General features: G+C 53.3%; 37 protein-coding genes, 2 tRNA genes and 2 pseudogenes (1 of these 41 only partly in view). 28 read left to right on the top strand and 13 right to left on the bottom strand.

Annotated features, from left to right (window positions below):
* Positions 1-225: 225 nt before the first annotated feature.
* Positions 226-660: pseudogene (locus tag H8527_RS01085) on the bottom strand (IS1380 family transposase); the annotation flags it as partial.
* 663 nt (positions 661-1,323) lie between these two features.
* Here H8527_RS01085 and H8527_RS01090 point away from each other — a divergent pair.
* From H8527_RS01090 to efp, 7 genes are all read left to right on the top strand, one after another.
* Positions 1,324-1,396 (top strand) — tRNA-Lys (locus H8527_RS01090).
* Positions 1,397-1,423: 27 nt separating this feature from the next.
* A tRNA-Lys gene (locus tag H8527_RS01095) sits at positions 1,424-1,496 on the top strand.
* A gap of 195 nt (positions 1,497-1,691) precedes the next feature.
* Complete coding sequence (locus tag H8527_RS01100) at positions 1,692-3,821, top strand: Tex family protein (RefSeq protein ID WP_187544901.1); 2,130 nt, start codon at positions 1,692-1,694, stop codon at positions 3,819-3,821.
* Positions 3,822-3,892: 71 nt separating this feature from the next.
* Positions 3,893-4,324: a nucleoside deaminase gene (locus tag H8527_RS01105; protein WP_187544903.1), complete on the top strand. Its 432-nt coding sequence runs from the start codon at positions 3,893-3,895 to the stop codon at positions 4,322-4,324.
* A gap of 13 nt (positions 4,325-4,337) precedes the next feature.
* Positions 4,338-4,745, top strand: a complete 408-nt coding sequence (locus H8527_RS01110; protein ID WP_187544905.1) for a YraN family protein — start codon at positions 4,338-4,340, stop codon at positions 4,743-4,745.
* Positions 4,720-5,487, top strand: coding sequence for a biotin--[acetyl-CoA-carboxylase] ligase (locus tag H8527_RS01115; RefSeq protein WP_187544907.1), 768 nt, complete (start codon positions 4,720-4,722; stop codon positions 5,485-5,487). The genes H8527_RS01110 and H8527_RS01115 overlap by 26 nt, the downstream gene beginning before the upstream one ends.
* Positions 5,488-5,598: 111 nt before the next feature.
* Positions 5,599-6,165, top strand: coding sequence for an elongation factor P (gene efp / locus H8527_RS01120; protein WP_187544909.1), 567 nt, complete (start codon positions 5,599-5,601; stop codon positions 6,163-6,165).
* A 188-nt stretch (positions 6,166-6,353) separates the two neighbouring features.
* On the opposite strand, the gene H8527_RS01125 is transcribed toward efp, so the two are convergent.
* Positions 6,354-8,858, bottom strand: a complete 2,505-nt coding sequence (locus tag H8527_RS01125; protein ID WP_222935072.1) for a TonB-dependent siderophore receptor — start codon at positions 8,856-8,858, stop codon at positions 6,354-6,356.
* 564 nt (positions 8,859-9,422) lie between these two features.
* Between H8527_RS01125 and H8527_RS01130 the strand changes: the two genes are divergently transcribed.
* The 5 genes from H8527_RS01130 (at position 9,423) to H8527_RS01150 (ending at position 12,572) form a co-directional block, all read left to right on the top strand.
* The gene (locus tag H8527_RS01130; RefSeq protein ID WP_187544911.1) at positions 9,423-10,001 is read left to right on the top strand and encodes an N-acetyltransferase; all 579 of its coding nucleotides are present in this window, start codon (positions 9,423-9,425) and stop codon (positions 9,999-10,001) included.
* 123 nt (positions 10,002-10,124) lie between these two features.
* The gene (locus H8527_RS01135) at positions 10,125-10,697 is read left to right on the top strand and encodes an RNA polymerase sigma factor (RefSeq protein ID WP_187544913.1); all 573 of its coding nucleotides are present in this window, start codon (positions 10,125-10,127) and stop codon (positions 10,695-10,697) included.
* Positions 10,694-11,212: a hypothetical protein gene (locus H8527_RS01140; RefSeq protein ID WP_187544915.1), complete on the top strand. Its 519-nt coding sequence runs from the start codon at positions 10,694-10,696 to the stop codon at positions 11,210-11,212. Before H8527_RS01135 ends, H8527_RS01140 begins: the two co-directional genes overlap by 4 nt.
* A gap of 7 nt (positions 11,213-11,219) precedes the next feature.
* Entirely contained in the window at positions 11,220-11,666 is a 447-nt protein-coding gene (locus H8527_RS01145; protein WP_187544917.1) for a DUF6108 family protein, read from the top strand.
* 27 nt (positions 11,667-11,693) lie between these two features.
* Positions 11,694-12,572, top strand: a complete 879-nt coding sequence (locus H8527_RS01150; RefSeq protein WP_187544919.1) for a hypothetical protein — start codon at positions 11,694-11,696, stop codon at positions 12,570-12,572.
* A 529-nt stretch (positions 12,573-13,101) separates the two neighbouring features.
* Here H8527_RS01150 and H8527_RS01155 read toward each other — a convergent pair.
* The 3 genes from H8527_RS01155 to pulA all read right to left on the bottom strand — a co-directional run bounded on the left by H8527_RS01155 (position 13,102) and on the right by pulA (position 17,612).
* Positions 13,102-13,806, bottom strand: a complete 705-nt coding sequence (locus H8527_RS01155; protein WP_187544921.1) for a response regulator transcription factor — start codon at positions 13,804-13,806, stop codon at positions 13,102-13,104.
* A gap of 47 nt (positions 13,807-13,853) precedes the next feature.
* On the bottom strand, positions 13,854-15,344 hold the full coding sequence (locus H8527_RS01160) for a sensor histidine kinase KdpD (RefSeq protein ID WP_187544923.1): 1,491 nt from the start codon (positions 15,342-15,344) through the stop codon (positions 13,854-13,856).
* Between the two features lie 255 nt (positions 15,345-15,599).
* Positions 15,600-17,612, bottom strand: coding sequence for a type I pullulanase (gene pulA, locus H8527_RS01165; RefSeq protein ID WP_187544924.1), 2,013 nt, complete (start codon positions 17,610-17,612; stop codon positions 15,600-15,602).
* 214 nt (positions 17,613-17,826) lie between these two features.
* Here pulA and H8527_RS01170 point away from each other — a divergent pair, with 214 nt between their 5' ends.
* The gene (locus H8527_RS01170; protein WP_222935073.1) at positions 17,827-18,687 is read left to right on the top strand and encodes an OmpA family protein; all 861 of its coding nucleotides are present in this window, start codon (positions 17,827-17,829) and stop codon (positions 18,685-18,687) included.
* Between the two features lie 686 nt (positions 18,688-19,373).
* On the opposite strand, the gene sprA is transcribed toward H8527_RS01170, so the two are convergent.
* Together sprA and ruvA are read right to left on the bottom strand one after the other, a co-directional pair.
* Complete coding sequence (sprA, locus tag H8527_RS01175) at positions 19,374-26,810, bottom strand: cell surface protein SprA (RefSeq protein WP_187544926.1); 7,437 nt, start codon at positions 26,808-26,810, stop codon at positions 19,374-19,376.
* Between the two features lie 7 nt (positions 26,811-26,817).
* Positions 26,818-27,429 (bottom strand): Holliday junction branch migration protein RuvA, encoded by a 612-nt coding sequence (ruvA, locus tag H8527_RS01180; protein WP_187544928.1) that lies wholly within the window; start codon positions 27,427-27,429, stop codon positions 26,818-26,820.
* 604 nt (positions 27,430-28,033) lie between these two features.
* On the opposite strand from ruvA, the gene H8527_RS01185 reads away from it, so the two are divergent.
* The 15 genes and pseudogenes from H8527_RS01185 (at position 28,034) to H8527_RS01260 (ending at position 44,810) form a co-directional block, all read left to right on the top strand.
* Positions 28,034-28,525: a TlpA disulfide reductase family protein gene (locus tag H8527_RS01185; protein ID WP_187544930.1), complete on the top strand. Its 492-nt coding sequence runs from the start codon at positions 28,034-28,036 to the stop codon at positions 28,523-28,525.
* A gap of 3 nt (positions 28,526-28,528) precedes the next feature.
* Positions 28,529-30,160 (top strand): DUF6029 family protein, encoded by a 1,632-nt coding sequence (locus tag H8527_RS01190; RefSeq protein ID WP_187544932.1) that lies wholly within the window; start codon positions 28,529-28,531, stop codon positions 30,158-30,160.
* A 5-nt stretch (positions 30,161-30,165) separates the two neighbouring features.
* Positions 30,166-30,954: an Omp28 family outer membrane lipoprotein gene (locus H8527_RS01195; RefSeq protein ID WP_187544934.1), complete on the top strand. Its 789-nt coding sequence runs from the start codon at positions 30,166-30,168 to the stop codon at positions 30,952-30,954.
* Between the two features lie 67 nt (positions 30,955-31,021).
* Positions 31,022-31,669 carry a T9SS type A sorting domain-containing protein gene (locus H8527_RS01200; RefSeq protein WP_255498481.1) on the top strand — a complete coding sequence of 216 codons (648 nt, stop codon included), beginning with the start codon at positions 31,022-31,024 and terminating at the stop codon, positions 31,667-31,669.
* A gap of 33 nt (positions 31,670-31,702) precedes the next feature.
* A complete protein-coding gene (locus tag H8527_RS01205; RefSeq protein ID WP_187544937.1) occupies positions 31,703-33,016 on the top strand; it encodes a thioredoxin family protein in 1,314 nt (437 codons plus the stop codon).
* A gap of 149 nt (positions 33,017-33,165) precedes the next feature.
* Complete coding sequence (hpt, locus tag H8527_RS01210; protein ID WP_187544939.1) at positions 33,166-33,702, top strand: hypoxanthine phosphoribosyltransferase; 537 nt, start codon at positions 33,166-33,168, stop codon at positions 33,700-33,702.
* Between the two features lie 73 nt (positions 33,703-33,775).
* On the top strand, positions 33,776-34,345 hold the full coding sequence (locus tag H8527_RS01215) for an adenylate kinase (protein ID WP_187544940.1): 570 nt from the start codon (positions 33,776-33,778) through the stop codon (positions 34,343-34,345).
* A gap of 90 nt (positions 34,346-34,435) precedes the next feature.
* The gene (gene obgE / locus H8527_RS01220; RefSeq protein WP_187544941.1) at positions 34,436-35,593 is read left to right on the top strand and encodes a GTPase ObgE; all 1,158 of its coding nucleotides are present in this window, start codon (positions 34,436-34,438) and stop codon (positions 35,591-35,593) included.
* A gap of 163 nt (positions 35,594-35,756) precedes the next feature.
* Complete coding sequence (locus H8527_RS01225) at positions 35,757-36,965, top strand: lipopolysaccharide biosynthesis protein (RefSeq protein ID WP_187544942.1); 1,209 nt, start codon at positions 35,757-35,759, stop codon at positions 36,963-36,965.
* A 17-nt stretch (positions 36,966-36,982) separates the two neighbouring features.
* A complete protein-coding gene (locus H8527_RS01230) occupies positions 36,983-38,215 on the top strand; it encodes an NAD(P)/FAD-dependent oxidoreductase (RefSeq protein ID WP_187544943.1) in 1,233 nt (410 codons plus the stop codon).
* Complete coding sequence (locus H8527_RS01235; protein WP_187544944.1) at positions 38,212-39,378, top strand: glycosyltransferase family 4 protein; 1,167 nt, start codon at positions 38,212-38,214, stop codon at positions 39,376-39,378. The genes H8527_RS01230 and H8527_RS01235 overlap by 4 nt, the downstream gene beginning before the upstream one ends.
* The gene (gene pgeF / locus H8527_RS01240) at positions 39,354-40,124 is read left to right on the top strand and encodes a peptidoglycan editing factor PgeF (protein WP_187544945.1); all 771 of its coding nucleotides are present in this window, start codon (positions 39,354-39,356) and stop codon (positions 40,122-40,124) included. Before H8527_RS01235 ends, pgeF begins: the two co-directional genes overlap by 25 nt.
* 28 nt (positions 40,125-40,152) lie before the next feature.
* The gene (locus H8527_RS01245; protein ID WP_187544946.1) at positions 40,153-40,893 is read left to right on the top strand and encodes a 16S rRNA (uracil(1498)-N(3))-methyltransferase; all 741 of its coding nucleotides are present in this window, start codon (positions 40,153-40,155) and stop codon (positions 40,891-40,893) included.
* A gap of 1 nt (position 40,894) precedes the next feature.
* Positions 40,895-42,381: pseudogene (locus H8527_RS01250) on the top strand (RNase adapter RapZ).
* A 29-nt stretch (positions 42,382-42,410) separates the two neighbouring features.
* Positions 42,411-44,810, top strand: a complete 2,400-nt coding sequence (locus tag H8527_RS01260; protein ID WP_187544949.1) for a carboxypeptidase regulatory-like domain-containing protein — start codon at positions 42,411-42,413, stop codon at positions 44,808-44,810.
* A gap of 699 nt (positions 44,811-45,509) precedes the next feature.
* Here the strand turns inward: H8527_RS01260 and H8527_RS01265 are convergent.
* From H8527_RS01265 to H8527_RS01290, 6 genes are all read right to left on the bottom strand, one after another.
* Positions 45,510-47,723, bottom strand: a complete 2,214-nt coding sequence (locus H8527_RS01265; protein WP_187544950.1) for a RagB/SusD family nutrient uptake outer membrane protein — start codon at positions 47,721-47,723, stop codon at positions 45,510-45,512.
* Positions 47,724-47,854: 131 nt separating this feature from the next.
* Positions 47,855-51,259 carry a SusC/RagA family TonB-linked outer membrane protein gene (locus H8527_RS01270; RefSeq protein ID WP_187544951.1) on the bottom strand — a complete coding sequence of 1,135 codons (3,405 nt, stop codon included), beginning with the start codon at positions 51,257-51,259 and terminating at the stop codon, positions 47,855-47,857.
* 27 nt (positions 51,260-51,286) lie between these two features.
* On the bottom strand, positions 51,287-53,227 hold the full coding sequence (locus H8527_RS01275) for a hypothetical protein (protein ID WP_187544952.1): 1,941 nt from the start codon (positions 53,225-53,227) through the stop codon (positions 51,287-51,289).
* Positions 53,228-53,309: 82 nt separating this feature from the next.
* Positions 53,310-55,460 carry a fasciclin domain-containing protein gene (locus tag H8527_RS01280; protein WP_187544953.1) on the bottom strand — a complete coding sequence of 717 codons (2,151 nt, stop codon included), beginning with the start codon at positions 55,458-55,460 and terminating at the stop codon, positions 53,310-53,312.
* An 11-nt stretch (positions 55,461-55,471) separates the two neighbouring features.
* Positions 55,472-57,382 (bottom strand): RagB/SusD family nutrient uptake outer membrane protein, encoded by a 1,911-nt coding sequence (locus H8527_RS01285; protein ID WP_187544954.1) that lies wholly within the window; start codon positions 57,380-57,382, stop codon positions 55,472-55,474.
* Positions 57,383-57,428: 46 nt separating this feature from the next.
* Positions 57,429-57,671 carry the 3' portion of a SusC/RagA family TonB-linked outer membrane protein gene (locus H8527_RS01290; protein ID WP_187544956.1) on the bottom strand. The gene runs 3,174 nt beyond the window's last position, so the window shows 243 of its 3,417 coding nt (coding positions 3,175-3,417); the start codon falls outside the window, past its right edge; its stop codon occupies positions 57,429-57,431.

Here is a 57,671-nt window from a genome sequence, read left to right on the forward strand (position 1 = left end):
ATTACTTACTTTTGCAATACATATCAATTAATTCAATAAAAATTTTATTATTACCTCAATTCCGCAGCATTATTCCTTGTGAGGTACTTTTATATATTGAAGTGACATTTTTGGGATTTATCCATTGATATGGGGATTTTCTGGGGTTCTTGGTTCTTGCATAGTCATAAAATCCCCCCCACCCAAACCAATGGGGAAGTATGAAAAGCCACAAAGAAATGCTGCTTATTCAATGAAGACTTCAGCGTAGTAGGTTTTATTTGTATATAGGTTCAGAACGTTCTGCCTTCCCGTTCTTACCCATTTTGCTGGTACGCTGACAAAATGCAGGATAAAGGCTTTCAGCCTGCTTGTCTTTTTCAATGGCTTGACCTTATCGCTGATATGACGGACGAGATAGAGATAGAAGTTCTTCAGCATGGCGGTAACCATCATGAAAACCATGTTCTCAGCCATAAAGGAAAAGGGCAGATGCGACCATCCGAAGTCATTGTTCTGTATGTCGAAGTTCTTTTCGCTTGCTCCACGCTCATTATAAAATGTAATGATGTCTTTCTCGGTAGATGTCCGGTTATTGGTAAGGATACAGCGGTATGTGTATATCACTCCGAACATATCCGTCTGTTGCTTGCCATCCTTGTCTTTCAAAGCCCAATTTTGAGAAAACGTCCATGATGTGATAAATTCCTCCGAAGGAAGTGATATTCTCGTTTTTAATTGCTACCTTTGTCATGTCAGATTTTTGCTTACTTGTTATGTTTGCAGCACCAAGATAGGTGAAATTTCTGACATATCCAAGTGTTTTGAGAACTTTGTTTCTCAGACACTTGGAGTTCTCACAAGAATTTATGCTGCGGAATTAAGGTATAGAGTGTATGCCAACAAGGAATTCTTTTATAAAGACATATTCTACACCCCAAGAGTTAGTACGGCTACTCAAAACAAGAGGTCTGGAGATAACTGATGATGCAAAGGTGCAACATTACCTTTCTCACATCGGATAGATAAAGTTGCTCTTGGTTTCCCTGTCGGTTGGGAAAATGAGCCACTATGGCAATGAAGTTTGTCAATGGGCTGATTTCATCGGTGTGTATAACCTTGTAGAGACTTGCTGAAACGCGCTGATGCACCTTTTCTTCAACATTCCCAATATTTGACCTGGAGACCTTTGCTCAGAACAAGATAAGTAGTTGCACCTACACACCACCTTGCTTGTAAATGATTCACACACTTTTTTCAAAGAAATTTAAGCAAATGCTTGGTGGTTTCAGAAAAAGGCGGTAATTTTGCACTCGCAAACAAGGCAAAAGCCGTTGGGCATCTGCACTCTTAGCTCAGTTGGTAGAGCAACTGACTCTTAATCAGTGGGTCCAGGGTTCGAACCCCTGAGAGTGTACTCATCTTTCTTTTCTTGTTTGCATCTGCACTCTTAGCTCAGTTGGTAGAGCAACTGACTCTTAATCAGTGGGTCCAGGGTTCGAACCCCTGAGAGTGTACACCAGCCTCGTTCTTCTCGGAACGAGGCTTTTTGGGCAATCTTCGCCCCCCCTTTCCTATTTTATTCCAAATATGTAATTTTTACAGCCGTTTTTATACATTTCCTCGGGCAGAAATGGGCTTTTCAAAAAGAAATACCTATATTTGCAGGGCATTTGTGGGTAGCCCACGATTGCTGATTTCAACGTCTGTCTATGTCACTCCATTTGCTCATAGCCCAACGCCTCAACCTGCGCGAGAAACAGGTGGAGCAAACCGTACGTTTGCTCGAAGAAGGCGCAACCATTCCCTTCATTGCCCGCTATCGTAAAGAAGCCACAGGAGCACTCGATGAGGTGCAGGTGGCGGCCATTGCCGACGAAAACACGCGTCTGCAAGAGTTGCAACATCGTAAATCTTACATCCTCGAAACCATTGAGGCTCAGGAGAAGCTCACCCCCGAACTGCGGGCGCGCATCGAAGCCTCGTGGGACGCAACGGAGATAGAAGACATCTACCTCCCATTCAAGCCCAAGCGCCGCACGCGTGCTCAGATGGCCCGCGAAAAAGGACTCGAACCGCTCGCCCAGTCGCTCCTGCTCAATCCCACGAGCGATCCTCTGCGCACGGCTCAAAAATATCTCGGCGAAGAAGTACCCACCGTGGAGGAGGCTCTACAAGGGGCGCGCGACATCATCGCCGAACAAATCAGCGAGGACGAACGCACGCGCAACACGATGCGTAACATCTTCTCGCGCGAAGCCGTCATTACCTCTCGGTTGGTGAAAGGCAAGGAAGAGGAGGCGGCAAAATATCGCGACTATTTCGACTGGAGCGAACCATTGAAGCGCTGCACTTCCCACCGCCTTTTGGCCATGCGCCGCGGTGAAGCGGAAGGGTTGCTGCGCGTTGCCATTGCTCCGGCCGACGACGACACCGCCTGTGAGCGGGTGGCGCGCCCTTATGTGCGGCGTGGCAGTGCTGCCGCCGAGCAGGTGGAAACTGCAGCGGTGGATGCCTACAAGCGCCTCCTCAAGCCCAGCATCGAAACGGAATTTGCTGCGATGAGCAAGACCCAGGCCGATGAAGAGGCCATCCGCGTGTTTGCCACCAACCTCAAGCAACTCTTGCTCGCTGCTCCGCTCGGACAGAAGCGCATCATGGGCATCGACCCAGGCTTTCGCACCGGCTGCAAAGTGGTGTGTCTGGATGCCCAGGGGATGTTGCTCCACAACGAAACCATCTACCCCCATCCGCCTAAGAACGAAAGCGCACGGGCTTCTGCAGCACTGCGTGCCTTGGTGGAACAATATCAGGTGGAGGCCGTAGCCATCGGCAATGGCACAGCCGGACGCGAGACAGAAGAGTTGGTGCGCGGTCTGGGACTGGATGGCGTAGAGATTTTCTTGGTGAGCGAAGACGGGGCGTCGGTCTATTCGGCCTCCAAATTGGCGCGCGATGAATTTCCTGACTATGACGTGACGGTGCGCGGTGCGGTGAGCATCGGGCGGCGACTGGCCGACCCTCTGGCCGAACTCGTCAAGATTGACCCAAAAGCCATCGGTGTGGGACAATACCAGCACGATGTGGACCAATCGGCCCTCAAGCACAGCCTCGACCAGACGGTGGAAAGTTGTGTCAACTCTGTGGGGGTGAACCTCAACACGGCCTCGCAACACCTGCTCACCTACGTGAGCGGACTCGGCCCGGCATTGGCCAAAAACATCGTGGACTACCGCACAGAAAACGGACCTTTCCGTTCCCGCAAAGCGTTGCTCAAAGTGCCTCGTCTCGGTGCGAAAGCCTACGAGCAATGTGCGGGTTTCCTACGCATCAGTGACGGAGAAAACCCACTCGACAACACCGCCGTACACCCCGAGCGCTATGCCCTCGTGCAGCAGATGGCCAAAGATGCAGGGCTGGACATCCCACAACTCATTGCCAACGGCGAAGCGCGCCGCAAAATTTCGCTGCAACGTTACTGTACGGACGAGGTCGGACTGCCCACACTCAACGACATCATGGCCGAACTCGACAAACCGGGGCGTGACCCGCGTGGACGTGCCGAAGTATTTGCCTTTGATGAGCACATCCACAGCATCGACGACCTCGAAATCGGAATGATTCTCCCCGGTGTGGTGACCAACATCACCAATTTTGGTGCGTTTGTCGATTTGGGCATCAAGACCAAAGGATTGGTGCACGTGTCGCAGTTGGCCGACCGTTTTGTCAAAGACCCGGCGGCCGTGGTGAGCATCCAGCAGCACGTGATGGTGCGCGTGCTGGAGATTGACGAACGCCGTGGACGCGTGGCGCTCTCTATGAAAGGCGTGAAGCAACCGTAAGTGCAGGTGCGTTCCACTCCTGTTCATGGCTTCTTCACAAAGTCCTGCCCTATTCTACGAAACTCTCGCATATGACGGACGAATACTACATGCAACGTGCCCTTGAACAAGCGCAAGACGCCGCCGGCCGCGATGAAATTCCGGTGGGAGCGGTGGTGGTGTGTCGAGATCGGATCATCGCACGTGGGCACAACCTGACCGAACTTCTGAACGACGTGACGGCACATGCCGAAATGCAAGCCATCACCGCTGCTGCCAATCATTTGGGTGGGAAGTACTTGAACGAATGCACTCTCTACGTGACCCTCGAACCTTGCGTGATGTGCGCAGGTGCCATCGGTTGGGCGCAGTTGGGGCGCCTCGTCTATGGTGCGTCCGATCCGAAGCGCGGTTACAGCCGCTATGCCCCACAAGCGCTGCATCCCAAAACCCAGGTGACAAGCGGAGTGCTGGCCGAATCCTGCGGAGCATTGGTGCGCGACTTTTTCAGACACAAACGCTAAACTATTTTCTGCCATGGCGGCACACAACGAACTGGGGCAGGCCGGTGAAACCGCCGCCACCCAATACTTACTGGAACGCGACTACCACATCCTCGAACGCAACTGGCGCGCTCACCCTCATGAGGTCGACATCATTGCCGACGACTTCGGCGAAATCGTTTTCGTAGAGGTCAAAACGCGGCGCACCGACCGATGGGAAAGCCCGGAGGCCGCTGTCGACCGCTACAAGAGAGACTACCTCTCCCAAGCCGCCCTCACTTATCTACGGCAAAAGCGAATGGGGAACGTGCCTTTCCGGTTTGACATCATCACCCTTGTCGGAGAAGCGCCTCCCTTCGAAATCCAGCACTTCAAAAACGCTTTTTCGCTCATACATCCGAATTCACATTTACATCATGATCAACAACATCGTTTCCTCTAAGCTTCCCGCCAATTGGCACCACGAGCACTTCGAAACGCTCGACACCACGATGGAAGCGCTCTCCGGCGACCCTTTGCCCGAGGGAGAATTTCGACTTGTCACCACCGACTGCCAAACCGCAGGCCGCGGCCAGCGGGGCACTTCTTGGGAGAGCGAACCGGGCGAGAATCTCTTGTTCTCCTTTGAGTTCTTCCCCAAAGACATCAAGGCTTCCGAGCAATTCCTGCTCTCGGAAGTAACCGCTCTGGCCGTGGCGCAAACTCTCGAATACCACACGAGCGGCATCACCGTGAAGTGGCCCAACGACATCTACTGTTTCGACTGGAAAATCGGTGGGATGCTCCTCGAACACCGCCTCCGCGGTGAGATGATTGAGCACACCCTCGTGGGCATCGGCATCAATCTCAACCAATTGGACTTCCACAGCGATGCCCCCAACCCCGTTTCGCTCCGCCGTATCCTCAACCGCGAAGTCAACCACATGGGCATCCTCACTGCCTTTGTCCGCCACTTCGAGTTTCTGCTCAACATGCTCTACAATGGCAAAGTGGCTGCTGTGGAACATCAGTACTTCCAGACTCTCTACCGCCGCACCGGTTTCTATCCCTATCGCGACCTGCGCACGGGCGAAGAGTTTACAGCCCACATCCTCACCATCTCGCCCCTCGGCCGCATCACCCTGCGCATGCCCGATGGCAGCGAGCGGGAATACGCTTTCAAGGAGTTGCAATTCGTCCTCTAAAACCCTCCGCCGGGTGGAGAAAATGAGAGCGTGCCTCTGCTTATCTCAAAATAAATGCGTACTTTTGCACCCGAAACGAAATAACTTCATCAATCATCTGCAACATATCCCATGATTAAATCTCAGGACATCAAGAAAGGCGTTTGCATCCGCATGGACGGCAAACTCTATTTCTGCATCGACTTCCTCCACGTGAAGCCCGGTAAGGGCAACACCATCATGCGCACCACTCTGAAGGACGTGGTGAGCGGCCGTGTGCTCGAAAAGCGCTTCAACATCGGCGAATCCCTCGAAGACGTTCGTGTGGAACGCCGCCCCTACCAGTACCTCTATCAGGAGGGCGAAGACTACCTCTTCATGAACCAGGAGACGTTCGACCAAGTGCCCATCGCCCGCGACCTCATCACCGGTGTTGAGTACATGAAAGAGGGCGACGTGGTAACTGTGGTGAGCGATGCTTCCACCGAGACCATTCTCTATGCCGAAATGCCCATCAAGGTGGTGCTTCGCATCGAATACACTGAACCCGGTCTGCGCGGCGACACCGCCACCAACACCCTCAAAGACGCTACCCTCGAAACGGGTGCCAAGGTGCGCGTGCCTCTCTTCATCGAAACCGGCGAGCTCATCGAAGTCGATACTCGCGATGGCTCTTACCAAAACCGCGTGAAGGGATAAGCCCCACTTCTCCCCCCCCCAAAAAAACTGCATCGACACGTGTGTCGATGCAGTTTTTTTGTTTCCTTCGAAAAAGGGGTATATCCAACAAGAGCGAAGGAGCGAGGGAGTGAAGAAAAAGACGCTCCCTCGGACGAAGACGGAGAGGTGTCTTTGTCCGAGGGAGAGAAGGAAGAGAGAGTCGGAAATTAGAAGTGGAATGTGGCCGAAAGGTTCACGTTGCGCGGTGCTCCCGGGAAGGAACGCAGGCGGTCATACCCTCCCACCCAATACGTCTTGTTGAAGACGTTGTTGAAATTGAGTTGCAGCTGGATTTCGTTGACCTTGTAATAGAGGGCGGCGTTGAAAAGCGCATAGCCCGGATAGACCACCGTGTTGGCGCGCTTGGCCACTTGCCCTTCGCGTTCGGTCACAAAATTCATGCCCAATCCGAAACCTAAGTTGCGGAACTCACCACGAGGGATGATGAACTTCGTCCACATGTTGCCCGAATGCTTGGGTGTGTTGGGGCGCTGGAGATTGAGGTCCTTCGTGCCGGCAGGGGCTTGGGTAATCTTGGCCGCGTTGTAAGTGTAGTTGGCCACGATGCTCCAATAAGGCAGGATGCGACCAGCCACGTCCAGTTCAAATCCTCGCGAACGTTCCTCACCAATTTGCAGTTTCAAGTCAGGACGCGCTACATCGCCGGCATCGTAGAGCGAGTTGCGTTGCTTGATTTGGAAGAGAGCGAGCGTAACACTCAGGCGCTTGTTGAGCAATTCGGCCTTTGCGCCGGCCTCCCACAGTTCACTATACACCGGGTCGAAAGGTGCGCCGGTGGCGGGATCGCTCTGGATGGCCGCACTCTGCGGTTCGAAGCCTTTGATCCAAGTGCCGTAGAGGTTCACCATGGGCGTCAGTTCATAGACCAGTCCGATGCGCGGAGTGAAGGCGTGTTGCGTGGTCTTCTTCTCCTTCGTTGTGCCCATATTGAGCACATCGGTGAAGTATTCCATACGACCGCTCAACAGCAACTTCAAGCGCCACCAACTCAACTGTTCCTGCACGTAGATGCCGTGCGTGTACTGCCAGTAGGGGTTGTTGCTTTTCGAGGCAAAGACATATTTAGAGATGTCCTGATAGTTGTTGCCGCTGTTGGTGCGAAGGTCAAAGTAGGGAACGTTTGTCTTCGGGTTGCCGTCGGCATCGAGCTGATAGTTGCCGATTTTGGTTTTATCAAATTTGTTGGTAGACTTTCCGTTCTTCAACAGATAGCCCGCGGCTTCGATGTAGGAAGAGCCGGGCATCAGTTCGGTCTGGAAGTAGTCATATCCCAGCATGACTTGATGCGAGAATTCGCCCGTCTTTGCCGTATACACGAAGTAGTTGTTGAAACTGTTGTTGCGGAAGTGGCGTTGGCGTTGTGTGGCACGCATCAGCACCCGATTGGGATCTTCGGTGCCATCGGCATTCATGGCGTAGGCATTGGCCTGAGTGTGCTCCATCAAGTCTTCGTTGTAGGAAGAGAAGAGGTAAGTGCTGTTGAACGAAAGATGTTCGTTGAAGCGATGGCTCAACGCCACGGTGAGGTTGAAGGTGTTCTCCTTCAAGTAGTCGTTGGCGGCCGAAAGACTGCTTGAGATGGGACGCGAAGTCAGCGCAGCATCTCCGAAGATGGTCTGTCCGCGGTCCACTTTTCCGTTGTTGGCATTGTAGACCAAGTCCACGTTGAAGCTCGTGCGGTCGTCGGGCAAATAGGTGAACGAAGGCGCGATGACGAAAGTCTCCAACCCCTGCAAGTCACGATAGCTGTCAGTGTCCTCGTAGCCCAAGTTGAGCCGATAGAGGAGGTTGTGCTTCCCGTTGAGCGGTCCGGTAAAGTCAGCATAAGCCTTCTGGGTGTTGAAACTTCCGATGGTGGCCGACACCGAACGGCGCTCCGTGTCGAGCGGTTTTTTGGTCACGCGGTTGATGATGCCGCCCGGTGCTGCATTGCCGAAGAGGGCAGAAGCAGGACCTTTGATGACTTCCACGCGCTCGATGTTGGCCAACGAAGATTGTCGCCAAAGGCTCGTCTGCGTACGCATGCCGTTGACCAAGTTGCCCGAGTTGCGATTGCCCGTGGCACGAAAACCACGGATACTGAAGTCGTTATAGAAGGTGTATTGGTTCACGCCGCTGATGTTCTTCACCACGTCGTTCACCGTGAACGCCCCTTGGTCGATCATCAATTCTTTCGTCACGTAGCCCACCGACTGGGGCACGTCTTTGAGGGCAGTGGCCGTCTTGGTGCCGATGAAAGAGACGGTGTTCTTGTACGACCGCTCGCGACGGCCCAACACGTCCACCTGCGGCAAGTTGCGGTGGTGTTCCGTCAAGAAAAAGAACAGACCGCTTTGTTGCTCTTCCCCGGAGCCGAGCGTCACTTCGCGCTCTTCGGTGTCGTAGCCCAAAGCCTGCACCACGAGAGTGAGGCGGTCGCCGGGCTTTCCGGGAAGGCGAAACATTCCGTTCTTACCGGTTTTGATGGGGCGCGGCGTTCCTTTCACCAACACCACCGCATCGGCAATGGCATCGCCGTTGGTGTCGCACACACGCCCCATAACCATGGGTTTCTCCGCGCGTTGATGAGTGAGAGCTTCTCCTTGTGGAATTTGTGCAAGAGTAGGGAGGCCCAGCGTCAGTGCTGTGGCCAAAAGAGAGAATTTCAGCATAAAAAGATAGATGAAGAAAAAAGTCAGAAATTTGCGGTGTTGTCCCATCGGACCAACATTTTTACGGGTGCAAAAGTACAATTTTCTCCCTCTCTCGGCTAAAACTTGGTTATCTTTCCTTTCTTATTCACCCCGAAATACCCACTTATAGTGATGCTGTCGCGCCGTTTCTTCATCTCAGTGTGTCAATCTCTCATCTACTTTCCTCCCCAACGCGGGCAGATGTCGGAGGACACCGACCGCGCTGTGGAGACCATCGGCGGCAGAGAGGGAAGGCACGCACAAGCGAATTGTATGCCCTTTCAGTGGTCGGACGCAAGGAAATGCGTAACTTTGCCTTATTGCAGAACTCTCTTAAGTAGGTGTTCAGAATTAATTGATACTATATTTGTTTCAATTTTTCGTCAGTTTGTCTTTGGGAAGAAGGAATGTAGCGGGCTACACAACTGATGAACAAAGGCAAGATGGCGAAAAAAAGGAACAAAGAGAGTATCAAAGTAGAGAACATCCTACGACTAAGATAGCTACGATTAATTTCGAAGACCTACTTATTCCTTATAAATTATGTCTACCCCTATCTCCACCCTCACCTTTCGTCCCGCCACGGCAGACGATGCCGCCTTCATTGCCCGTCATGTGCTCGAAGCCCTACACTGGGAAATGTATCAAGAACCACTCAGCGTTGCCCAACAAAAGGCGTGGCGCGAACTCACCGCTGTGGCCCAACGGCCGGGGGTGCTCTACAGCTACGAGCACGCCACGATAGGCCTGATCGACGGCGAACCGGCAGGACTGCTGGTAGCCTATCCCGGCGAGGGCTATCACCGGATGCGACGCGACACCTTTGCCCTCATCTCGGCCTTCTCGGGAACGGAGGTTGAAGCAATAGAAGACGAAACACAGAGCGGTGAATACTACATCGACTCTCTGGCCGTGGTGCCCCGCTTCCGCAGTCGCGGTGTGGGCCGTGGGCTGTTGTTGCAGGCCGTAGAACAAGCTCGACGCCTGGCCCTCCGCCCCACCCTGCTGGTCGACCCCGACAACCCTCGGGCGCAAAAGCTCTACACCTCCGTGGGCTTCCACCGTGAGGGAGAAATCTTTGCTTTCGGTCAGACCTATTGGCGGATGATAAGTAGGCCGTAAGGTCGGCAGTCGTTTTTTTTCGAGAAAAAGTGTACGAACGTTGTTACAAAACCGCCCGCACTGCGTATTGTCCATAGAAGGGTACGAACGCCCCGCCTTCTTCCTCTCCATTTCGCCTCGCCCATGAGCCACTCCCAGCCTCCCTCCTCTGTCTCGCCGCCTGCCGAAGGCGGACTCACGGCCACCTTTCTGCGCATCGGTGGACGACTGCGGCACATCGCCACCCAGCTGCTGGGGAGCGAAGCCGAGGCCGAAGATGCCCTCTACGAAGCCTTTGCCCGACTGTGGCAGCGTGGTGGCAATGGCGAGGGCGAAAGCACGGCACGGCAGGAGGCGCTGCTCACCACGACGGTGCGCCACCTGAGCATCGATGCCCTTCGTCGCCGCGCGGCCCATCCCTGCCGATCGCTCGATGCAACGGAAACAGATGTCGCCGAAACCGCTCTCGCCCTGCGCACCGATCCCGAGGGAGAATACGAGGAGGACGAACATTTCGCCGCTGTGAGCCGCCTCATCGACCACCACCTCACCCCTTTGCAACGCCACCTCCTCTACCGCCGCGATGTGGACGGCATCGACTATGCCACCCTCGCCCAAGAAGAAGGCATGACGGAAACCGCCTTACGGATGCAAATCTCACGCGCACGGCGCACCGTCCGCCACCTTTATCAACAGCAAAACTCCACCCACGTATGAACACTTCTTCCGACCTCACACATTGGCAACGCCTCATCGAGCGCTACTTCGACGCCCAAACCACCGAAGGCGAGGAGGCGCAACTGCGGGCTTTCGTCACGTCGGCCCGAGCAGACGCCGAGGAGTTTGCCTCCCTCCGGGCCGAACTGGATGAGGTGCGCGCCGTGATGGGATTTGCCGCGAGGGCGAAGCGGGCACAGCGAGCCGCCCTCTCCTCCTCCAAGCACAAGGCCGAAAAGCCTGCTCGCTCTCACCGAAGCCGACTTTGGCCGACTGCCGCCGCTGTGCTGCTCGTCGGGGCGCTGGTGGGCGGCGGGGCGCTGGTCTACGACTATCGGCATCCCGACTGCGTGGCCTACGTGGAGGGCGTACGCATCACCGACCCCATCCGTGTGCAGCAGGAGATGGAGCGCACCCTGCAAGGAGCACTGGCGCCCACCACCGATGCGCCCACGATGGAAAGCCAACTCCACGACATGGTTTCGACCCTCGAAGAAAATCAGAACATCCATTGAACGGCCTATGAAACGCTTACTCTTCCTCACTCTCCTTTTGGCCATAGCCTCCTCCCGGCTGTCGGCACAGACGGGGCTCAACGTAGCACCCCTCTTCACAAAGTTTTCCGGAAAAGGGACGCCCGACGTCACCTCGGTCACCCTCCGCGGCAGCAAGGTGGAGCCTTACCAACTCTCCCTCTTCCGCAGCATCACCTTCCACACCACCGGCCACACGGCCGAAGTGGAGCGCCTCGTGCAGGCCGATGCCCGCACCGCCTCCTACCACGAGTCGGGCACGAAAAGCGGACACCTCTACTACGGCATCTATCAATACCCCATCCGTGACGGACGCAACCGCTACCTCTTCTACCGCAACAACACCCTCAGCAAAAAGGCCGAACCTACCCTCACGCTCATCTACATGGAAGGCACGGCCACGCTCGAAACCCTCAAACGCACGTTCAGTAAGTAAATAACAACTTCTTCATCACCTTGCTTTATGAAAACCTCTCTTCTTCTCCTCCTCTCTGCCTGTCTCCCCTTTGCCGGCCAGGCCCAAACTCCGGCCGACACGCTCGCCGATGTCCGCCGCCCCGAGCACGTGCTTGTCGTGCGCAACGACAGTGTCCTCAACATCCGTGTGAAAGGTTCGGAAAGCGACCACAACTACGTCTTCAACTACTCCCTTCCCTACCAGGGCAACACCTCTTTCGTCGAAGAGGCCGGCACACGCTGGGACTTCACGCTGCCACGCATTTTCAATAACAAGCGCACCATCCGCAAGCGCACCAAGCGCCAAGTGGAATGGACGATGGCGCTCCGCTTCGGTGCGCTTCGCACGCTCAACGCCGATGGAGGGCTTCGCACGCAGTTCGGCAGCAGTTTCGAAATCGAAGGCAACTTTCTGAGTTTCGCCTACACCGTCGGACGGCACAGTCTCATCACGGGCTGGGGCTACGCTTGGGCACGCTATCGGCTCGACGGCGCCCAGTGCTTCAACTTCGACGGCGAGCGTGTCGCTGTGGGCGACTATCCCACGGGGAGCAAGGTGGGGCGCTCCGTCTTCCGCCTCAACCGTCACGTTGTGCCGGCCCTCTATCGCTACCGCTTCGGCAAAAAATGGAACGTCACCGCCGGCGCCTTACTGCAATTCAACGTCCGGCCGCGCATCTACAACACCTACTACGTGGGCAACAAAGAGGTGGTGGACACCTACAAGAAGAACATCCCCATCCGCCCCGTCACTGCCGCCCTGTATGGTTCTCTGGTCTATGACGACCTCGGGCTCTACGTGCGCTATCAGCCCACGTCCGTGTTCACCAAGGACTTCGGACCGCAATTCAACTCCTTGAGCATGGGCTTGACCTTAGGCTTCTAAGGGAGGGAACGCGAAAAAACGACTCCCAAGAGAAGTCCACTCAGTTTTCATCCTTGTTTTTCCACCAACGGCAACCGCCATCTTAGAGTTTGGCTCTTTGATGGCGGTTGTATTTTGCCGGGACGCGTCATTGTTGCGGAGGGCGTGTACGGGCACATCCCCATCGAAGCGCACCAAGTAGAATTTGCGTCCTGCCGATGAAATCTTATTTTTCTACCGTTGAAACTTCCGCAGATAGGACAAATTCTATAAACCAAGGTTTGGTTTATATAAACCAAAGTTTGAATTACATAAACCAAGGTTTGAATTATATAAACCAAACCTTGGTTTATAGATTATCTTTGAGGAAATCTACTTTTTGCGGTGCAGAATTATCTTTGCAAGGCAGATGCGCCTTTTCCCCAACACCACAATCCTGATCAAGCCTTCCGCAGCGGACGAGTGCCCTTCTGCAAAAACTCGAGGCCGTGCCAAGATTTATATTTTGGCACGGCCTCGAGGTCGCTGTTAGGAGAAAAGGAGAAGGGGATTAGGCTTCGTCCTCTTCGGGGCAGATGAGTTTGTAGCCCTTACCGTGGATGTTGATGATTTCCACTTCGGGGTCGTCCTTCAAGTGCTTGCGGAGCTTCGTGATGTAGACGTCCATGGAGCGCGCATTGAAGTAGTTGTCGTCAATCCAAATCTTCTTGAGCGCAAAGTCACGCTGAAGGATTTCGTTGGTGTGGGCGCAGAGGAGGCCGAGCAGTTCGCTTTCCTTGGTGGTGAGCTTCTTGCTCTCGCCGTTGCGGCTGAGCACCTGCTTCTTCGTGTCGAAGGTGTAGGACGCGAGCTGGTAGATGGTGCGTTCGCGGTTCTTCTTGCCGCGCACTCGGCGCAGGATGGCTTCGATGCGGAAGGTGAGTTCTTCCATCGAGAAGGGCTTGGTCAGATAGTCGTCGCCGCCAATTTTGAAGCCTTCGAAGATGTCTTCTTTGAGGGTTTTGGCCGTGAGGAAGATGATGGGCACTTCGGTGTTGGTGAGGCGGATTTCCTTGGCCAGGGTGAAGCCGTCCTTCTTGGGCATCATCACGTCGAAGACGCAAAGGTTGTATTTGTTGTGGAGAAACTCGCGGTAGCCTTCTTCTCCATCGCTGCACAAAACAGTTTCATAGCCCTTGGCTTGGAGGTATTCGCGAAGCAGCATGCCGAGGTTTTCGTCGTCTTCGCAAAGGAGGATTCTCATTTTTTCGTCCATAGTGGTAGGTATTTGAAGTGATTATTTTTGTTGTCGTTGAGGTGTGCTTACTCTTCAAGCAGAGGGATACTGATGATGAAGCGGGTGCCTTGTCCGAAGTCGCTCTCCGCGTGGATGGTGCCCTTGTGGGCTTTGACCACGCTGGCCACGTAGGCCAGTCCGATGCCCACGCCCTTCACGTCGTGGCGGTTACCGGTGGAGACGCGGAAGAAGCGCTCGAAGATGCGTTTGAGATCTTCGCGACGGATGCCGATGCCATTGTCGGCGACGGTGATGAGGAGTTGGTTTCCCTTGTTTTCAGTGCTCACCACGAGCCGAACGGGAGTGTCGGGACGGCGGTATTTGAGTCCGTTGTCGAGGAGGTTGTAGATAAGGTTGGTGAAGTGCATCGGGTCGCCCCAGATGATGGAATCCTCGGCTTCGAGTTGCACCGCAATATGGCCGTCCATGCTGCCGGCTTTGAGTTGGAAGGTGGCAACGACTTCTTCGATGATGCTGTGGGCTTCAATCTCTTGAAACTTGAAGGTGGAGATGTCGTCGCGGTCGAACATGGCCATCTGCAACACCTTTTCGACCTGCATGCGCAAGCGCTTTGTTTCGTCGACAATGATGCCCGAGAGGTGGTCGAAGCGCTCTTCCGTGCGTGGGAGGTTCTTGTCGGCCAACATCTGCGCCGCCAGAGAAATGGAGGAAATGGGCGTCTTGAACTCGTGGGTCATGTTGTTGATGAAGTCGTTCTTGATTTCCGACAAGCGCTTCTGGCGGAAGATGGTGTAGATGGTGTAGATAAACACCGCGAGCAAGACGAAGGTGAAGATGAGCGAGGGGAACACGAACTTGACGGAGTCGTAGATGTAGCTCCCGACGTGGGAGAAGCGCACCACGATGAAGCCGGTTTGCGAGGGAAGGTCGTTTGGGAAAATCTCCTGCCGATAGACGGCGTCATTGCTGTTTTTGATATAATCCTGGCATTGCAGCACCTCGCGCCCATCGATGGTCAGCACCTGAAAGTGGTACTCCATCTTTTTCAGATCGATGCCGTTGTGTTGCAGTTCCGTCTTGAGGGCATAGTCCAGCTCGTTGCGGTTGATGCGGGCGGCGAGGGGCTTATCGAGGGGCTTGTAGAGGGTGGAATAGATGACCTCGTTGAGCAACCCTTTCTGCCGGAGGAAGCGCTCGCGCACCTTTTCGCCGATGCTATAAGCCTCGCCTCCCAGTCGGGTGTTGAGGTTGGGGGAAGAGGCTACCGTGTCCATGGTGAGCAAGGTGTCTTGCGCCATGGTTGGATGGTGGATTTCGGTGCGGAGTTGCTCCTTGTTTTCGCTCTCGTTAGCAGCAATTTCGGCCTCGATGGTGCTTTGCGTCTCTTTGAGTTCAAGGGTGTGCGCCACTTGGTAGAGGGCACGCTTCACGTTTTCGTCAAATTGCTTTTGGCGCATCTCAACGATTTGCGTAAAATAGTGCACTTGCAAATAAATCAACACGGCGAACGAAGCGCCCATGATGCCTGCAATGGTCCAAATGGTTCTTTTCTTCATGTCGCAAAAATAAAACTTTATAAAATGTGTGGCAACCTGCCGGAGTTATTTTTGAAAGAAGGTAGGCTTTATTATTATATATTGTATTTTTGCTTGCTTTTCTGACAAGTTCTCTCTTTGATATTTGGCTTTTTCTGATAAGTTAGGTGTATCGAACATTGATTTCAAAAAAAATCCCTCACCGGCTGTAAAGAGCAACCGATGAGGGATTTTTTCAGAGGAGGGAGGGGCGGAGCGAGGCTCGGCCGAAGGGGATTAGAAGTCGTTGTAGAGAATCACGGCGCTGCGGGCAGGCACCAGGAGACCACCACCCACGCCCACGTTGCCGTCGCGCATTTCGGGCGAAAGACCGATGCCGCAACCGCCCCACACACGGTAGCTCATGCCTTGGGGCAGGGGGATGAACTGCGGGACGCGGTCGCCGTTGACGGCCACGATGATGTCCTTCCACTTGTCGCCGCCGGCATTGTCCTTGAGGCGATAGGCCACCATCGTTTCGGGAGTGTCGATAAATTCGAGGTGCTTGCGCACAAGGTCGGCATCGCCCAAGCGGAACGCCGGGTGCTCACGACGCAGTTCGATGAGGCGGCGATAGTAGTTGTTGGAGAGGCCCTCCATTCCCGAGGGACCGGACCAGTCGATGGCGTTGATGGAGTCGGGGGCATTGTAGGAGTTGTGCACCATCTTCTTCGTGCGCAGCACTTCTTCACCGGCTTGGATGAAGGGGATACCCTGCGAGGTGAACACCACCGTTTGCGCCATCAGGTCGAGTTCGAGAAGGGAGCGCTGAGAGGTGCGCACGGTGTCGATGGAGGCACGGAGACGGTCGGTGAGGCACATGTCGTCGTGGCAGGACACGTAGGAGATGAGCTGGTGGGGCTGTGCTGCCCAAGGTGCTTTGGAGTAGTTGACAGCGGCATAGTTGACCTGCGGGTGGTCGATACCACCGACAATGCCAAACTTGATGCTTTCCTTGAAACCGGGGCGTCCGTCGAGGAAGGCCGACTGGCGGTCGTTGCTGAAGGGCCCGCGCAGGGCATCACGGAGTTCGTCGCTGAAGGCCGCAATGCCGGGCATGTACTGCATGGATTGCTTCATGGCCGCCTGCCCCTTGGGAAGTTGAGGTGCTTCGGCTGCCCAACCCTCGCCGTAGATGAGCACATCGGGGTTGATGCGTTCGGCAGCGGTGCGGATGGCGCGCATGGTTTCGATGTCGTGGATGCCCATGAGGTCGAAGCGGAAGCCATCGATGTGGTATTCCTTCATCCAGTACTCCACACTCTCCACCATGAAGCGGCGCATCATGGCACGTTCCGAAGCCGTCTCGTTGCCACAGCCCGAAGCATTGGCAGGCTTGCCTTCGGCGTTGGTGCGGTAGAAGTAGCCGGGCACGGTGCGCTCAAAGTTGGAGCCGGCCAGGTCGTACGTGTGGTTGTAGACCACATCGAGCACCACTTTCAGGCCGTTGTCGTGGAGCGATTTGACCATCTGCTTAAACTCAAAGATGCGTGTCTTCGGGTCGGCAGGGTTGGTGGAGTAAGACCCTTCGGGCACGTTGTAGTTGAGCGGGTCGTAGCCCCAGTTGTATTGCGGATTGTCGAGCTTGCTCTCATCAATCGAAGCAAAGTCAAACGAAGGGAGAAGATGCACGTGCGTCACGCCCAACTCCTTCAAGTGGTCGATGCCGGTGGGCTTCCCTTCGGGCGATTTCGTGCCTCTCTCCGTGAGGGCAAGAAATTTTCCTTTGTTCTGAATGCCCGATGTCGGGGAAATACTGAAATCGCGGTGGTGCATTTCGTAGATGACGATGTCCTGCTGCTGCGGGGCTTTGTCGCTTTCCCAGCCATCGGGGTCGGTGGTGCGCAGGTCGATGATGGCGCCGCGCTTGCCATTGAGGCCGACCGCCTTGGCGTTGATGCCCGGGGTTTCACCAAGCCACTTGTTGTCTTTCTGCACATTGAAGGTGTAGAACTTCCCGTTTTGGTCGCCCGCCAGCGACACGTGCCACGTGCCGTCGGAAGTGCGCTTCATGTCGAGCGTCTTGATGGCCTTTCCACCGCTTCCGGCAGCGTAGAGGTTGAGCACCACCTTGCTTGCCGTGGGCGCCCAGAGTTGGAACTGCGTGCCGGTGCGGGTGTAGGTCATTTCGGTCAAGTCACCCTTCGGCATCGGATACTGATCGTAGGGGAGCGTTTTCACCTTTTGTCCAGAGGCCAAAAGGGAGGAGCAGGCTAAGCAGCCTATCATAAGCAATTGTTTCAACATCATAGTAAATGGATGATAATTTGAGAAGCAAAGATAATAAAAATGCTTGAAACCGACCGTCAAGCCCCTAAAAAAACAACATAGTTTTGGTTAATTCGCAAGCAAAGTCTAACTTTGCCACAGTTCAAAGCGCTGAAAGTGCCCCTTTGCCACCAAGGCAGGAGCGCGGCGCACGAACTGCTGTTTCACAGAGTTGATAACTTCTTAAAGACCTTCGATGATGAAAAAGTCTCTCCTCTTCACCCTCCTCATGGGTGTGCTGTTCAGCTTAGGAAGCTGTGTCAGCAAAAAAGAATTTACGCGTCTGCAAAGCGACTACAACAACGTACAGTCGCTCTATCACCAGTCGCAAGTCGATTTGGCCACCTCGCGGGCACAAGCCAAGAGTCTCGAAGAACGCCTCGAAGACGCACGACGCGAAAATGCCGAACTCAAACGACAATATGCCGCCCTGCAAGGCTCACTCGACAAGAGTCTGCTGCAAAACAACCAAGGGAGCATCAACATCTCCAAACTCGTGGACGAAATCAACGCTTCCAACAAGTACATCAAGCAACTGGTGGAAGCCAAGTCCAAAAGCGACTCCCTCAACCTCGTACTTTCGAACAACCTGACGCGCTCTCTCTCGCGCGACGAACTCCAAGAGGTGGACGTCAAGGTGCTCAAAGGGGTGGTCTACGTTTCGCTGGCCGACAACATGCTCTACCGCTCCGGTTCTTACGAAATCAACGATCGCGCCAAAACCACCCTCTCCAAGATTTCCAAAATCCTGAGCGACTACAAAGACTTTGAAGTTCTCGTTGAGGGCAACACCGACAATGTGCCCATCTCGCGCCCCAACATCCGCAACAACTGGGATCTCTCGGCCCTGCGTGCTTCAAGTGTGGTGCAGATGCTGCAAAACGAATTTGGCATTGCGCCCAATCGTCTTTCGGCTGCCGGCCGCGGTGAATACAATCCCGTTTCGACCAACGACACCGAACTGGGCCGCCAGCGCAACCGCCGCACGCAAATCATCATCACGCCTAAGCTCGACCAGTTCCTCGACCTGATTGACAAAGCACCCGAAACGAAATAATCCGTTGCCGCAAGGCATCGGTACTTCACACAACACGCTCCCCTGCCGGCCTCGAAAAGTCGGCGGGGGAGCGCTGCATTTCTGTCGCTCCAAGCAAAGGGACAGAAGGCGCGCTTTCCTCAAAAAAAGGAGGCAATCGTTTTGAAGTTTACCGGACAGCAATAATCTTTATATAGACATCGCGCTATCGAAATCAGCCACAAGACCTTGAATTTAACACAAGTTTAACAGACATCTGATGCAACTATAACATCGATGCTCCTGTGATGGAGCACCTTTCGCAAAGAGAGCAAAAACTACCTCTGAGGTAAATTCACTTACCTCAGAGGTAGTTTTATCTGCCTCTGAACTTTTTCGCCCCCTTCCTTTGAAAGGGCGAAATGCTCGCTCGCGCACGTATACGCGTGCACGCACGCGCGCATACACTTAATGTAGTTCGTGTTTTTTGCCTTCACTGCCTTCATCAACACACATAAATCACTCAAAATCAACCAACTATGAGTGCACCCAAAAGAACATCCAATCTGTCCCTTCGGTGAAGGCAACAACGCTTTTGCCTTCACCCACAACTCCCTGACCGACAAGAAGATGAGACATACGGTGAAGGATTGAAGGCAAAAAACACGCACTATATATAGTGTATACGCGTGTGCGCGAAGGTGTCCCAAAGAGGGCTATGCACCGCCTCAACGGGCGAGTTGAAACTTGAGGTTGATGCCGAAGTCCTGCGTTGTGGTGGGATAGGCCGAGGAGGTGAGAAGCGGGCGATTCATCTGGCGGTCGAAATAGGCCGAGATGGTGAGGTATTTCGACAGCGTGTAGTCGGCCGAGAAGGAAATCTGAATTGCGCGGTTACCGCTCGTGGCTTGCGAAGAGGCCGTGAGGATGTTGCGCTGGAGAGCGCTCTGGTCGCGCAAGGAGAAGTCCAAGCGGAGGTTGAGGCTGTTGGCAAATCCGCTGTTGGTAGGAGCAGGCTCGCTGCTTTTGTCGGTCGTTTTGCGCTTGCTGCGGGTACTTTTCTTCACCGTGGGCGCATCAAAGAGGCGGAAATCATTGATTTTGTAGCCCATGCCGAAGACGATGTCATTGGATCGCGCTTCGGTGATTTGCTGAGAGGTCATAGAGAGGGTGAGCACCCGCGTACGGCGATATTCGACTTTGGCGGTCATGTTGTTGTAGAACGTAGCATCAAATCCGAGCAGCGGACTGAAACTCTCGTTGATGGTGACGGTCGAAATATCGTACATCGAGGAGGGCGTGGGCAGTCCGCTTTCGACGCTGTTGATGAAACCCAGACCGGCCTGCATCTCGCGATAGGACTGAAAACTGTTGTAAGCTCCGATGGTGTAGATACTCTTGTAGCCGTGATTGAGATTGAAGGAGCGAAACCAATCCTTGAAGGGGCGCACGGAGGAGAGGCCGCCGTAGGAGAGTGTCCAGTTGGGCAGGAGGCGGGTGATGGCCGGGAAGATGTCGAGGCTCGAACCGCCGCTGCCGTAGGCACTGAGGAAGGCAGGTATCATCACTTCGCTCGAATACTTGCTCACGCTGCCGTTGGCCGGGTTGTAAGTCTGCCCGGCAAGGGGAGAGCCGGCGGGATAGGTGGTGCCGGTGTAGCGGGCTTCAACGCGGTTGCGATAGTGTTCGAGCAGTCCCATGAATTTTTGGAACGTGGGACTCCAATAGCCGTTGTCGGCATTGCCGGCGGAAGTGAAGGCCGAGCGCAGAGAGATGGTGGTCATCGTGAACGAACCGGTGCGCGTGGAGGGGAAGCCGGGGAAGTACTGGATGGTCTTGGCCATATTCTCGTTGCGCGCAAAGTTGACGCTGAATTTCAAGTCGCGGATGGGCTCGACGGTGGCCCGGATTTGCAAGTCGCTGGTGCGGCTGATGATGGCCGGAGTGATGATGCTGTCGGAGCGCATGAGCCATCCGCGGTCGGCAGCCGTACGGATGTAGTCCTCGCCCACGGTGGCAAAGGCAAAGCCGAGTCCCGGCGCAAGGAGACCACCGTTGTGCTTCTGGCCGAACACATCGCCCACCTCGGGGAGAAAACCGGAGATGGACATGTTGTGGGCGTTGCGATAGGAGATGTTGACGTTGCGCACCATCATCAAGCCGCGAGAGGCATATTGCAGCGCTTTGTACCACCCTTCGTCTTCCGTTTGTCGGCGAGAGACCACGGAGATTTTCACTTTCAGGCTGTCGCGGTTGAGCACCTCAATGCGGTTGGCATCGATGATCTTGTAGCGGATGGGATAGGCCGTGCCGTCTTCGCGGAGCGCCACCACGCGCAGGCGCTTCGAGCGCTGGTTGTGCGGGATGGTGAGGGTGGTGTCGGCACGGAGTTGGAATTCCTGCTCAAACTTCTTCGGCGTCTTTTGGGGCGAAGCCTTTTGTGCGGTGGCAAAGCGGCGGTTCACCTTTTTGAGGAAGGGGAAGTAGTTGTAGAGCGTTTCGAGGTTGAACTTGGCGTTGGCCGTGATGTTGCGCTGGTTGTTGATGGTGTGTCCCATCGAACTGCCATTGGCCAATTCCGCCCCACGTGTCCAGTTGTAGGCGGAGGCGTATTTGGCATCTGCGCTGATCCAGTCGAAATAAGGGATTTTGTTGATGGGGAGATTCCAGGAGAGGTCGGCCGTCTGCTGATAGGTCAGGGGGCGTCCGAGGTCGCGGATGGAGCGCATCACGGAGTCCTTCCAGTGGGCATATTCTGTGGGGAAGAGGTCTTTGTTGACAATGACGTTGGGTTGTTCAATCTCGGCGTTGGTGGCCGATGAGAAGTTGAAGTGGATGAGCTTCGTGGGATCCCAACGGAGCTGTAAGGCGCGGTTCCAGAGGAAATCGGAGGAGAAGGAGATGGGCAGCGTGTTGTTGTCGAGTTGCTGCATGTCGCGCTCCTTAAACTCGTAGTAGTTGCGAGTGATATCGGAATTGAAAGAGAGGCTTTGCGGGATGTAGTTGATGCCCAATTCGCGGAAGAGGCGGAAGGCTTTGAGCTGCGAGGGGATGAGTTTTTTGAACGGCTCAAAGGTTTTCATACCAGGGTTGTAGGCATAGGCAAAGTTGAACTTCCAGTGGTCGTCATATTCCCAGTCGGTGGTGTGGCCCGTGGTGTGACGGGTGGCCTTGGCATAGCCGAAGGTAAAGTTGGCCAAGTCGTAGGGCATGGGCATGCCTCGGGTGACGCGGTTGAAGCGGAGGCCCGAGATGGAGAAATTCTTGTTGACCACCACCTTGTGGGTGATGTTGCGCAGGGAGTCGCGCTCGGCCCGCGTGGTGAGGGCGCTCATGGCGTCGCTCATTTCCATGTCGGTGTCGAGCGGATTGTAGCGCGGGACAACGCGTTCTTTGGAATAGGAATAGTAGACAGGGGCCGAGAGTTTGAGCTTCTCGGGGAAGAACTTGCCGGCCTCCACCTGTGTCGTGACGGAATACTGGTAGAGGTCGTCATCGCGGCGTTGGCTCACGGTCTCTTCCAGTCCGCCGAAGCCGTTGGTCTCGATGTGGCCGCCGAGGTTGATGGTGGCCAAATCGGAGAGTTGGACGTTGAGTTGGCTCTGTGCCGCCCATCCGCCCTTGTTGGAGAAGTCTTGTAGTCGGAGTTCGTTGGCCCAGACTTCCACACTCTGCACGGTGCGTGAGTTGTTGCGCACACCGATCATGATGGTTTTGATTTCGCCCAGCGAGGGGTTGCCCTGCACGCTGATTTTGTTCTTCGGACGATTGCGGTCGTATTCGCTGTAGAGTTTGCTGAAAGTAGTGAGTCCGAGCGACTTCTGGTGATTGCGGTTTTTCTTGGTGTGGGTGAGGAGGTCGAGGTCGATGTCAATCATGTTTTCCTCCGGCCACACGGCTCTGCGCCCACTCTCGCCCGCATATTTGTCGTTTTCGGGGGTGAGGATGAGCGGAATTTCGTATTCGTAGAAGTTGTTCTTGTAGTCCGATCCCAAGCGGAGGAAGAGGCTCATCTGGCCGTTGCTCAGGTTCTTGTCGCCGGGCAGTGCGTTGGCGTGGACGAAGAGTTGAAGATGCTTGTAGCGACGTAGGTCGAGTTGCGTGTTCTTGTAGACGGCACGGGCATCGCCGCTGGCCAAATCTTTGACGGTGAGCGCGAGTGCCTGTTCGTTGTTTTCCATCACCTGCTCCTGCCCCGGTTCGAGGGAGCGGCTGATGCCGGGGGGCAGGACATAGTTGACGGGGCTCTTCTCGTTGTTCTCCTCAAAATTGACCGCACTCACGGCCAGACTGCCCGAAGTGGTGGGGGCAGCACCGGCATAAAGCCCTTGCTGATAGCCGCGCCATTCACCGCGCACAAGGTTGAGCGTGGCAAAGCGCAACACCGTGGGACGGTCGAAGCCGGTCATGAACATGCGCATGAAGCGGATGGAAGAGAAGTCACTGATGTTGCCCACCTTCTGCTGATATTCGCGCAAGGGGATGCGGAAGAGATACCATTTGGTCTCCACCTTGTTGCCGTCGCGCGTCTTGGGGTGGGTGGTGCGCATATCGACGATGTAGTTCTTGCCCACCACCATTTCGGCCGGGTCGATGCGCACGCGGTATTGATAGTACTTCTCGTACTCGTTGAGCGTGTAGTCCTGATTGATGTCCTCGACATCGGGCGTAGTCTTATAGGCCGTGGCGTAGCTTTCGGGGCTGTCTTCGGCAGCCACGGAGTTGCCGTTCGGGTTATTGATGTACTTGTAGCGGTCGAGGATGGACGTCTGTCGGCGGTCCCAATCCGAGCCGCGATAGTAGTGGTACTTGTCGGCCGAAGGGCTTTGCAGCAGCGAGTCGTAGACTTCAGGGCGCACCACGCCCTGCACCTGCGAGAGGAATTGGGCATAAGCGCCAAAGGTGCGCTCGTCCTCCGAGGTCAATCCGTTGAACCCCACATCTTGACGGCGGCGACTGCCGGCACTCGTGTTGAAGGCATAAGTCACAGAGTTTTGTGTGGGCACACGTCCCCAGGCGGTCGTGGTGTACTTGGAGGCGTCGTTGTCGAGGGGGAGACCGCTTTCGTAGAACTTCTTGCCATCTTTGAGCACGTCCTCCGAGATTTCACCAAGGTTGAAGTAGAGGTCGCCCGTGAACGAAGGTTGCTGACCATTGCGTTCGGTGAAGGGGTCCATCATCCAAAACTCCACATACTCAATGTTGGCGGCCTCAAAGTCCGACGTTTCGAGTTTGCGCATCATGCCGCCCCAGCGGCGGGTGGGGTTGGGGAGGCGTCCGTTGCGGTCGAGACCGGGGTCGAGGTTGTAAGGGCCGCGTTCGTCGGGATAGAAGGCCAGGTTGAGCACGGAGAGGGTGGAAGCCTCCCGATAGTTGATGCTCTTGTTGGGGTAGAGGTCCGACATGTAGACTTCCCGCACCCAAGGGTCGGAAAGTTGGCGGAGGTCGTTTTTGATGTGGCCGGGGGTGAGCGACGAACTACGGCGCGTGAAGAGTGGGTCGATGTAGTACCAGGCAAGGAGGGCGCGGTTGTAGCCATAGCGCACGTCGTTGTTCAAGCGCGACTCCGGAAAGAGAGCAGGCGTGGAAGAAATGCTCCACTGCTGCGGTTGCGACACGTCGACCACCGACTTCGAGTTTTCAAAGTCGTCAATGTAGGAGGCGTTACCCTGCGCCCCGGTGTTCTTGCCGGCAATGAGTTGTGCAAACTCGGCGGTGAAGTTGATGCTCGAAGGCGCGGTGGCGTGGATGAAGGGGATGCGGTCGATGAGGTTGGTGAGCCACTGACTTTGCTTTTTCCACGCCACGTTGAGCCCCCAGATGGTGTTGTTGAGGGGTTCGCTGCCCATGGCCACTTTGTTGGTGAGGGGCTGTTCGTCGAGGTGCATGACGGAGCCGCCCACCTGGAAGTCGCGGGAGAAGTCGTATTGGAAGTTGAGGCCCAACATCGTCTTGCGCTGCATGCCGTAGTCGGTGTTCGATTCGAGCGAGCAGTTGATGGGCGTGCCGGCATCAAGGATACTCTTGTTGAGGATTTTGACGATGCCCGAATAGTAGTCGACGGTGTAGTCCGAGCCTTCGGTGAGGCGCTGTCCTCCGGCCGTCACCACCACGCTGCCCTGTGGGATGTTGGTAGCACCGAGTTGGATTTCATCGTTTTTCGTGGCCTTGTACTGCCCCGTGATGACAAACTTGTTGTGCTCCGCAATCTGTCGGGCGATGGTGTGGGTGGAGTCGTAAAGTTCGGTGTAGGCGTAACGTTTCGCTACAGCGGCATCACCGATGACCTTGGCCAGATGGCGGCCGAAAGGTTCGACCACGGGGAAATAGACGCGGCCGTTGTTGGAGTCGATGGTGTAGCCCTCGACAAAGTCAAAATAGCCGTTGGGGCGGCGCTTGTTGCTGTTGTCCAGTTCGTCCAGTCCCATGAGGCTCAATAGCTTCTTGTCCTTGAGCGTGGGTTCGGGGAGATAAGAGAGGTAGACGCCGCTCGTGTCGGAGAGGAGTTTCACATCGAGGCGGAAGCGCTCTTTCTGAATCGAGGTTGCCCCGAGCGAATAGACGTTGCGCATCATCAAGTGCCAGTTGCGCATCTGCGGGGTGCAGGCGGTGTTCTTGAGCGTCTTCACCAGCAGCGCCTGCGTATTGTCCTTGCGGTCGGTGGAAAATTCGCCCACCTGATAGGTCCGCCCGCGATAGGTGTACTCAAACGCCACGGCCAGCACTTGGTCCGTTTGGAGCGAGGAGCGAAGCGAAATGTAGCCCAACGCCGGGTTCAACCGATATTCCGAAGCGGTGAGGAGGCGGGCGTTTTCCAGTTTTTCGTAGTCCTCGCCGCCCACCAAGCCCATACCGTCGAGCGTGGCCGACGTTTGTGAAATCTCGCGGTTGTTGCCAAGGTTGGCCACCACGGTGGAATACTCCGTGTTGGCCTCGTTCGCGAGTTGCTGCGTTGTCCCGGCCGTCCAGAGCGAAGTGTTGAAGCGCTTGCTCTCGCCTAAGTCGGTCAGGCCGACGAGGTTGCGCGTGTTGGACGTGGCGCCGTTCTTGTTGGTCGTCCACACTTCGATGCGGTTGATGACGATGCCCGACAGCACCGTGGGCAACTGCGTCATCCAGTAGTCGTAGTTGTCGCGGAAGAAGTGGCCGAGGAAGAAGTGGCGGTTTTCATCGTAGTCGGCAGCTGAAAACTCATAGTCCGTCAGTTGCACGCCGCCCTTCGACTGCACGGACTGGGCCGAACTCTTCTTTTGGGCAATCATCGTTTGGAGTTTGAGGCGGCCGAACTGCATGTCGGCGCGCACCCCAAAAAGACTCTGTGCACCGCGGATGAGGCCCGAGTTAGTGGACATCGACACGTTGCCGGCCTCGATGAGCTTCACAATCTCATCCTCCTTGCCTTCGTAGCGCAATTTGAGGCTTTGCGCATCGAAGTTGAACGTGGCTTCGGAGTTGTAGTTGAAGTCCATATTGACCTTGTCGCCCACCTTTCCGTTGAGTGAGAGGTTCACCTTCTCGTTGAAATCAAAGCCGAAGACGCTACGGTTGCGTTCCGAGAGCGAGGGGTTGTCCGTCCAGCGGTGGTTGGTGCCGATTTTGAGTTCGGCGCTGCCCTGCGTCTTCACGCGTACCCCGCCCGGGCCGAAGATTTTTTCGGCCGGTCCGAGGTCGAACTTCATGTCGGAGAAGTCGAACTTTTCCTTTCCTTTATTGGTAAACTCCTCGGTGTTGCGGCGGCGGAAGTAGTCGCGCATGGATTGTCGGATGCCGGCACGACGCACCTCGTCCCCGGCCAGGAAGTAGGGGACGTAGAGGAAGTCGTTGCCCAGGCGCGTGCCGTAGCGGTAGATGCCTGTGGCCTCATCGTAGACCAAACCGGTGGTGAGATTTTCCGGGTCTTTCAAGTCGCCCGACTTTCGGGCATCAGTCTGTCCGATGGGGCGCACACGGAAGGGCACAATCGTACTGTCCTCCGGTACAGGCGGAGCAGGTGCAGCCACGGTTGCCGCACGTGTCAGGACGGCCGAAGTCGTATCGACGGTGGGTTTGGTCGCAGGCGCGGCCGCCCGATGTGCCGCCTCCTGATGACGGCCGGACGCAGCAAAGCCCGCTACGCTCAGGAGCGCAACGAGCACCAACAACCAGATGTAGGAGTGACGTTTCAAGGAGATGCTATTTTATTTCTTTCAAACCGCGTTTGATGATTTGCTGCACATCAAGCCCCGGCTCTTCTTTGAGAATAGCCGCCACCACTTTGCGCACGGCCGCCGGCTGAAAGCCCAGTGTAGAGAGAGCGGAGATGGCCTCTTCGGCACGTTCTTTGTCGGCTGTGGCAATACCACCACCGGCCGAGGGGGCCACGTCAATCGTGCCGTTGGAAAGTAATGTCCCGATTTTGTCCTTCAGATCGAGCACAATGCGCGCAGCGGCTTTCGGCCCGATGCCCTTCACACTTTTGAGCATGGCGGTTTGTTCGCTTTGGATGACCTCTGCCAGTTCGGCCGGGGCGAAGGCCGAGAGCACCATGCGCGCTGTGGCGCCACCGATGCCGTTGACCGAGGTGAGGGCTTCGAAGAGCGTGCGTTCCTCTTTGGAGAAGAAACCGAAGAGGTCGTGCGCATCTTCGCGGATGACTTCTTTGACGTAGACTTTGGCGGTCTCTTTGCCTTGCAAGGCGGCAAAGGTGTTGAGCGATATGGCGAGTTGGTATCCGACTCCGGCGGCTTCGATGACCGCTTCGGTGGGCGAGAGTTCGCCGACGACACCTTTTATATAAGCTATCATGGGATGAATGTTTGTTTTTGCAAAGTTCTGATGCGTAGGCGGCAGTCCGTGGGGGTACTGCGAGGAATGCCCAATGCTGAAAGGAACGTCCTCGAAGGGGGCGAATATCGGCCGATCGATGCAACACCGCGGCATATGCTTTCTGCCGAGCATTGCCGGGGAGAGCCCTCTGCGCAAAAGCACAATTTCGCGTGCGAGCACAATCCTATGTTATCTCATAACGCACGCGGCACGCAATTATTGTGTCGCGCGGCCAAAAAGGAGGCTTCGACCCACTTTTTGATGCCTTTCCCGAAAAAAATCCACGCCCTTGGAAGAAAATTTCCATGCCCATGGAGGAATAACGCCACCCTTTGGCGACGAAACGCCAAGGCGTGGCGTTTCGTCGCCACGCCGCGGAAAAATTTTGGCGACAGAGAACACTGAAACACTGCACGTTACGGATTTCACGCACGGCAGAGAGCAGCCGAGGGGCACGGCAGAGGGCGGACAAAGCCCCTCTCCCGGTGCACGCGGCACACTGAAAAGGCGTGTATTCTCCGGCCTGCGCTTTGCAGTTTCGCCATTTTGTCGTACTTTTGCCCTCACATTATAAATCAACGAGATGAACAAGTTATTTTTATCCTTCTGCTTGTTGCTGGTCAGTTTTGCGGCCGGCGCACAAGAACGTCTGCCCCAAGTCGTCCTCAAAGACATGGGCGGAAAGAGCGTACAAACCGACACGATTTCCAACGGTGGAAAACCGATGGTCATTGCTTTTTTTGCCACCTGGTGTAAGCCCTGCAACCGCGAACTCAAAGCCATTGACGAGGTCTACGACGAATGGCAACGCGAAACCGGAGTGCGGCTCGTGGCCGTTTCTATTGATCAGGCGCAGAACATCAATAAGGTGAAGCCCTTGGTCGACCAAAACGGCTGGCGCTATGATGTGTTGCTCGATCCCAATGGAGAATTGCGCCGCGCGTTGGGCATTCAAATGATTCCCTTTACGGTGTTGCTCGATGGAAAAGGCAACATCGTCTACAAGCACAACGGCTATACCGATGGTGCGGAAGTAGAACTTTATGAAAAGGTGAAAGAAGCTGCCGGCAAATAACCTATGAAAAAATGGATGATGATAGGGCTGGTCTCAAGCATGGGGAACACTTTCCTTTGTGCGCAAGAGCCGTCCGATAAACTACGCCTTTCCGGAAGTTTGCAGAGTGATGTGTTGCTGCCTGAAAAAGACAAGGCTACAGGAGCGGAGGCTTCCAACGGCCGATTGCTGACGAATACTTATCTTGACTTGAAAGCCACGAGCCGCCATCTGGAGGCCGGAGCAAGATTGGAGTATTTGCAACACCCACTGCCGGGATATGAACCCGACTTCAAAGGCTGGGGCGTGCCTTATGCTTATCTGAAAGGACGTTATAAGGAGGCAGAATTGACCTTGGGCAGTTTTTATGAACAGTTTGGCTCGGGCTTCATTCTTCGTTCCTACGAAGAGCGCAGTCTGGGTATCGACAATTCGTTGCAAGGTGCTCACTTGGCCTATCGGCCTTGGGTGGGGGTTGCCGTAAAGGCGCTCACCGGTCGTCAACGTCGATATTGGCAGCACAACGATAGTTGGCTGACGGGTGGCGATGTGGAATGGAATGTCGATGAGTGGTTCAAAGCGCTCCAACAGCATCACACCTACGCCACACTGGGGGTTTCTTATGTCCATAAATACGAGAAAGACGAAGTGGTCATGACCGACCCGACCCACCGCCTGCGTCTTCCGCACAACGTCAATGCTTTCGATGTGCGGCTGCGCGTGCAACACCGTTCGTTGAACGTGTTGGCGGAGATGGCCATGAAAACACAAGACCCTTCACGCGACAACGGCTACATTTACCGAAACGGCTACGTGGCCATGCTCTCCGGATCCTACTCCAAACGCGGAATGAGCCTGCTTCTGCAAGCCAAACGCAGCACGAACATGGGTTTTCGCAGCCGTAGAGGGATGGAAGGTACTTCCTCCTTCATCAACCACCTGCCGGCTTTCACGATGGAACATACTTACACGCTGGCGGCTCTCTATCCCTATGCCACACGTCCCGAAGGTGAGTGGGCATATCAAGCGGCGGCGGCCTACACCTTCCCCAAAGGCTCGCTGCTGGGCGGCAGGTATGGCACAACGGCCAAAGTAAACTTTTCGCACGTTCATGCGGTGCGTAAGAACACTGTCGGCGGTAGCGGCACCGATGGCTATGGCAGTCCGTTTTGGGCTTGGGGGCCGTCCACTTACTACCAAGACATTGATGTGCAACTGGAGAAGCGGCTTGGCAAAGACACAAAGCTCAACTTAATGTACATGAACCAACGCTACAACCAAACTGTTCTCGAAGGTCATGGCGGTATGCTGAACTCGCATATCTTTGTGGCCGATGTGAAGCAAAAGTTGTCGGCCAAAACCACGCTGCGCATGGAGGCTCAGTATCTCGCTTCGAGAGACGGCGACAAGGATTGGGTGTTCGGATTGGCGGAATTGTCGCTCGCTCCGCATTGGATGTTCACCATGAGCGACCTTTACAACCACGGCAACACCCGTGTGCATTATTATCAAGGCTTCGTGACTTACAGCGGTGGAGCGCACCGATTGCAACTGGGGTATGGCCGCACTCGTGCCGGCTTTAACTGCTCGGGCGGTGTTTGTCGTTACATTCCGGCCACCAAAGGGCTGACGCTCTCTTACAACTATAACTTCTGACTGAAATGAAAAGTTTATATTTTGCCCTTTGGGCAGCCGTGCTGCTTCTGACTGGCTGTGACCCCGTTGCAGCCGACCGGCGTCTTATCGAAGTGCCTGCTGCTACCATTCAACGCAATGTGCTGATTGAAGACTTCACGGGGCAGCGTTGCATTTTCTGTCCCGAAGCCACCGAGGTCATTACGCAACTACAAGCCCGCTACACGGCCGATCAACTGATTGCCGTTGCCATCCATGCAGGTCCGCTCGCCATCAAAGCAGTGCCTGGTTTTGTGGGATTGCGCACGGAAGTGGGCGACGCTTACTACAAGCAGTGGGCAGTGCCGAATGTGCCGAAAGCCATCATCAACCGCCGAGGCGGTGTGCTTGCCAAAGAGGATTGGGCAGGGCGTATCTATGATGAGTTTGCTCGAAAAACAACGGTTGGCATTGCCTTGAACTGCCAATATGATGCCGACACGCGTCGGGTGGAAATCGAAACCCAAACGACCACTTTGAACGGCGAGGTAAAGGGACGGCTGCAACTTTGGTTGGTGGAAGACGGCATCGTGGCCCCACAACTCTTTCCCCATAATAAAACGGAGAAAAATTACGTCCACAATCATGTGTTACGAGCAGCCGTCAATGGCGATTGGGGTACGGAACTGACACTTTCTCCTCATCAAGCGCAGAAAGAACGTACCTCCTACACGCTCCCTGTCGACATCGTGCCTGAAAAAGCTTGGGTGGTGGCTTTCGTTTATAATGACGACGGGGTGCTGCAAGCCGTTCGGAAAAAGATAGCTCTTTCCTAAATACATTACAAATACAAACATTAAAATACTGAACATGAAATTACGATTACTGATGTTTTTCGAGCTGTTGGCCTGCCTTTTTGGTGCTGCCCAAGCGCAGACCAGTGCTTCTGAAGTGGCTTTCGCAAATGCAAAAGGCGAACTCCTTGCTCCCAATGCAACGCTTCATCTGAACGAGGTGCAGGAATCTCCTATTTTCCCCGGTCAGAAACAAATGCTTGCACAACTGTTTTTGCTCAATACGTCTGAGAAAACTCAAAAGGTAAAAATTTCCTATGAGATTATTTCCATCGAAGAAGGCCAGTTGCAAGTTTGTGCACTTGAAAACTGCACTTTGGAAGATGCCGTCGGCACTTACGAAGTGGGAAAAAAAGCATTGTTTGCTAACGGTGAAAAAGAAGAAATTAAGGTTGACTACTCCTTCACTACAAAAGGAAAATGCGCAATGAAGCTGCAACTCACCATCTTGGAAGAAGGAGAAAATGGTAAAGTCGTCGAGAAAGCCGGCCCCACGGTTACGCTCAACTTCGATGCAGAGGGTACAGGTATTGCTAAAGCCTCTCAAACCCTCGGCACTTACGATGTCTACAATACCCAAGGCGTATTGCTGCACAAAAACGTAACCTCTCTGCAAGACCTTTCCAAAGGTATCTACATTGTGCAGCAGAAGGATGCGAAAGGCCGCCTTACTACCAAAAAACATATTGTACCTTAATCTCATTATAGCATAAATAACCTCTGATCTAAAATGACTAAAAGATTTTATTTGTACATATTTGCCCTCATCGCCCTAATCTGCTACGCCGGCAATCTCACTGCCAATGATTACAACTTGATTCCCTCTACCGGTCGAAAAGTCTTTGTGCCACTCACGGCAACGAGTGCAAAAGGGCAACTGCTGATCACCAATTATGGCCGATCCACCATCAATAATTTTGAGTACACACTCTCTTTTGAAGGAAAGGAACTCGCAAAGAAAGAGTACACCCTGCCTACACCTCTGAAACGTATGGAGGGGACAACGATAGAAATTGATGTGCCGCCGCACGATCGCATTTCGGAAACCAACTTACAGGTTGCGATTACAAAAGTAAATGGGGAGCCCAATGGTGCCACTATCAACGTAGCTTCTCTTCCCCGACTTACCGTAACGAAAGTACCTCATCGCCGCGTCGTGGTAGAAGATTTTACTGGTATGTGGTGCCCTTATTGCACACGTGGCTTGGCGTTGATGGAGAATCTTGCTAACACCTATGGCGATGATTTCGTAGGTATTGCCATTCATACCAGTGACGCTTTGCATTGTTGGGATTATGCCGGAAGGGCTAATGAGAATAGAAGTCGTCCTTGGATTATGATGAATCGTAACCTTTCTTTGGGATATGAAAAGGCCACCAACGAATTTGATCAGGAGAAGGCAGCAGGAGCAGAAATGGACATTGAGGTTACCGCCGTGTGGGATGATCAGAAGGAAAACATCACAGTGACTCCCCGCGTTACCTTCTGCGTAGATCGCGAAGAAGCACCATACGGTTTTGCCTATGTGCTGACGGAAGATGGAAAAGCCAGTCAGAGCTGGGTGCAGGTCAATGCTTATACGCAACAGGAAGCATATCGCGGTGTCTCGAAAGAACTCGATTTCTTTATCGATGCTCCTTATGCCATTAAGGGACTTGTGAACAATTTCGTGGCCATTGCGGCAGAAGGAGTACAGTTTCCTTTGAAAGGCTATCTCAAAACTCCGATTGTGGCCGACAAGACGCAAAGCCATGAATATGTGTTTAAGAACATCTCCAGTAAGCGTTTGATACAAGACAAATCAAAACTGGGCGTTTGTGTGTTGCTGATCAACCTGAAGACCGGACAAATCGAAAATGCTGCCAAATGCCGGATTTCTGAGCATAAAGTCACTGGTGTTGCTCCCTTGCAGCAAGAACAGGGCAGCACTGTGGAGATTGCACGTTACACGCTCGATGGTCGTCGCATTTCAACGCCTCAAATGGGAGTCAATCTCGTGAAGTATAGCGACGGGAGCGTACGCAAGGAGATGATAAGGAAATAAGCCTGGAACGGCAGCAGTTCATCCTGAGAATAAGCCGTCTTTGCCCGACAAAAACGGGAGTCCCGCCCTTATTTTTTGCAAAAAAGCAAAGAAAGACGGGAACGTGTGGCTTTTTTTTCTTATTTTTGCATTCAAATATCACTGCTGTTATGGAAACCGTTACTGTCAAAGATAAAACATTTACCATCTCCATCCCCGCTGAACAACTTCAAGCCCGCATTGCCGAAGTGGGCGCTCAGCTCAGCAAGGATTTGTCCGGCAAGAATCCGCTCTTTGTGGCCGTGCTCAACGGTTCGTTTATGTTTGCGGCCGACTTGATGCGTCACATTACCATTCCCTCCGAAATCTCCTTTGTGCGCTTCTCAAGTTATGCCGGCATGGAGAGCACAGGCAAGGTGAAAGAACTCATCGGACTCTCCGAAAGTTTGGAAGGGCGCACGGTGGTCGTGGTGGAAGACATCATCGACTCCGGACTGACCATGCAGCAGTTGCTCGCCCAACTCCGCGAGCACAATCCGGCTCACTTGCACGTGGCTTCGCTGCTCGTCAAGCCCGAGAAGGTCAGTGTGCCGCTCACCATCGACTACACTTGTTTCAATATCCCCAACGATTTCATCGTGGGCTATGGACTGGACTACGACGGCTATGGGCGCAACCTCCCCGCCATCTACACCGTAACGGAATAAATCCAACATTCAACACAATAACTTACTTAAAGCGCTGACGCTTATCCTTCCTTACAAATTCTCTTATCGACACATGAAAAATCTTGTCATCTTCGGTGCTCCCGGTTCGGGCAAAGGCACGCAAAGCGACCTCTTGGTTCAGAAATATGGCTTCGACCACATCTCCACCGGTGATGTGTTGCGCGCCGAAATCAAAGCAGGCACCGAACTCGGCAACACCGCCAAGCAATACATCGACAACGGTCAGCTCATCCCCGATGCGCTGATGATTGACATCCTCGCGGCCACCTATGATGCGCTGCCCAAGACGCAAGGCGTCATCTTCGACGGGTTCCCCCGCACCATCCCTCAGGCCGATGCCCTCAAAGCGATGCTCGCTGAGCGTGGCACTGCGGTGCACGCCATGCTCGAACTCTCTGTGCCCGACGAGATGCTCATGGAGCGCCTCATCAACCGCGGAAAGACCAGCGGCCGTGCCGACGACAACGAAGAGACCATCGCCAAGCGTTTGAGCGTCTATCACGCCCAAACTGCTCCGCTGGTGGAATGGTACGCCCAAGAAGGCATCCACAATCCCGTGCAAGGCTATGGTTCGCTCGAAGACATCAATGCCAACCTCTGCGTGGTCATTGATGCGCTCTAAGGGCGGTCGTCCCTTCACTCACACAGGCTCTCGCCTTTTTCACTTGCGCCAACGATTTGTACGTTGGCGCATCTTGACTTTTTAGAAGAAATGGAAACCAATTTCATCGACTACGTAAAGATTTATTGTCGTTCCGGCAAGGGCGGACGTGGCTCTATGCACATGCACCGCGGCAAATACCAGCCCCTCGGTGGCCCTGACGGCGGCGATGGGGGACGTGGTGGACACGTCTACCTGCGCGGCAACCACAACTACTGGACGCTCCTCCACTTGCGCTACGACCGCCACATCTTTGCCGGTCATGGCGGCAACGGCTCGAAATGTTGCAGCACGGGCAAGGATGGTGAGGACCGCTATATCGATGTGCCGCCCGGCACTGTGGCCTATGACGCCGAAACAGGCAAATACCTCTGCGACGTGGTCGAAGATGGGCAGGTGGTCATGCTGCTCAAAGGCGGCCGCGGCGGACTGGGCAATTTCCAATTTCGCACCGCCACCAACCAAGCTCCGCGCTTTGCGCAGCCCGGCGAACCCATGCAGGAAATGATGGTGGTGCTTGAATTGAAACTTTTGGCCGATGTGGGTTTGGTCGGATTTCCCAACGCAGGCAAATCGACCTTGGTGAGCGCCATCACCAACGCCCGCCCCAAGATAGCCAACTACCCATTCACCACCCTCGAACCTTCGCTGGGCATCGTGCCCTACCGCGACGGGCGCTCGTTCGTGATGGCCGACATTCCCGGCATCATCGAAGGTGCTGCCGAAGGGCGGGGCTTGGGATTGCGCTTCCTACGCCACATTGAGCGCAACTCGATTTTACTCTTTATGGTGCCGGGTGACACCGACAACATCCGCCGCGAATACGAAATCCTCCTCAACGAAGTGGCGCAGTTCAACGAGGGCCTGCTCGACAAGCACCGCATCCTCGCGGTGACCAAAGCCGACCTGCTGGACGAAGAACTGATGGAACTCCTCAAAGCCGACCTGCCGGACGACCTACCGGTGATTTTCATTTCGGCTGTGACGGGCTTCAACATCACGCAGTTGAAAGACATCTTGTGGGAAGAACTCAATTCCGAAAGCAACAAGTTGCAAAGCGTGGCCGAAGGGGGCAGCATCGTGCACCGCGACCGCGAAGTGACCCACCTCGACCGCGACTTCTCCGACTGGGAAGACGACGTGGTGGAAGTGGACGATGACGACATCGAAGAGTTCGAAGACTACGAAATTGAAGACGTCGAAGAATAAACATTCCCTCTCAATGAACGTATTTTATTCTCAGTTAAGGAAGTTCGTGATTCCCAAAGATGAGCGCACCGCAAAGATTCGTAAGAATATTTTACTCTCCACTTTTGTTAAAGCGGGTTCTATTCTGACGTCCTTTTTTCTGGTACCCGCCGGCCTAAACTTTGTGGGCAATAATCAGGTAGAATATGGCATTTGGCTTACCCTCAGTTCGATAGTGCTTTGGATTAACTATTTCGACATGGGGATAGGAAACGGTCTACGCAATATGCTTTCTGAAGCTCTTGCTACTCAGGATTTCCAGCAAGGAAAGAGTTATGTAAGCACCACCTTTGTCCTCTTGACAGCCATCATGGTGGTATTCAATCTTCTCTATGCCATGCTTTATGCTTTCGGCGTGATAGATTGGTATCAGATTTTACGGTTGCCGCACGAAATCGTTTCGGTCGATCTCAACCATCTGATGTTGGTGCTCATGGGAATTATCAGCCTCACCTTCATCCTCAAAACCATCGGCAACATCTATCAAGCGCTGCAAATGCCTGTTGTAAATGATGCTTTGGTCTTAGTTGGCAGTCTGCTTTCCCTCATCGGAATCCATCTATGGAGTCAGGTAGAGGCTGGAAACTTAGGGAAATTAGCGTTTATTTTTACGCTTGCTCCTCTCTTTGTCTATATCGTGGCCTACCCTCTCACCTTTTTTCATTATAAGGAGTTACGTCCCTCGCTGGGCACCGTACAAAGAAAATGGGCCAAAAGGCTCTTTTCCTTAGGGGGAGAATTCTTTCTCATCCAACTGGCTTGTTTGCTGTTGTTCTCTACCAGTTCTCTGCTCATCACACGATTCGCAGGACCTCTTGAAGCCACCCGCTACAACATCGGCTACAAATACTTTATGATAATTACCATGGGCTTCACCATTATAGTGACACCCTTTTGGTCGGCCGTCACCGAAGCCTATGTACGCGGAGAGTTCGCATGGATTTCACGAAGTCTGCGTGTTGTGCTCTACATTTGGGGAGCATTCACGGCTCTATCTCTCCTGATGTTGCTCATCGCCCAGTGGTTCTATCAGTTGTGGGTCGGAGTGTATGTGCCTGTCTCCCTTTCCTTTGCCCTGATGATGTATGTCACGATTAGCAACTGGAACAATGCCTTTGCCTACTTCATCAATGGCACAGGGCAAGTGCGTATCCAGCTCTATTGCGCCTTAGGATCAATTGCACTGTTCCTCCCGCTCTCTTTTTGGTGGGGAAATCTCTATGGCGCAGTAGGTGTCTGCTGGGCCATCAATGTAGCCTTACTGACCTCTGCAATTGCTCTTCCTTACCAATTCAAGAAGTTGATCACGGCTCCCATTTTCACAGCAAAATGACAAAACACCCATAGTTTATGAAACGCGTCCTTATCTTTGGCGCCGGAGTAACCGGCTTATCCATTGCCAAACTACTCCATCCTCACGCACAAGTGACGATACTGGAGCAAGAAGATCAAATTGGCGGCTTAGCACGCACAAAAATCATTGATGGCGATGTAGCCTACCATTTGGTGGGCGGCCATTGCTTCAACTCCAAGTATCCGGAGGTGATGGACTTTGTTTTCCAGCAGCTCCCTCAAGACAATTGGCATAAGATACAGCGCATCTCACGCATCAACTTTGGGGACTACGAGGTGAACTATCCCATCGAGTTCTCGATGAAAGAGATTTTTGCCCACAATCCCCAGTTGGCAATGGATATGACACGCGACTTCCTATCGGCCAACGATGATGGAGAATACAGGAACTTAGAAGAGTGGTTTAGAAAGAAATTTGGCGATACACTGTGCAACCACTATTTTCTGCCCTACAATACTAAGATTTGGGGTAAGGCACCGCATGAGATGAGTCACACTTGGGTGGAAGACAAACTGCCCATTCCGGATAAAACCTCCTTTTTTGCGTCACTCCTTTCCACGCAAAAGGACACGATGGCGCACTCCTCTTTCTATTACCCCAACTCCAACAATCAGCAGACGCTCTTTGAAGCTTTGGCCAAGGGTTTGGACATTCGTTTGAACACAAAGGTAGATAAAGTGGAACGCAAAGGTGAAGTTTGGCGGGTCAACGATATTTACGAGGCCGACATCCTCATCAGCACAATTCCCATTAAGACTCTGCCTTCACTGATAGCAGGCACACCTGTCGAAGTCTTGGATCACGCTCGTCAGCTGAAATACAACAAAATCTCCAACGTCATTTGGAGAAGCCGAGCCACCGAGAAGACGTGGACCTATCAACCATTGGCGAATTGCAAATTCCATCGCTACATCCATATCGGAAGTTTCCACTCCCCGGCTCGCGGCTATACGATTACGGAGATGATGGGAGAACATAGCCTTGACGAAATGGTCTCCTATGGGCAACAAGACCCTTTCCTTATCGAACCGCTCGCACACAACACTTCCGAACACGCGTATGTGGTTTATGACGACCAGCGCTCAGCAGCCCTATCCACCCTGCAATCCTATCTGAAGAGCCTCGGTGTTCACTCCATTGGACGCTTTGGTCAATGGGATTACTTCAACATGGATGTGTGTATCAAACAAAGTCTCAACCTCTTTACTCATCTTCGCCCAACATTATGATTGCGTTTCTCATTGGCGACCTCGCGATGCGGGGAGGAACTCACAAGCAATTCCTCAAACTTTTGCAATATGCGGTCAAAGAACAGGTAGATTTCTTTGTCATCACCCTTCACCTTGATTTCGACAAAACCTATCCGGAATTCCGGCAGTTTGCCGATCGCATTCAGCAATTACCGACATCGCCCCGTAGCAACCGATACGCACGTATCAAACAGAGATTGCACGACATGTACATCCTGCGCAAATGGGTGAACAAAGCCGATGTCGTGAACATACACGACAATGGATTTGACACGATGTTGCCGGCCCTTGTAGGCAAGAAAGTCGTATGGCAGGTCAACGACTTGCCCCCCTATTTTCATCAAGGTGCGCACAAACAACAACATTCCACCTTCTTCGAGCATCTCCATCGTGTCTATCTGCGCCTCTTCCTCCCCATCGTCAATGACTTCACCGTCAATGTCACCAAGAATGCGATGCGCATAAAAGACCTTTTGGGGCGTTCGGCCCACGTCTTCTATTGCGGCATCGAGCCCATCAACATTCCGCGGCATACGGAAGAAAGCATCGCGCGGATGAGACAGCGGCGCATCAACCTCCTCAGTTCTGGCGTGGTGCTCCCCTATCGCAACTACGAAACCCAAGTATCCGTTGTGAAACGTCTGAGGGAAGAGGGAATTGATGCTCATCTCAATATCATTGGCGCCCTCTTGGATAGAGACTATGCGCAACGTGTCCAACAGCAGATTGACGAACAACAGTTGTCGGAGTACATCCATTTCTGCGGAATGGTCGATGAAGCGACATTTCAGTCCTTACACGCGCAGGCAGATTGCTTTCTCTTCATCAATATCGACCAAAGTTGGGGACTGGCCGTCTTTGAAGCGATGAGCTGCGGACTGCCCGTCATCGTCAGCGAGAGTGTTGGGGCGACCGAAATCTTGCGCAACAATGTCGAAGCTCTCTTCGTCAATCCGACGGATATAGACGCCATCACGGCTGAGATTGAAAATTTGATGACCGACGAAACGGGCTATCGGCAAATCGCCCAAACGGCCGCCTCTTTCCACGAGCAATACACTTGGGAGCAAGCCTATTGTGCCCCCATGCTCTCTCTCCTCTTAGAACAGAAGCAATCATGCACCTTCTCGAATACCCCTTAGGCAATGGCGTGCGTGCCTTTTCTACCCTGCGCAACAGTGGAGGAAGTGGAAAAGGCACGTACGCCGCTTTCAACATCACACCCTACTGCGGAGACCATCCGACCAACGTGGTGCAATGCCGAAAGGCGTTGTCGGCCGAACTGGGCATCGCCGAAGACCGACTGCTGCTCCCGCATCAAACCCACGGTACACGCGTGCTCACCATCGACAGCGACTTCTTCCGTCGGTCCCCCGAAGCGCGCACCACCGCGATGGAAGCCTGCGATGCGCTGGTCACTCGCGAGCGCGGTGTCTGCATCGGGGTGTCCACTGCCGACTGCGTACCGCTGCTCCTCCACGACCCGGCGCAAGGCGTGGCGGCCGCGGTCCATGCCGGCTGGCGCGGGATGCTGGCGCGCATTCCGCAGCACGCCCTTGCCGCGATGGCCGAACTGGGAAGTGATCCCCGCGATGTGCGCGCCGTGATCGGGCCGAGCATTTCTGTCGACTCTTTTGAGGTGGGCGAAGAGGTGGTGGACGCCTTCCTCGCAGAGGGATTTCCACCCGCCATCGTCCGTCCCACCGCACCTCGCCCCCATCTCGACCTTTGGGCGGCCTGCACATTCCTGCTCGAAACCCAAGGCGTGGCGTTGCACAACATCCGCATTGCAGGCATCGACACCTACACGACCGACGACACCTTCTTCTCCGCCCGACGCCTCGGCATCGCTTCCGGCCGCATCTTCACCGGCATCCTCATGCAATAATCCTTTCTCACGCCCCCCATATCTACTTATGAAAGAGCAACACCTTTTCTACGCCCCCGAACTCCGACAGACCTTTCGGCTTCCCGAAGACGAAGCCGCCCATGCCCTCCGCGTGCTGCGCATGAAGGAGGGCGATGCCATCTGGACGACCGATGGAAAAGGCACGTTCTTCCACGGTACCATCACGCTCGCCGAAGCCAGAAAACACGCCCAGTGCAGCATTGATGTCCGCGAGGAGCAAGCGTGGCAACAGCCTTGGGCAGCCAACATTGCCCTGGCCGTCGCCCCGACCAAAAGCATGGATAGAATGGAGTGGCTGGCAGAAAAAGCCACCGAAATCGGTCTCAACGCCTTCCACTTTCTGGATTGCGCCAACTCCGAGCGGAAAGTCCTCAAGACGGAGCGTATCGAAAAAATCGTGGTAAGCGCGATGAAGCAAAGCCACAAAGCCCTCAAACCCACGGTCCACCCACTCCTTCGACTGCGCGACTTCCTCGCCCTACCCTTCGATGGCGACAAATTCATCGCCCATTGCTACGCCCCCACCGACATCTCCCCTCAAAGCGAAAAGCCCTTCCTCTTCGACGTCCTCCGCAAAGCGCATCCCGCCCTGGTGCTGGTCGGCCCCGAAGGCGACTTCTCCCTTGAAGAGGTACGTGCAGCCGAAGCCGCAGGTTTCCGAAGTGTTCATCTCGGCCAAAGCCGCCTGCGCACCGAAACCGCTGCCCTGGTGGCCGTGCAACTGATGAACCTCAAACAATCCCTTTGATATGGACGCAACCACCACGCTTGCCGCACTCTTCCGCCGCCGCTTCGGACAGCCTCCCACGGCTATCCTTCCTTTGCCCCGAGCTGGTTCAAACCGCGCTTACTTCCGCCTCACAGACGAGGGTGGCAACACGGCTGTCGGTGTGAGGGGAAACGACATCGCCGAAAACCGCACCTTCATCTACCTCGCGCGTCACTTTAAGGAGCATCAGCTTCCTGCACCGGAAATCTTCGGCGTGAGCGACGACGAAAGCGCCTACCTCCAGGAAGACCTCGGCACGTGCTCGCTCTACGATGCCTTGCAGCAGGGACGCGAAGCCGGTGGGAACTACAACCCAAACGAAATCGACCTGCTCCGCCAAACGATGCGTCTCCTGCCCCACTTGCAGATTGAGGGCGGTGCCGACCTCGACGCCGCGCGCCTCCTTTCGCCGGCCCGCTTCTCTCGCCGCACGGTCATGTTCGACCTCAACTACTTCAAGTATTGCTTCCTCCGACCCACCGACCTTCCTTTCGATGAAGTCGCGTTGGAAGACGACTTCGACCGCCTCGCCGACCGCCTCCTCCAAGCCGACACGACGCAGCACACCTTCCTCTACCGCGACTTTCAGGCGCGCAACATCATGCTTCCCGACGGACGCCCCCACATCATCGACTTCCAAGGCGGACGCATCGGCCCTCTCCACTACGATGTCGCGTCCTTCCTCTGGCAGGCCTCGGCCCGCTATCCGTCCACCCTGAGAGAACTATTGATTGACACCTATCTCGACGAACTGGCCACCTTGCAGCCCGTCGACCGCACCCGCTTCCGCGAGCAGCTCTCCCTTTTCGTCTTCTTCCGCCTCCTGCAAGTCCTCGGCGCCTACGGGCTGCGTGGACTCTTCGAGCGGAAGCCCTATTTCCTCCGGTCCATCCCCCTCGCCCTAAGCCACCTTACCGACCTTCGCGCCGACCTTCGCGCTGACTTCCCGGCCCTGGACGCCGTTCTGGACCGATTGTTTTCCTTCGATTTTCAACCCTTTATCTCTCCTGCCCAATGACGACCAATCTCCCGAAAGACGACTACGCCCGCGGCCCGCTCATGGTCCGCGTGTTCAGTTTCTCCTACAAACGCGGCATTCCGGCCGACACCCACGGCAACGGCGGTGGCTACGTCTTCGACTGCCGCAGCACGCACAACCCCGGCCGATACGAGCCCTACAAGCAGCTCACCGGCTTGGACGAACCCGTCATCCGCTTCCTCGAAGACGACGGCGAAATCCAGCGTTTCCTCGACAGCGTATATCGACTGGTAGACTTCCACGTAGAGACCTACCAACGCCGAGGTTTCGCCGACCTCATGGTGTCCTTTGGTTGCACCGGTGGGCAGCATCGCAGCGTCTATGCCGCACAACATCTTGCCGAGCATCTCAGCGACAAATACGGCATCGAAGTCTGCCTCCTGCACCGCGAGCAAAACATAAAGCAGCACTTCCCCGCACGACAATAAATTCTCGTTTCCGCCGTTACGATAAGCGTATGAAACAACGTCTCCTCCCTCTTCTCATCATTTTGGGCGGCTTCGTCATCGACGGGGTCGCCCAAACTCGTTGTCGCATCTTCGGAACCGTGCGCGACAACGAGGGAAACCCCATCGAACTGGCCGCCGTGCGCGTCGAGGGACGCCCCCTCCTCATCACCGCTGCCGATCTCCACGGACGATACGCCCTGAGCGTCCCCACGACCGACAGCCTCACCGTCGTCTTCTCCATGATTGGCTACGAGACGCGAAAGCGCACCCTGCTCCCCGCATCCGACTCCCTCCGCATCGACGTGGTGCTCCCCGCTGCCGGTGCACTGCTCGGCGAAGCCGTCGCTCGCGGACAGGGCGTGCAGACCACCCCGATGCAGAAGGTGGAACTCGACCATCTCCGCCGCGCACCGTCGGTCGGGGGCAACGCGGTAGAAGAGACCATCGCCACGCAGGCTGGTGTGTCCACGCACAACGAATTGTCTTCCCAATACAACGTACGCGGCGGCTCGTTCGACGAAAACGTGGTCTACCTCAACGGCATCGAACTCCATCGCCCCTTCCTCGTGCGTTCCGGTCAGCAGGAAGGCCTGTCCGCCATCAACAGCGACATGGTCGAAAGCGTGCGCTTCTCGTCCGGAGGGTTTGAAGCACGCTATGGCGACAAAATGTCGTCCGTGCTCGACATCACCTACAAGCGCCCCGAACGCTTCGAGGCTACGGCCGCCGCATCCATGCTCGGCGCCAGTGCCTACGTCGGCACCGGCAACCGCAGAATTTCCCTCATGACTTCCCTGCGCTACAAAACCACACAATACCTCCTCTCCTCCCTCGACACCGACGGCGAATACCGCCCCGCCTTCCTCGACTATCAGGTCTACGCCTCCTGGCGACCCTCATCCCACTGGACGCTCGACCTGTTGGGCAACATCGCCGACAACCGCTACGACTTCCGACCGCGAGACCGCGAGACGCGCTTCGGCACAATGTTCGACGCCAAGTCCTTCCGCGTCTACTTCGACGGCGAAGAGCGCGATCGGTTCAGCACGCGTTTCGGTGCAGCCACCCTCACTCGCCACTTCACGCCTCAGACCTTCCTCGCCCTCCAAGCCTCAACTTTCGCTTCGCGCGAGCGGGAAACCTACGACATCCAAGGGCAATACTGGCTCAACGAAGCGACCACCAACGACCAACTCGGTGTCGGCACCTACATGGAGCACGCCCGCAACCACCTCCGCGCCCGCGTCATCAACCTCGGCCTACGCTTCCGCACCCGCATCCAAGCGCAAACCCTCCAAGCCGGCATCGACTGGCGTCACGAAAACATCCGCGAGAACGCCCGTGAGTGGGAGATGCGCGACTCCATGGGCTACTCGCTCCCCCATCTCCCCGACCGCCTCCGCCTCATCTACGCCCTCCGCTCCCGCAACGCCGTCAGCACCCGCCGCCTCGAGCTCTTCCTTCAAGACACCTGGCGACGGCACACCGCAGCCGGACTGCTCAACCTCACCGCCGGACTGCGCCTTTCCCACTCCGACCTCAACGGCGAAACCCTCCTCTCCCCCCGCCTTTCTCTGGGCTTCCTCCCCGCCGGCAGCGAGCGATGGACGTTCCGCTTCGCTACGGGACTCTACTATCAGCCTCCATTCTACAAAGAACTCCGCGACACCACCCTTTCCGACGGCATAGCCACCGTCCGTCTCAACCGCGACATCAAAAGCCAGCGTTCCGTCCACTTTGTCCTCGGCGGCGACTATACGTTTCGCCTCATCGGCCGCCCCTTCAAGTTCACCACGGAGGTCTACTACAAAGCCCTCTCTCGCCTCATTCCCTACACCGTCGACAACGTGCGCATCGTCTACGCCGGGCGCAACCTCTCCTCGGGCTATGCGGCAGGCGTCGACTTCAAGCTCTTTGGCGAGTTTGTCCCCGGCACGGACTCCTGGCTCACCCTCTCGCTCATGAAGACCGAAGAAAAGATTGGCGGCGTCTGGCTTCCCCGCCCCACCGACCAGCGCTTCAATCTCTCCCTCCATTTCACCGACTATTTCCCCGGCTCCACCCGCTGGACGCTCACCCTCCGTGCCGCTCTCGCCGCCGGCCTTCCCTTCGGCCCGCCCCACAGCGACCGCACGGTCCACACCTTCCGCGCGCCCGCCTACAAGCGCGTAGACGTAGGCCTCAACTACTGCCTCTTCCGCGCTGAACGCCGCAACGGCCGCCGTCCCCTCTTCGGCACGGGTCGCTTCCTCAACAATGCCTGGTTGGGCCTCGACTGCTTCAACTTGCCCGGCATCCGCAACGTGAACGCTTACTATTGGGTCACGGACATCACCAACACCCGCTACGCCGTGCCCAACTATCTCACCGGCCGCCTGCTCAACCTCCGCCTCGCTCTCGAGTTCTGATGGGCGACTGCCCAAAGTTCAGGCATCCTTCCCCAAAACTATCCGCCAAGAGAAGAACATATCAAATTCCTCCCAATCAACGAGTAAGTAGGTAAAGAACAATCGCTATCAAAGGGCTAAAAGCTCAATGATAGCGATTGTTTTTTATTCGCTGAGACGAAGGAAAAATCTCCCCAACACGAAAGAAGTCATTTCCTCGGTAGGAAAACTTCTTTTCTCCACAAGCAATCTATAAACCAAACCTTGGTTTATATAAACCAAGGTTTGGTTTATGTAATTCAAGGTTTGGTTTATATAATTCAAACCTTGGTTTAAACTTTCCAAAGCATGTGCGACAGATTAGTCCTCCATCTTCAGCACTTTTCTTCTGAAGAATGCCATTTTCATCTAAGTAGGTGTTCAAAGATGAATCGTAATTATCTTAGTCGTAGGATGTTCTTTCCTTTGATGCCCTCTTTGCTCCTCTTTTTCATCGGCTGGTCTTTTTTCATCAGTCGTGTAGCTCGTACACTCCCTCCTTGCTCCTTCTTCGCAAAGACCAGCCGATGAAAAAGTGGAAACTGCGAGGCAGTCTTAAAGTTCTAGTATTCATTACTTCTGAGCACCTACTTCACAGAAAAAAGAGAGTACACTCGAAAGTGCACTCTCTTAGAGCGAAGCAAACGCTGCGAGGGCAGACGATGCTAAATTAGTGATTCATCATTTATTTTTCGGAGCAGGAAGATACCAGTTTTCAGGCTGGAGCAAGAAGTTGTAGAGGCTTCCTGTCTTGGTGGGTTGCTCGTAGGGGGCGAGTGGTTCATCACGACGTGAGATGAGCCAAGCCATCCAAGCGCTTCCATCTTCGCCGGCAGCATTGCGGTGGCGTGCCAAGCGCATGAGGTCGTAGTAGCGGTTGCCTTCAAAAGCCGTTTCCAATGCAAGTTCATCGGCAATGAGGGTTTCAACAGCGGCCACTTCCTCACGAGAAGGATCTGCAGGCTTGAATTTGTGAGTACGAGTAATCACTTTATACGTATCGCCCGTATTGGGATCGGTCACTTCCTTTTCAGTGGTAACCACATCGTCGGCAGCGGGAGCTTTAAGCAGACCACGAGCAGCCGCGTGAGAAAGTTTGCCACCACGACGAGCATCCTCTGCAGCAATGCGCTGTGCAACGACCTTTTCGTACGTCCAAATCGTATCGGCATCGGTAAAGCCAATAATACCGCCTCCAAAGCCTTGAGTGCTTGCAGCACCTGCTAAGCGCGTACCTTCATTGTGCTTATTGGCAAACTTGGAGAAATCCAACCATTTGTAGGCTTTAGCGCGTACAATCTCATTGAGATCAATGCTGTTGGCACCATTGGCGATAGAATCAACGGCTCCATAAACATCCACCTCAATTTTTGCAATGTGCGTTTTGGTGGCATCGGTATAGGTCGTATCGCCGACGAGACGCGTCGTGGCTTTGGGAAGCGTTTCGGGCGAAAGTCCATCACGCAATACGGAGAAAGCATAGCGTGGGAAGCCGGCACGATTGATGGCTTCGGCATAGCGCAAATAAATCTGACGTGTGCGGTAGAGAGGAATGCCGTAACGGAAAGAGAAATCTCTGGGCGACAAAGCACTGAAGGAGGTTTTGGCGCTGGGGGAGAATTTCTGAATGAAACGCAGACGGCCTTTGTCGGTGGCCACATAAGGAGCAGCAGAGTAAATACGTTGGTCGCCCAAAGGTAAGTACTTCACATCCGTTTGCTTGCCGTTCTCCACTTCGTTGTAAACAAAGACTTGGGCTTTGCTCAGACGCTCAATGGCTTCGGAGGGCTCTACCTGACGATTGCGATAGTTACCTTCGAGGCTGACGGAACCAGCAGTCTTGACATCTTCCTTCTCCTTACCATCAGACCCCTTCGAAGTGCTGGAGGTGGTGGAGTTGGTCGAAGTGGCATCAAAGCCATAGACCTGCGGCACACGGGTGAGCATCTTTCCAAAGAATGTGTTGGAAGCAGAGGGGAACGCCATGCGGTTTTCATCCGGACGAACAAAGTTCGTACTCATCAGGGTGAATTTCCACGCGTTAGCAATCGCAGAATAATTGTCCACTCCATTACGTTTCGTGTTGGAAACGATAACTTCCATCTCTTTTACATAACTGTCACAATCTTCATCCAGATACTTGTGGTAGTAGGTGGCCGCCTGTGCATAGTCGTCGGGATTAGCTCCGCGCAGGAGGTAGAGATCGCCATAAATCAGGTTGGCATTGAAGGTCATGAATTTATGGTGGAACTCATCACTACCATTGTTGAACTTTCCATAATCGGGATAGCCCAATTGTTCGCTATACTGGTAGGCTTGTTTCAAACCGCCCTTGCTTTCGAGCAGATTGAGCAGATTGTCGGGCGTTGCCCAGTCCTCAGGGTTGGTTTCCCAACCGGTGTTGGAGTTGTCTACCGGCAGAACGATGAAAGGCACCTTACCATAGTTTTGCACGAGCTGCATATAGGTCCAGGCGCGCACTAACTGTACTTGTGCCAACTCACGGCGCATGTAGTAGTTGTTGTTCTTCGCAGCCATGGAGTCGGCCTTGGAAAGGTAGAAGTTACACTGGTTGATGACCTTGTAGTAAGCCGCTCGGTTGAGCAGCAGGTTTTCACCATCAGCGAGATTACGGAAGTTGATAATGTCGTTGATAGAGTCGGAGGCATACTCTGTGGGGCGAACCAAGTCGCCACGGAGTTCGCCCAAAAGAACATTCTGCTCAATCATGTCTTGCAGATTAGACATGATACCGAGGTAGAAGTTCACCGTATCTTTACCCGAAAAGTTGGTGGTATAACGATCCAAATCGGGAGTAAGCATGTCCTCACAAGAGGTGGTGAGGGTGCCGACGCCCACAAGGGCAAAGAGCAAAGAAAAAATAGATTTCTTCATGGTTGGAAAGATTGGATAATATGATGTGGTGGTGTGATGCTGAGTGGCCGATCCCTATGACAAGCGTCAGTTCTCAAGCAATAGTCTCATGCCCCTTAGCATCACAAAACCATACTATCGTGAAAAGCGGTTTAGAGATTGATCGTCACACCCAGATTGAAGCTACGACTTTGGGGAAGAAGTCCGGCATCGATGCCTTGATAAAGCACGCCGTTGCCGGCCGATACTTCGGGGTCACTGCCAAGATACTTCGTAACGGTAAACACGTTGTTGGCTTCTCCCCAAACGGCAAGTCCTTGCAACCAGGAGAGGGTGATGGGCATCTCATAGGTGAGACGCACCTTCTTGAGCTTAAGGAACGAACCGTCTTCAATCCAACGATCGGAGAAACGCTCGTTATTAACCCAATGGTCGGAGTCAGCCGACATGGCACGCGGCACACTGGTTTGCTGACCTTCGTAACGCCAACGATTGACCACTGCCGTGGTTTGGTTCCAAATGTTGTTGGCGCTCTCCAACTGCATACGCTGATAGTTGAAGACATCGTTGCCCAGCGAATACTTGAAGTTGAGGTCGAGGGTGAGGCGCTTCCAAGAAAGAGAGGTGTAGAAGTTGCCGTAGAGGTCGGGGTTGGGATCGCCAATCACCACACGGTCGGCTTCGTTAATCCAGCCATCTCCATTTTGGTCGACAAAATGAACATCACCTGCGCGGAAGTCGCGTGAAGGCTTGGAAGCCAATCCCGTAGGATATTTCAGACCTGCGGCCTTTGCTTCTTCGGTAGTGGCGAAAACACCTTTGGTCTTGTAGCCATAGAAGACACCAGCAGCATGTCCGACAGCGGTGAGGATATTGTCCTTACCATAAATTGAGTTGGTGTGGCCATAGACCACTTGTTTGCTCGATTCCACCTTACGTCCGGCAGCGTCCAAAGCCCAGCTTTCAAGCTGATTGTTGGCAGTATTGGGCAGGGCGGTAATCTTGTTCTTGTAGTGCGCCATCGAAGCCCCTACCTGCCATTTCCAGTCCTTGGTGTTGAGAAGAATGGCATTGAGGCTGACGTTCACACCATTGTTGGTGAGTTCGCCTTCGTTCGACCACATCTGCGACAAGCCCGTGATGTCACTCACCGTGCGACGTGTCAGCAGATTGGTGGTACGTGCGTTAAAGTATTCGATGCCGAGTGTCAAACGATTGCGGAGCAGATTGAGTTCCATACCCACATTGAAACGATGGGTGGTCTCCCACTGAATTTTGGGGTTCTGGATGTTGCTCAACACAAGCGAGGTGGCACGGTCCATGAACTTCACGTTGCGGAAATAGGTGCGTACTGCATAGTAATCGACATTGTCGTTACCGCTCATTTCATAACCTGCGGAGAGTTTGGCATAGTCAATCCATGAAACATTGAACCAACGCTCATTGCTCATCACCCAAGCGGCCTGCAAGGAGGGGAACAGTCCCCACTTTACACCGGCAATTTTGATGCCTTCTTCGGCTTTCTTACCGAAGCGAGAAGAAGATTCGGCCGAAGCGATGAGTTTGAGGAAATACCGGTTCTTGAAATTGTAGTCGGCATTGGCATAGTAGCTGAGGTTGACCCAACGGTCATTGATACCCCCATAATTAATGTACTGCAAGGAGTACTTCACGTTGGGCATCTTGTCGTTGTCGTTGTTGTAGCCCGACACATGGCTGTCGCTATACGTATAGGACGACATGCGGAAGCCGCCAAACACATCCCACTGATGCTTGCCATAGTTGCGCGACCAGTCGATGCGGAAGTCATTGAACAAGGTGGTTTCCTTGCCAAACTGCGAACTGATGACGCTTTGTACCAAACCCAGCCCCTGTACTTCTTTCAGAGGCGTACCGCTCTTGGGCATGAAGTACTTCTCATTGCTACGGTTGAGCAGGTAAGCAAAGCGGTTGCTGATGGTCCAGTAAGAATTGATTTGGTAGCGGGGATTGACATTGAGCTGGAACTGTGTCTGCTCTTGGTAGTTTTTGTTCTCGCCTTCGCCATTGGCCAAAATCCAATAGGGATTGGCCAAACCTTCAAATCCGAACTGCTGGGCAAAGAGGAAAGGGTTGTTGGCAGCGGTATAGTTCAGACCTGCCAAAATTTTGTCGGTATGCTCCAAACCGAGACGGTTGTTGCCCATATAGCGAACATAGTAGGCATAGGGGTCAACAAACGGAGCTTGAATCAGGCCGAGGACATTGGGAGAAGAGATATTCTTAGTGGCATAGCTTTCTGCCCAACCATTGTCGCGCAGGTTGTAGGCGTTGCGCACATAACCCATATCCAGACCGGCGGTGAATCCTTCAAAAAGTTTCACATCGGCATTGAAGCGGATGTTGAGGCGGTTGAAGTCATTGTTTTTGGCGGTTGCTTCACCTTGAGTGTAACCCAAAGAAAGGTTGTACATCGCCACCTCGTCACCTCCTTGCACACCCACTCGATAGTTTTGCGAGAAGGCCGTGTGGTAAAGGTTTTTCTGCCAATCGGTATCGTTATGGTACTGCTTGTAGAAAAGGTAGTTTTTGTCCTCGTTGAGGAAAGGAATGGTCATCGAAGAGGCCAACAAGTCGGCATCCTTTGTTGTGCCCAAGAACTCGGTCAGATAGTTGCGATATTGATTGGCATTCATCATCGAAAGCTTCGTGGGAATCTGCTCTACCCCACTGTAAGCCCGGATGTTGATGCGCGTTGCCATCGACTTACCTCGCTTGGTGGTGATGCGCAAAACACCATTGGCACCTTCAGAACCATAGAGGGCGGTACCATTGCGGAGCACCTCTACGGTTTCAATATCTTCGGTGTCGATCAGATTGAGTACATTGTTGACGAAACCATCGTGAATGGTGGTACGATCATACTGCATGTCCCAAATCACGCCATCGACAACTACCAAGGGCTGTGCATTGGCATTGAGCGAATTGATACCATTGAGCAACATCATCGCCCCTTGCCCGAGCTGTCCGCCACGATTGATGGTGCGCAGAGAGGCATTGAGTGTGTTTTCGAGATCTCCCTCAACGGAGATGGCGCTGGATGTTTTGGGGGCTAAAATCCCTTTTTGCAACACTTCTGTGCCATCGGTGTAGAGGGGCTTGAACTTTGCGCTATAGATGAAAGCATCGTTGGTCTTTCCCTCGCGAATGCCCAACTGGATAGAGTTGTAGTCTTCGGTCGAGAGATAGAGCGCCGTCACATGTTCGGGGACAGAGATATGATAGACGCCTTGCTCATCGGTCATGGCCGTATAGTAGCGATTGTTGAGCGCTTGCACACGTACCCCAGAAAGAGGCTTGCGCGTTGCGGCATCATAGACCACTCCCGAGACCTCTTTCATCTGGTAAACGGGAAGTTTCGCCTTTGCGGTGGTAGCCTTTCCAGGTTTGTTTACACTGGTAGAGTCGGCAGGCTCTTGAGCATACGCTCCCGGCGCACAAACACCGGACAGCATCATCAAGCTCACACCACATCGGAGGGCTGCAGACATCATATTGTTATGATTGTCGATATTCATAATCTAAGATTATTTTTGATTGGGGAGTTATTTGCCACGATAGGGCTCTACGATGATTTTTACGATATTCAGAGCCTTGCACTTGATGTCGCCACGTCCTTTTTTAGGAAGGGTAAAACGCAAACGCGGGAAGCTCACCTTTTCTTTGCCCAAACCCACATAGCATTTGGGGAAGACATAGTTTTTCCAAAGCACGATTTCATTCACTTTGTCTTGTGAGAACTGACCAGCGCCTTGGTCGATGGTCACCGTATGAGCTTTGTCGACTACATCATTGTCGTCCACAATTTGTGCGGTAAACTTCACCACCTCTTCCGGATCTCCTTCGGTGAAGTGGTCCAAGCTGATCTTGGTGGGTACCATAATTGCCTTGATGGTATAGCCTGTACTATACACTGGATTCAAACGGAAGTCAAGCACCATATCGGATTTTTCCGAAGCCATCTCATAGCGTTGGAAAACTTTTCCTTCAACCTCTCCTTCTACACCGACATACACCGGCTTTTGCGTGAGCGGATCAAGAACGGGGGTACCGTCTTCGGCCAATTTCGGACGATAGCGGTTGTAGTTGTCCTCGGTCAAATTGATGGTCGAACCCACACGCACAACGGCATTGTTGGAAGTGGGGCTGGCGGTATAATAGGTAGGACTTGTGGAGGGTTGGAAACGGAAACTGCTCACAAAGCTGTAAGCGGGGTCGAATGTAAAGTGCTCCAGATTGAAGATATAACCATTAGAGGCACGATAAGGCTTCAAGTCTTTCAGAGCGGGGTTGGGAGTGGTGTTCAAAGCTGCACCAGGGGCTACTCCGGCATTGTAGAAAATCGTTCCCGTTGTAGAGATGAGTGAATCGGCGTGGATGGCGTAATGGATAAGAGCAGCGGAGTCATTCAAGTCTACATTTTGGAAATGGCGAGGTGCAAAGAACAAATTGAAGACGATATTTTCACGCACATTACGATCGGCGAGAGAGTCGGCCAAAGTACGTGAGGCGTCTTGACTTGACTTCTTATCTAAACGATACTGACGCGCATTACCCTTGTTGTTATTGAACGAAGTGCCGTTCCAATCGTAGCTGTAGGCTGCACCATACTTGAAGAGTTCTCCTACCTTTTCCAATCCTTCTTTCCATGCTGTGTTGTTGGGAATGAGGGCGATATAAGTAGAGTCTTCATTGGCGATTTGAGCACCAGTATGGTCGAGCAAATCATTGGTGTAGGTGTAGACCGAATCGATGTAAACCATCTTTCCATGCTCATTCATAGCACCCGGCACCGATCTTTCATCGGAAAACTTGACGTGATCAACAGATGGATCTTTGATGTAGGCATTGAGCGAAGAAATGTCCTTGTTGGCCGACAAGTAGTCGTAGATATTGTAGGAGAAAGGAGAAACCCCGTTGAGAATGTGCAACTGCCCATTGCTGGCTGCCACGTCGTCGCCCTTCATCGCTACACCATTGAAAGTCTTTGCCGTTGCCGTAGCACGCTTATTGTTGAGCAAACGTACGGTTTGTTCGCCGGCTGCACCTTCGTGATTGAATCGCGCAATGTGATTGGCAACGAGTTGCTGCCAAACATAGTATTGAATTTCACGACCTTTCTTACGATCAGCTTCTGAGGCAGAGGACAAATAAGTAGCTGCGACATCGAGCGTATCGTTCCAAGCCTTAGGATTAAAGGTGCCATTCAGCGGAGCCCACATCGTGAAACTTTGATTTTGAGCCAAGAGTTCGGCGGCCGTCAATGTGGCTGTACGATCGTCCTTGGATTTCATCACTTTTGTGCGTTTCAGCAAAGCAGCAAAATCTGTGAGTTGCGGATTGCTTTCTACACTCTCCCAAAGCGTCTTGTCACCGGCACCCCAACGCTTTACATCGAAATGGTCGTCAGCACAAGCACTGAAGAGCACAAGAGCACCAATGGCCCAAGCGCCACGTTGCATCCATTTATTGAAAGTTGTCTTCATAATAAGGAATTATCGAGAATTGAAAAGTTCTCTCTGTTCTCACTGCCTCTCCATGTTGAGAAGCAACGAGAAATAGAGTTTTTTACCATTGGTCTTCCGGTTCTGTACCGTTGAAAACGCTCTTGGGAACCAGTTCGAAATAGTCAGAGAAGAACTGCGAGTCGCTCTTGTCCAAAGCAGACTTGAAGCGCATATAATAAGTCTTTCCGGGCTCCATGTACTTGGTCGTAACAATGCGACGAATACAAGCGTAGGGACCGATAAGATAGTTGCGACAATCGGTATCGCCCTTACCATCACAGGCCGTAAAAATGCGGGGGCACTTCATATAGCCGTGGTTACGCATATTCTTATCATTCTCAGAATTGATGGAAGCGTCTTTTCCATCTGCAAACCAACCAATGTTATCATTGTCGGACTGAGGTTGACGCATATCCAAGGGAAGACCTTCGGGAAGAAGGTTGCGTGGATTTTCACCGAAATAGATCTGACACATACCACGCAGCGAGTTGTTACTCATACCCATTCGGATTTCATAAACATCAGCACGAGGCACCGGCGGAAGGCGAAGCACAAAGTCATAGACACCGGCCACCATAAATTCATCGCCCTGATAATCGCGCCATCCGGTACCGCCGTAGTGTGCGGCATGGAGATAGAGCAAACGAGTGTCTTCGCTCTCGTTGAGGATATTTTCGAAATATCCGGTAGTGCCATCGGCACGGGGTGAGTTGAGCTTCGGGAAATAAGTGTACTTGCGCTCGGTGCGACAGCCGTAAGAGAGCAATTCAGGAAGCATCGTAGACAGGTCGAAACGGATACGTTCGTTACCCAAAGCGTTCCTGGCAGTTTCGTCTAAGATGAGAATTTTGTCGATAGGATAGAAGTATCCGTTCTTCGCATTATTGTCATAGGTCTTTCCATTCAACACATTGGTGGGAAGTACCTTGACACCACGTTGCACAACACCTGTCTGCTTATAATTATCTGCTACATTGTAGGTGCAGACTCGATTGAGGTAAAGACCGCGATCAGCTGCATCTTGGGTAACCTTAATCAAACTACGCGTTTTGTCGCTACCCACAGTTACGAAATAGTCCCAAACATCAATACTATAGGTTGTGTGTTGGGGATTTTTCATATCACCATATTTGTAGCCCCATTCGTTGAAGTGTTGTACAAACTGGTTGTGCGCCAACTTTCCTTTGAGGAAGTGATAGGCAACAAAGCGGTTGATGGCATTATCTTCGTTCTTCAAATCGCCTTGTGCTTTTGTACCATAAGCGGCTTCACACATCGCAGTCAGAGCAGAAACAATGGCAGCGGTGTTGGTGACGGTTTTCGTCGCGGCATCATACACAGGGGCAGGAATACCGGCAGCTTGAAACACATCGTCTGTTTCCACAAAACCCGTATAGCACAAATAGCGGTGTTGAGCAATATTGAAAGGGGAAACCTGTGCCAAATTCCAAACCTGCTCCCTCTCCTCATTTTCATATTGGAGATCGTAGTGCATGCCCGAAAGCTTATTTGACCAACCGGTAGCATCCAAGAGGGCTCCCATAATCCGCATATTTTCGGTTTCTTTGATCAAGTCGGGCACCTGCTGATTGGAAGGAGCAATCACAGATTCCATGACATGAAGCAACCCATTGCTCAGCTTCACGTCCGTTTTCAGCACTTTGTTCTTTCCATTGATTAGGAAATAGGTGCCGCCGGTAGAGGAATTATCTGTTTTTTCCTCACACGTAATCGAACGGTCGCTCAAGTCACTTTTAGAGAAAGCACCGCCAGCGGTGGGAAAATCGGGGCTTTCAAAAGCCGATTCGTTACCATTGTCGATAATACAACTATAGGCTATGAGTTTCTTTTGCTCCTCATTGAGGTCTTGCACATCTTTTCCTGCTCCCAAAAGCGATGTCACATATTTGTTTACCGCTGCATTGGTGGGAATAAACACGGTGTAGTTACCACGGGCAGACAGCACAGAGGAAAGGACAGAAGCCTCTTTTTTGCTTCCCAAACGCACATTGTCGAAGATATACTTAATCTTCGAATATTGAGCCGTGTCAGCACTCAAAAAGTCAAGAATGGTCTGTTCCTTTGCAATGGCAAAGTTGCCTTCATTGATGGATTCACTACAGCTTTGCGTTCCAAGAAGCAAGCCACAAGTGAAAGTCAGTGCCAAACTGCTCGCGAGCAGTGTCTTTATGGAGATACGAATTCTGTTCATTGCAGTCGTTATTACATTTTAGGCATATATCGTTCCCAAGTGGGATTCTGTACCAGCTTCCCATCACCATTGCCATAGCCTTTACCATTGGCTTTCAATTCATCGACATGGATGGGATTATAGAGAGAGATGATGTGACGAAGACGATTGCGAACGCTTGTAGAAGCACCCATCCAGTCAGAAAGCGTTTCTTTAGTGCTCCCCTTAAATTCGCATTCACGAACAAGGTCAAACCAACGCTTACCCTCTCCAAGGAATTCGCGTTGGCGCTCACAGTAGACCAAGTAGAGGGCATTTTGGCCGTAAGCACCATATCGTTCCTTAATTATTTTGCTTTTATCGGCATAATCTTTGTCAATCTTATTTTGACGAACACGTACGCAATAGAGATCTTCGTTGGTGCTGTTGACGGTGTCGCATTTAGGATTATTGCGATGGAAGAGCTCGTCCGCAGCTCGGAAAGCGACACGCACATCATAATTGGGATTTTCAAAGGGTTTTGCCTTCAGACGCGCAATGGCTTCTGCCTTAATCATCATAATGTCGGCCAAACGATAAACCTGCCAACTTGCATTACTCGACTTACTATTGACGAAGCTAACAGTTCCCCCCTTCAACACGTTAGTTGGGTCGAAGATGAGGGTGCGTGTGTTTACCGACTTGATAATAGGATTAACCGAACTTTTAGCATCCTGCTCATACAAGCCATAGGACAAAAAGCGGAAATCTGTTCGGCCATAACCCTTCACGGGATCAACCTTTTGGGCGGCATTAAATAATAATGGGTTTGCCGTCAGCTTACCAGCCTTGAAACCACCGTCAGCATTACCATAGAATAAATCAGGGAAAGTTCCATTGTACGTATTCACACCATCATATTGGAGTTCAAAGATACTCTCAATAGAGTTTCTTGATCCAAGAACAAAGCTATAAGGTATATCAATCATAGTCAAACCCAAATCTTCATTTGGAATCAATGGGTAATACACTTCACGGCGTTTATCTTGCTGAGGTACGGAAGCCAAGTCTAAGCGTTCTTGATAATCTTTCATCATCTTATTAAGAACGACATCTGCATGTTCCACCGACTTCACCAAAAGTTGACCGGCCAATGCATTTTCTTCAGCCTCTGTGAGGATAGTTCCGTCTGATTTTCTCACGGGAAATCCTTTGGCTTTAGCATGGCTCACCAAGCCTGCACGCCACAAATACATATCCGCCAAAAGGGCATGGATGGACTGATTCGTCCAACGTCCTTTATTTTCAATGGAGTTACCATAGTTCGTAGCTGCATAAGGAAGCACTGCCTCTACACTATTGATGAGAGAATCCAAAATAACAACACCCGCAGTGGCAGAGTCGCGCGCAGCAATCGCTTCGGCATCCGTGCTCACTGAATGCTCCACATAAGGAACATTCCGGAAAGCACGCACCAAATAGAAGTAGTAAAGTGCGCGTAACGAAATCATTTCTGCCTTGATAGGCAGCCAATCGCTTTGGGTAAACGAGGGATCGATATTCTGATCTATCATGCGCTGCCCATTTTCCAAGACTTCATGGCAATAGTTGATACCGGTGTACATATCCGCCCAACTAAACATACCATCAGTGGGTCGAAGCACCGCTTCCTGCATGTAGCGGTATTGCGCCTGCTTCATATCATTCACCACAAGATTGTCGGAGCGGATTTCTCCCCATTCTACAATCTTATTAGTGTTTTTGCTCAGTTGATAGTAGGCAGCAGCACGTACGTTATTGACGTCATTGCTGGTGGTCCAAAAGTATTCCTTTGTAATGGAGTCTGTTGGATAGAGCGTCAAGTAATCCTCACACGAGGTGAGTACACCTGTGGCCAATGCAACAGCTGCTACAAGAAACTTATTGATTGATTTTCTTTTCATGGTTTCGAGAATTGTAAGCATGAAGGAACTTTCATATGGATGGCTAAAATCCTTTTATAATAGAGAATTAGAAACCAAAATTCAAACTAAACGTAAACGACCGTGAGCGAGGTGTCTGCGATCTGTCGAAAGCAGGTTCAAATCCGCCGGCGCTATGTTCGGGATCTACACCCGAGTATTTCGACCAGAAAATCAAGTTATTACCTGACAGACCGACACTGAGGGTGCTAAATCCGTAACGTTTAAGCACCTTGGGGTTGACCGAGTAGCGGAGTTGCAGATAGTTGAAACGTACGAAATCTGCATCTTC

The organism is Alloprevotella sp. Lung230, from assembly GCF_014385435.1.
In the GTDB taxonomy this organism is placed as follows: domain Bacteria; phylum Bacteroidota; class Bacteroidia; order Bacteroidales; family Bacteroidaceae; genus Alloprevotella.

Bases quoted from the DNA above. Each gene is read 5' to 3' on its own strand.
- H8527_RS01100 (WP_187544901.1), top strand. From the start codon at position 1,692: ATGTCACTCCATTTGCTCATAGCCCAACGCCTCAACCTGCGCGAGAAA.
- H8527_RS01135 (WP_187544913.1), top strand. From the start codon at position 10,125: ATGAGCCACTCCCAGCCTCCCTCCTCTGTCTCGCCGCCTGCCGAAGGC.
- H8527_RS01125 (WP_222935072.1), bottom strand. From the start codon at position 8,858: ATGCTGAAATTCTCTCTTTTGGCCACAGCACTGACGCTGGGCCTCCCT.
- H8527_RS01285 (WP_187544954.1), bottom strand. From the start codon at position 57,382: ATGCTTACAATTCTCGAAACCATGAAAAGAAAATCAATCAATAAGTTT.
- H8527_RS01170 (WP_222935073.1), top strand. From the start codon at position 17,827: ATGATGAAAAAGTCTCTCCTCTTCACCCTCCTCATGGGTGTGCTGTTC.
- pgeF (WP_187544945.1), top strand. From the start codon at position 39,354: ATGCACCTTCTCGAATACCCCTTAGGCAATGGCGTGCGTGCCTTTTCT.
- H8527_RS01190 (WP_187544932.1), top strand. From the start codon at position 28,529: ATGAAAAAATGGATGATGATAGGGCTGGTCTCAAGCATGGGGAACACT.
- H8527_RS01150 (WP_187544919.1), top strand. From the start codon at position 11,694: ATGAAAACCTCTCTTCTTCTCCTCCTCTCTGCCTGTCTCCCCTTTGCC.
- efp (WP_187544909.1), top strand. From the start codon at position 5,599: ATGATTAAATCTCAGGACATCAAGAAAGGCGTTTGCATCCGCATGGAC.
- H8527_RS01140 (WP_187544915.1), top strand. From the start codon at position 10,694: ATGAACACTTCTTCCGACCTCACACATTGGCAACGCCTCATCGAGCGC.
- H8527_RS01195 (WP_187544934.1), top strand. From the start codon at position 30,166: ATGAAAAGTTTATATTTTGCCCTTTGGGCAGCCGTGCTGCTTCTGACT.
- H8527_RS01205 (WP_187544937.1), top strand. From the start codon at position 31,703: ATGACTAAAAGATTTTATTTGTACATATTTGCCCTCATCGCCCTAATC.
- H8527_RS01245 (WP_187544946.1), top strand. From the start codon at position 40,153: ATGAAAGAGCAACACCTTTTCTACGCCCCCGAACTCCGACAGACCTTT.
- H8527_RS01230 (WP_187544943.1), top strand. From the start codon at position 36,983: ATGAAACGCGTCCTTATCTTTGGCGCCGGAGTAACCGGCTTATCCATT.
- H8527_RS01145 (WP_187544917.1), top strand. From the start codon at position 11,220: ATGAAACGCTTACTCTTCCTCACTCTCCTTTTGGCCATAGCCTCCTCC.
- H8527_RS01115 (WP_187544907.1), top strand. From the start codon at position 4,720: ATGATCAACAACATCGTTTCCTCTAAGCTTCCCGCCAATTGGCACCAC.
- H8527_RS01130 (WP_187544911.1), top strand. From the start codon at position 9,423: ATGTCTACCCCTATCTCCACCCTCACCTTTCGTCCCGCCACGGCAGAC.
- H8527_RS01270 (WP_187544951.1), bottom strand. From the start codon at position 51,259: ATGAATATCGACAATCATAACAATATGATGTCTGCAGCCCTCCGATGT.
- H8527_RS01280 (WP_187544953.1), bottom strand. From the start codon at position 55,460: ATGAACAGAATTCGTATCTCCATAAAGACACTGCTCGCGAGCAGTTTG.
- H8527_RS01160 (WP_187544923.1), bottom strand. From the start codon at position 15,344: ATGAAGAAAAGAACCATTTGGACCATTGCAGGCATCATGGGCGCTTCG.
- H8527_RS01105 (WP_187544903.1), top strand. From the start codon at position 3,893: ATGACGGACGAATACTACATGCAACGTGCCCTTGAACAAGCGCAAGAC.
- H8527_RS01155 (WP_187544921.1), bottom strand. From the start codon at position 13,806: ATGGACGAAAAAATGAGAATCCTCCTTTGCGAAGACGACGAAAACCTC.
- H8527_RS01260 (WP_187544949.1), top strand. From the start codon at position 42,411: ATGAAACAACGTCTCCTCCCTCTTCTCATCATTTTGGGCGGCTTCGTC.
- ruvA (WP_187544928.1), bottom strand. From the start codon at position 27,429: ATGATAGCTTATATAAAAGGTGTCGTCGGCGAACTCTCGCCCACCGAA.
- H8527_RS01275 (WP_187544952.1), bottom strand. From the start codon at position 53,227: ATGAAGACAACTTTCAATAAATGGATGCAACGTGGCGCTTGGGCCATT.
- H8527_RS01215 (WP_187544940.1), top strand. From the start codon at position 33,776: ATGAAAAATCTTGTCATCTTCGGTGCTCCCGGTTCGGGCAAAGGCACG.
- H8527_RS01110 (WP_187544905.1), top strand. From the start codon at position 4,338: ATGGCGGCACACAACGAACTGGGGCAGGCCGGTGAAACCGCCGCCACC.
- H8527_RS01265 (WP_187544950.1), bottom strand. From the start codon at position 47,723: ATGAAGAAATCTATTTTTTCTTTGCTCTTTGCCCTTGTGGGCGTCGGC.
- hpt (WP_187544939.1), top strand. From the start codon at position 33,166: ATGGAAACCGTTACTGTCAAAGATAAAACATTTACCATCTCCATCCCC.
- H8527_RS01185 (WP_187544930.1), top strand. From the start codon at position 28,034: ATGAACAAGTTATTTTTATCCTTCTGCTTGTTGCTGGTCAGTTTTGCG.
- H8527_RS01235 (WP_187544944.1), top strand. From the start codon at position 38,212: ATGATTGCGTTTCTCATTGGCGACCTCGCGATGCGGGGAGGAACTCAC.
- obgE (WP_187544941.1), top strand. From the start codon at position 34,436: ATGGAAACCAATTTCATCGACTACGTAAAGATTTATTGTCGTTCCGGC.
- pulA (WP_187544924.1), bottom strand. From the start codon at position 17,612: ATGATGTTGAAACAATTGCTTATGATAGGCTGCTTAGCCTGCTCCTCC.